This window comes from Roseovarius roseus, from assembly GCF_043355935.2.
Taxonomy (GTDB): Bacteria; Pseudomonadota; Alphaproteobacteria; order Rhodobacterales; family Rhodobacteraceae; genus Roseovarius; species Roseovarius roseus.
The window spans coordinates 1-54,641 of record NZ_JBHFPE020000015.1 but is presented as its reverse complement, the minus strand read 5'-3'; the positions used below and the strand labels follow the sequence as shown (position 1 = coordinate 54,641).

Below are 54,641 nucleotides of genomic sequence, written 5' to 3'. Positions count from 1 at the left end.
GCTGGTCGAACAGAATGCAACCATGGCCCTCTCACTCTGCACCACTGGCATCGTGCTTGAAACGGGCCGTGTCATCATGACGGGAACAGGGCGCGACCTGCTCGCAAGCCCGGAAATTCGTGCCGCATATCTTGGCACTTAGGAAAAAGGACAACCTATGCCGCTGCTCGAGTCTCCAGCGCAAATGCCCAAACCGAACCAAACCGAACTGCTACTTATCGGCGGCAAGCCAATGGCCGGAGACGGGGCGCTTCTTGACGTTGTGAACCCTGCGAATGGCAGCCTGATCGGTCGCGTCGCAACATCCACGCCGGCGCAGGTCAGCGCGACGATCGCCTCCGCGCACACGGCACTGAAGCGCACGGGATGGGGTGCCCTGCCCCCCCATGAGCGGGCGCTGATCCTTGGCCGCACAGCGGACGAGATCGAAAGGCACGCCGACCATCTCGCGCAGCTTCAGATGATGGAGAACGGCAAGACGCGCAGCGAAAGCCGCAACCAGGCGATGATGGCCGCCGGCATCTTCCGCTACTACGCCGCCGTGTGTGAATGCAGCGAAGACGCGATGCCGCCAGCGCGCGGGGATTATTTCACGATGACGGTGCATGAGCCGGTCGGGGTGGTCGCCGCACTGACGCCATGGAATTCGCCCCTCACCATGGGCGCGCAAAAAATAGCACCCGCCTTGGCCGCTGGGAATGCGGTCGTCCTCAAGGCAGCGGAAACGACATCATTCGTGACGCTTGCATTGGGCCGATGCGTTGTCGCGGCCGGACTGCCGGACGGGCTGCTGTCCGTCATCACCGGCGGCGTCGAAACTGCAGTGGCGCTGGTCGAGGACCCAGGCATAGGCCTGATCTCGTTTACCGGAGGGACTGCGACGGGCCAAAGCATCGCGCGGGGCGCGGCTGACAGGCTGGTCCCGATGATCCTCGAACTGGGAGGCAAGTCACCCCATATCGTCTTTGCGGATGCAGATCTCGAGGCAGCGGCCAAGTCGGTCGCAAGTGGGATTTTCGGCGGCACCGGACAATCATGCGTCGCGGGGTCGCGGCTCTTTGTCGAACGCCGTGTCGCGGATGAGTTCCGCGACCATCTGATCGCCGCAGCCCGCAAGATGCGCGTCGGTCCACCCTCGGAGCCGGACAGCGTTCTGGGGCCTCTGTCCTCCTTCGCGCACCGAGAACGGGTCGAAGCGTTTGTGGCGCGGGGGGTCGCGGAAGGCGGCACGATATTGCTGGGCGGCGCACGCCCGGAAGGCCCCGAATTCGAGCAAGGCGCCTATTATCTGCCAACCATCATAGGTGATGTCGCGAACGACGCCGCCATCGCGCAAGAAGAAATTTTCGGACCCGTGCTGTGCTTCCTGCCCTTCGATGACGAAGAGGATCTGATTGCTGCGGCCAACGACAGTGACTTCGGACTCGCGGCGGGCATTTGGACCAACGACTACAAGCGCGCTTGGCGTGTCGGCCGCGCACTTGAGGCGGGCACCGTCTGGATCAACACCTACAAACAGCTGTCGATCGCTGCGGCGTTCGGCGGATACAAGCTGTCGGGTCTGGGTCGGGAAAAGGGCTTGCAGGGCATGCGCGCTTATCAACAGACAAAAAGCCTCTATTGGGCGGTCTGAGGGTCATCTGTCCACGCAATCGCCACCGGGCTAAACCGGATAGCTGCTTCCCAATCCGTTCGAAATCTCCCGCACGGCCTCCATCATCTGACCTTTCATGCGGGCGATATCGGCCTCGGTGAACCGTTCTTTCGGGCCCGAGAAAGACAACGCACCGACCAGCCGCCGTGAGCCGGAGAAAACAGGCGCCGCGATGCCGGCACACAACTTGTCGCGCTCGCCAAGTGACACTGCGAAGCATTCGCCACGGATCTGGTCCATCTCGGCACCAGCTTCATGCGGCTCGCCGAAGGCGACCAAGACCTTGCCGGCAGCGCCTCTCCTGACTGGAAGGCGGTCGCCGGTATGGACCCGGTCAAGGGTCGAGTGATTGGAATTGAGGCGAAACAGGCAAAGCCTTTCGTCAGCGGTCTGGCGCATGTGAAAGGAAGGGCTTTCAGTGCCCATGTCCACCAGCTTTTCCATGACCGGCAGGATCTGATGCCGCAGGGGGTTGCTCCGCTCGTAGGCCAGACCTAGCTGCATGATCGTCGGCCCAAGGGCGTATTTGTTCTCTTCGACCCGAACTACATAGCCAGCGCCCTGAAGGGATTCCAGAAGCCGCAGGATCGTACTTTTGTAAAGCTCTGTCGAGCGCGCGATTTCCGATAGGTTAAGGGGCATCCGACCCTTCTCAAGCGCCGCGATGATCGACAGTGCGCGGTCTACGGCAGCAACTCCTCGTCCCGTTTTTTCGGTTTCTGAATCAGTATCCTTGGCCAATTGCCCATACCTCTCGGAGTTAGTCAGCTTAACGCTGATAGTATACGCTATTCTGCTGAACGAAGCGAATGTTCCGTCTGGGAATGATCCAATTTCGTGATGTTTGTCGCGTCGCCCCTTCCGAGTGGCGTTGGGACGGGTGTAGTGACGAAAGGTTGCAATCCACTGCCGCATAAACTCAAATGTGGTTGCCAACTTGTTTGCAGTGCGGCGCTTGGTTAGTCGGTGGGTATTAATATTCCCTCCCCCATGCCGTGCCTGAAAGACTATCGTTTTTCCCTTGAAACCGTTGAATACCGTCTGGGTCTACCATTGCTTCGCGCTTAGAACGGCGGATGTCGAAGACCTTCTCGCCGACCGGGATGTGATGGTCAGCCGGGAAGCGATCCGGAAATGGGTGAACCGCTTTGGCCGCCACTTTGCCGGTTGTATCACGCGCGACAGACCGGCCGCGGGCGAAAAATGGCACTTGGATGAATGCGTCATCCCGATCAACGGCAGAAAATACTGGCTTTGGCGGGCGGTCGACGCGAACGGTGACGTGTTTGATATTCTGGTTCAGCCACAGCTCAACGCCAAGGCGGCAAGACGTTTTCTGGCAAGGCTGATCGACCGGTTCGGGGAACTGGTCTGCAACGATACTCGGATATGGCGATCACCATTTGCCTGACGTTGGGCTTGGTTTACAAGCAGCCGTTGCGCCAGACACAAGGGCTGATGCGGGGCATAGTGAGACTGATGGGTTTGGATATTCCCGTGCCGGATTTCTCAACCTTGTCACGCCGTGGTCGAGGATTGAACCTTCCCGTAAAATCTCGAACCCGAAGACGTGAGCCGGTCCATCTGGTGGTCGATAGTACCGGGCTGAAGATATTCGGCGAAGGCGAGTGGTTGCGGGAAAAAGCATAAAAAAGGCCAGGTGCAAATCGTGGCGCAAGCTGCACCTCGGCCTCGACCTTTTGACCGGTGAGATCGTCTGCGCTGACCTGACGCTGGATGACGTTGGCGATCCGACAGCTTTCCCCGGGCGGCTGAATCAGATCGACGCGCCAGTTTCTCGGTTTCTGGCAGATGGTGCTTACGACGGCGCGTCGATCACCGATCTGCTCAACGCGCGTTTCGGGGACGCCGTAGAAGTCATCATTCCGCCACCGAAGAACGCAATCCCAAGCCCGCAATCGGTGCATGATCCATCGCTTCGAGACCACCACATCGCCCCGATACAAGCCCACGGCCGCATCGCCTAGCAATCCAGCAGCGGATACAATCAACTGAGCCGCGGTGAAACACAGATGACTCGATGGAAGGGCGTCATTGGGCCAAAACTGAAAGCCCGGAACTTCGAAAATCAGAAGATCGAAGTCAGGATCGGCGTCAGCGTTCTTAATGAAATGACCAATCTGGGCCGCCTCGAATTCGAGGCGGTCACGTGAGGCAATTCATGGGTAAGGGCGCGTTTCGGTTAATACTCGACCTATGCAACACGGTCGAGGAGCAACATCTTCAAAGCCAATGGCAAGCAACCTTGCCGCAATTGACGATCAGCGCGCAGACTCAAAAAGATCGAGACAATCCCAGCGTCACCACCCGCCCCTCGCCCTGCCAGCAGGAAGACGTACCGAAAGAGGTCTGGCAACTGGCGGTATAGCGCTCGTCCGTTAGGTTCGTGACGTTGAGGTTTGCAGTCCAGTCGGCGGCGAAATCCCATGTCGCGCCCGCATCGAAAAGCCAGGCGTCGCCGACGCGCAGCGTATTGGCGTTGTCGGCCCAGCTGGCCCCCTGGTAGCGAGTGCCAAGCCGCAGCTCGACCCCCGAAAGGGCCGCAGGGCTATAGGCGAATTGCAGCGAGCCGAACTCTTCCACCACCGATTGCGGCGTCTTGCCGACTATCGTCGGATCGGCCGCGAACTTGTCGATCGAAACGTCCAGATTGGTATAGGCCGCGCGCATCCGCAGGCTCGGTGCTAATTCGACATCCGCTTCGATCTCGAACCCCGTCGAGGAAAGCTGGCCCAGCGTGCGCGTGTCGAACACACCGCCATTGACGAAGGACTGCGCCACGTCCTCGCGCTCGACATCGAAGGCCGAGACGGTGACGAGCGAATAGTCGTTCGGCTGCCACTTGACGCCGATCTCGTACTGCCGCCCGGTTTCGGGATCGGCATTGGCCGATGTCGGGCTGAGCGCCTGAGGGTTGAAATAGGTGCCTGCGGTGGCATAGGGCGTGAAATCTCCGATTTGCTTCGACAGCGCCACGCGGCCCGAGAACGCATCGTCGGTGCGCGACAGGTCCGCGCCGATACGGTTGTCGAAGTTGGAATAGACCCGGTCGTAGCGGCCATTAATCGTGGCGATCCAACCGCCGCCCCACTTGATCTGGTCCTGGGCGTAAATGCCTACCTGCTCTTGAGTGCGCACCCCATCGATATAGGGCGCCCCCACGGCAGGCTGAGCCACGGTATAGTCGGGAAAGACCGGGTCGAGCGGCGTGCCGAAGGCGAATTGCTGCTGCTCATCCAGCTCGTAGCGCCGCGCGTCGACACCTAGCAGAACCGAGTGGGTGGCGCCGCCAAGCGCGAAATCCTGGCTGAAATTCAGATCGTTTTGCAGGATCGTGGCATAGCTGTCATGCGCGAAGACGAAGCGCGCGACATCCGCTCCCGGTGTGGGCACCTGCCCCGAGGTGAAGCCGTTGGGATAGGCGTAGGTCTCCTCCAGATCGGCATATCCGAAGCGGAAGGTATTCGACATGTCCCATCCGGCCAGGTCGCGGCGGTAGATCGCGGTGGCGATCAGCTGCTCGCGGTCGTAGCTGTCCACATCCGGGTTGCCGCCGTTGTAATACTGGTCGAAATAGCCGAATGGCGCGGCGGCCTCGGTACCGAAATAGGGCAGGAACTGTCCGCCGACGTGATCCTCGTCCATGTCGGTATAGCTCAGGTGCAGTGTCAGGCGGCTGCCATCGTCAAAGGCCTTGGTTATCCCGCCAAAGATCACGCCCTCGAAGCCCTGCTCGAACATGCCGTGACCGTCCTGGCGCGTGACCTTGCCACCGACGCGGTAAGACAGGCTCTCGCTCAGCTTGCCTGCCGTCTCGCCGCTGATCGAGGCGCGGCCCTCGCTGTCGAGATCGAAGCTGAGCGCGCTGCCCTCGCTGCCGTCCGGCAGGCGCGAGACGTAGTTGACGATGCCTCCGGGACTCGACGCGCCATAGAGCATCGATGACGGCCCCTTCAGAACCTCGATTCGCTCCAGCAGGAAAGGATCGACGTAGAATGTGCCAAAGCCATAGGAAAACAGCGACAAGCCATCCAGATAGGCGCCGGTATCGAACGAGTTGAAGCCGCGGATGTAGAACCAGTTGGTGTCGCTGTCATACCCGTAAAGCTGGCTTTGCACGCCCGCCACGTCTTGCAGGACCTGGTCCACCTTGCGCGGCATTTCCTGCTCGAACCGCTCGCGGCCCACCACGGTGACGGATTGCGGCACCTCGGTTATCTCGGTCGCGGTCTTCATGCCTGTCAGGGTCGAGGGGTTCACATCGTCCCCGACCGGGTTCGCGCCCTGCACGTCAAAGACAACCTCGCCCAGATCGAATTCGGCGCCAACCTGCGCGAAGGCGGGTAGCGCAAGGCTCCCGGCAAGGATGGTCGTGCCGGCCAGGGCAGCGGCCCGTGTCATGCGTGCGGTCATTTGAGTTCCTCTTGTCAACAGCAATAGCGCCGCGCGGTTGGAGCGCGGGTCTCTTTGTAGCGGTCTAGAGAGCGTGGCCCGGCCAGTCTTGACTAAAACTGTCGGGAATTGCGCATTCCTGCTCCGAAAGCATGCTTTTGCGCCATGCCCCCGGTGTCTGACCGACATGGGACCGAAAGGCGCGGGTCAGATGGGCCTGATCCGCAAAGCCGACGGCGACGGCGGTATCGGCGATCGCCTCGCCTTGCTGCAACAGCGCTTGCGCCGTTCTGACGCGCAAGGCCTGCAACGCCCGATAGGGCGAGGCGCCGCAACCTTGTCGGTAGGCATGGGCAAACCAGCTTTCCGAGAGGCCCACATGCTCGGCCATATCGGCCACGGAGAGCGCACCGTGCATCCGGTCCTGCATGAGTGCGGACACCTTTTGCAATTGCGATCGGGTCAGCCCGCCGCGCTGCGGCCGGGGCGACATCGAGGCTCCCGCACTATCCAGCACCTTGTGGATGAAGGCGGTGGACAAGGATTGAAGGACAATCTCGCTGGCCTCGCCCGATGCCAGCTCGCGCGCGATCAGAAGCGCGATCCCATGCGCGGTATTCGTCCCGGATATCAGAAACGGGCGCGCAAGCAGCTCCGGCGCATAGGACGCAAGGTCTGCGATGCTTCTGACCAACCTCTGCTTATCGAAATGCAGGTCAAGGTGTTGAAGCGGACCGGCCGATGCAAACCGGGACTGCGCAGAGACCCCTGCGGGAATATAGGCGACCGAAACTGCGTTCGCGCCGCTACCATCCTCGCAGTCCAACGCCATGGGGGTCTGCAAGGGGTCCAGAACAACAACGAAGCGCGGGTCGCGTGCGACATAGCGCCCCCGCGCCCCGGCAGCGATATCGACACTCCAAAGATCCAGCGTCGCCCCCTGCCACGACCGGGTTGTCAACGGCGATACAGGCCGAATACGCGAGGTAAAACTCGTCATGCTGGGGCGAAAGCTCATACTGGACCCCGAATCCTTACAAATACTATCAAGTTTTAGTCCTCGCTTTCTACCCATGCCTTCCGCGCAAAGCAATTGCCGGGTAGCACATTTCCGATAAATTCACTTAGGTATTGAATTGAGACCTTGGTTGTGGTGACTACGCCGCCATGACAGGTTCCTGATCTACGCCCGCCGCACAGCGCTTCGGCAGGTATCCGGGCGCACCCTTCGATAAGGCATCACTATGAAATTCCGATCTTTTTCCCTGTTCATCGCAACCGCCTTGGCAGGCTTCAGCGGCCCGCCCACTCTTGCCCAAGACAAGATCGGCGAGCACCTGTTGATCGAATTGAACGCCGTCGAATCGCAGGAAAGCGGGTGCAAGCTGTCGTTCCTGGCGCTGAACGGACACCCCGCGGACTTATCGCAAGCGGTTTTTGAGACGGTGGTTTTCGATGCAGACGGTCAGGTCGATCGGCTGACGCTGCTCGATTTCGCGGATCTGCCTGCTGCACGGCCGCGTGTGCGCCAGTTCATGATCAAAGGCATGGCATGCGGTGACATCGGCCAGATCCTCTTCAATGGCGCGAGCACGTGCGGGTCGGCTGACCTCGGCGCTGCCGCCTGCGAGGCTGGCCTGATGCTTGAGAGCAAAGTCGATATCGAGGTGGCGGGATGAATAGTATGATAGGCACCTTCAACGAGATCGCGACCCTTGGCGGCCCTGTCGTCGTCCTTCTGATCGCCGTCTCCATCGTAACTACGGCTGTCATCCTCTACAAACTCTGGCAATTCTCCCGCTCGGGCGTCGGCCGGCACAAGGCACTGTCCGAGGCCGTCGCAGCATGGGATGGCGGGAACAGGGCCGAGGCCCGTGCGGCACTTGACCGCTCGACCAGCTATCTTGCGCCGGTCATCTCAATGACCTTTGACGCCGCCCCGGATGCCGTCAAGCGGCTGGAGGCCGAGGCCGAAACCCGTTTCGCACGGCTCGAGCGCGGCTTCAGGCTGCTGGACTCGGTGGCGCAGCTTGCGCCCCTCTTGGGGCTTTTCGGAACGGTTCTGGGTATGATTGCAGCCTTTCAGGCGCTGCAAGACGCCGGAAGCCAGGTCGATCCTTCGATCCTTGCGGGCGGTATCTGGGTCGCGCTTCTGACGACGGCCGTTGGCCTCGTCGTCGCGATGCCCACGGCGCTGGTGCTTAGCTGGTTTGAGGGGCGCATGGATGCCGAGCGCGTGACCGCGGAGCGCGCGATCCACACGATCCTCGCGCCACGCGGCCACCGCGCCGCGGCCCATGAGCCGGCGCAGGCGCATGCCGCCGCCCATGCGTGAGCGAGCGCACCGCCGCAAACGCCTGTCGATGACGTCGCTGATCGATGTCATCTTTCTTCTGCTGCTCTTCTTCATGCTCTCCTCGACCTTCTCGAAGTTCTCCGAAATCGAGCTGACGGCAGGCGGCACCGGGCCTGCAGCCACGTCCGATACGCCGCCCCTCTTCCTGCAACTTTCGCCGGACGATCTGCGTCTTAACGGCCAGGGCCTTGCGCTGGACGCACTCCCGCCCGCCTTGGCGCAGCGCGAGGTCGCCCAGCCGCCCCGTACCCTGCTGATTTCGCTCTCGAGCGATGTCACGTCGCAGCGCCTGACCGACCTGCTCGCGGTTCTGCGCGGCGCCAAGGGCATCAGACCCGTGATCCTCGGAGGTGCGGCAGGATGAGACGCAAACCGCGCAGCACCAAGGGCGAGCCGACGATTGCGCTCATCAATATCGTTTTCCTGATGCTGATCTTTTTCATGGTGTCCGGCACGCTGGCCCGTCCCCTTGATGAATCGCTCAGCCTTGTGCGCACTGGCGATCTGGACGGGCGCGCGCCGCCCGATGCGCTCGTGGTCCATGCGGATGGCCGGCTCAGCTATCAAGGCAGGGATATCGCCGCAGCGGCGGACTACCTTGCCAGCCCGCACAAGGCCGGGCGCACGGATGCGGTCCGGCTTGTGCCGGATCGCGACTTGCCCGCTGCCAAGCTGATCAGCATCGCCGCCGAGCTGCGCGCCGCTGGGGCCGGGCGCGTCATGGTCGTTACGGAAAGGGGCCTCGAATGATCGCATCTTCCGCAAGGATCAAGCTGCTGGCCACCGGGGCGGCCGTGCTGGCACATGCCGCGTTCGCCGTCGGTATAAACCCGGACCCCGTGGCCGAAATCGAAGGCGGCGCAGGCGCCCCCGAGGCGCGCATAGGCACAAGCTTTGCCGATATGGTTTCGGGCACACTGACGAGCCAGACGACGAAGGACACTCTGGCCCCGGTTAAAGCCCCTGCACCTGAACGGGCAGCCCAGCCGGACACGGCACCTGCGCCGAGGCCCGAAACTGCGCAGCCTACTACACCGACGCCCAAACCCGAGGTCGCACCGGCACCCGCGCCGGAGGCACTGGCAGCCTTGGCGCCGTCTCCTGCAGCCAAAACCGCAACGCCCGACACATCCGCCGCGCCAAAGCCGCCCGAGGCGCAGCGCCCCATGACGGACGCGCCCGAAGCGGTCAGCCGATCCCTGCGTCCCGCGCAGCGCAGCAAAGAGTTCGAGGCAAAGAATAAGTCCAAGACTGCAAAGGCGCAGCGCACGCCAGTCGAGACGCCTAAGCCACGCGCACAGCCCGCACCGCGCGGCAATGCCCAGGCAAACGCGACAGCCGGAGCGACGCGGGGCAGCGAGGCCGCAACCGCCAAGTCCCAAGGTACCGAGCGGGATCAGAGCACGGCTGCTGGCACCGCCGCCGCCAGCAATTATCCGGGCCTCGTCATGCGCAAGATCTCGAACGTGCGCAAACCGAGGATGAGCAGGGCGGGCAGCGCGCGGGTCAGCTTCTCGGTCGCGCAATCGGGCGCGCTGGCGGGCGTGAGCATCGCGCGCAGCTCTGGCCGCGCGGATCTGGACCGCGAGGCGCTGCGCCTCATTCAGCGGGCCGCGCCCTTTCCCGCGCCGCCTGCCTCAGCGCAGCGCACATTCGCAATCGACATCCAGTTCCGGTGATCGCCGCAAATAGATAGCCGCCCAAAGAAAATGGCCGGCACCCTTCGTCGCCGGCCATAATACATTCGCTCAATCAGCTCAGAACGTCTTGGTCACCGAGACCTTGAACGTCCGCCCCGGCGCCTGCCTCGTTGGCGAGGAGAGGTGCCCGACATAGGCCTCATCCAGCAGGTTCTCGACGCCGAAGCGCACCGCGGTGCCGTCGAGCCAGCCTTGGTCCGGCTGCCATGTGGCGCGCAGATTGTGCAGCGTGGTGTCGGGTAGATCCGCGCCCAACGCATCGCGGCGATCGACCGCGTGAACAACCTCCCAGCTCAGGTCCAGATCATCATTCCACCGCTTGCCCAGCGTCAGCTGCACACGGTCCGACGGGCTGATGCGCCAGGCGGTGCTGGTGCCGTCCGGATTATACTCGCGGCCCTCGCCGACATGCCCAGCAAGATCGAAATAGAACCCGCTTTGCATCCCGTAGGAAGCTTCAAGCTCAAAGCCCTCTGATCTCACATGATCCAGATCGGTCGTTGTCGAACCGGACACCGTGTAGCTTGTGATATCCCACAGCTTGGTCTGATAGAAATTGCCCCGAACGGTCAGGCTGTCACCTGTGGCAAGGACATCAAGGCCGGTGTATTCGGCGCCAACCTCCAGTGTCTGCGATTTCTCGGTCATGCCGATGCGCCGCTGCGCGGTGGCCGAACTGCCCAGATCATCGATGATCGGCAGGCCCTCGGTATAGGCCGCACTACCAAAGACCGAAAGGCCGTTGCCAAAGTCATAGGCTAGCGCAAGCCCGCCCATCAGCGCATCGTTGTTATAGCTGTCGGGCACACCCGCCAGCGGCACCGAACTCTCAACGCGCGAATGCTCATAGCGCAGCGCGGGGGTCACGCTGAACTGCCCAATGGTCATCTCATCGACCACGAAAACGGCAAGGCGCCGATCCTCGCCGCCAGGCGAGCTGGCCGCATCGAGGCGCTCCTTGCGGACTACCTCTGCCCCCGCCAGCATGTCATGCGCGACCGCGCCGGTGTTGAACAGCGCGCGGTTCGACACGGCCAGTTTCGTCGTCTGATAGCGGTTGTCGGCGCAGATCACGCCCGTCATCGGACTTGCGCAAAAGGCCGCGACGCTCTGGCCCCCCTGAAAGGGTGAGCTGCCGTCGATGTAATCCACGTCGATCGTCTGATCGGCATAGCTGAGGTTCGCGCGCAGGTCGATCAGATCACTTGCCGGATTGTAGCGGTATTCCAGCACCGCCTGGCTGGTATCGGTGCGCCGGTCCACGCGGCCAAAGCTGCCCGCTGTCGTCTCGAACTGGTCGTAGGGCACATCCTTGTCGTCGGCCACCGTCTCGGAATAGCTGAGCGTCAGGGACTGGGCATCGTTTTCGCCGAAGGTAATCTTGCCCTTGGCCAGCCAAGAGGGCGTGCGGAAGGATGAATTGCCGATGGTGGTGCCGTCACCCGCCGTCAAATTGCCTTGGTCTCGCAGCGTGTAATTCAGCAGGAACTCCAGGCCCTCGGTCGGCATCCACGCCAGATTGGTGGAGGTGGCCCAGCCATCTCCATTGCTGCTGTATTCCAGCGTCTGCGAGCCGCCGAAGCCGACCTCGCCACCCGTAAAATCAGACGCATCCTTGGTCTCAAGTTTGACCACCCCGCCCACGATCCCCGATCCATAGGCGAAGCTGCCGATTGTGCCGCGCAGAACCTCGATCTCCTTGTAAAGCAGTGGATCGGTGAACAGCTGCGTGCCGATACGGTACAGCTCCTCCGAGCCAACGCTGGCGCCGTCGATCTGCACCGCGATCTTCTGGTCACTGCCGAAGGTCGTGTTGGCGCCGAAGCCGCGAATGTTGATGCCCGAGCCCTGCGGCGTGGTGCCATTGACCAGCGTCACGCCGGGAACGGAATCGATCAGCTGCGCGACGGTGCTGGCTTGACGATCCTGTATTTCTTCCTCGCCGACGACCGTGCGCGACAGCGCGGTGCCGTAGCTGAGGTCTCGTTTGCCCCCCGTCAGAATCAAGGTGCCCAGATATCCGGGCGTGCCCCCGTCCTGGCCAGCGGCGGGGGCCGCCAGCGACAAGCAGGCAAGCGCGGCCGAGCCGCGCAATAGAGGTCTGTGCATTTTGCGCCATCCTTCATGTGTCTTTGGGCCGAAGCTCGCGAAGGGCTGGCGCGGCGATTTTTGGTGATCTGGCGATAATCATTACCGCAACGGGTTGCAGCCTTAATGGTATCCAACTAAAACAGTCAAGTAATTTGAAAGAGCCACGTACCGGACCCATCGGGCGCAGCCATCGGATACTTAAAATCCCGAGGAAGCCCCTATGACCGACACGACCACCCCAACTCCCCAAGATATTCGCGCGTTCATCGCGGATAATCCCAAGCTGCGCGCCCGCGACCTTGCCGAAAAGCTGGGTGTTTCCGAGGCGCAGCTTGTCGCCGCCCGCATTGGCCAAGGCGCCACGCGCATCGCAGCGCACCCCGATCGACTTATTCCCGCCGCCGAGAAGCTGGGCGAGGTCATGGCCCTGACGCGCGTGGATGCCTGCGTGCATGAAAAGGTCGGCACCTATGGCAATTACCATCCGGGCGAACATGCCGCGATGACCCTTACCGAAGAGATCGACCTACGCATTTTCCCCTCGCACTGGGTCCATGCCTTCGCGGTTGAGACGGCTACGGAGGATGGCTCGCGCCGGTCTCTGCAAATCTTCGATGCGGCGGGCGATGCGGTCCACAAGGTCCATTTGCGGGGTGCATCGGATCACGCGGCATGGCCCGGCATCGTTGCCGGCCTGGCGCTGGAGGATCAGTCCGAAGGGCAACCAGTGGAGCTGCGCAAACCCACCGAGGCAGCCAAGTCGCGCGAGGACAAGGCCGAGCTTCTGCGCGAGGAATGGTCCAAGCTGACGGACACGCACCAGTTCCTGCGGCTTTGCTCCAAGCTCAAGATGAACCGCCTTGGCGCCTACCGCATCGCAGGCGCGCCTTTCGTGCGCCCGCTCGATCCCAAGGCCGCCGATAATATCCTGAACGCGGTGCGGGACGCTAGCATTGAGGTGATGATCTTTGTCGGCAATCGCGGCTGCATCCAGATCCATACCGGCCCCGTGCGCGAATTGCGCCCGATGGGGCCGTGGCAGAATGTGATGGATCCGGGCTTCAACTTGCATCTGCGGCTCGACAAGGTCGCTGAGGTTTGGGCCGTTGAAAAGCCCACGCAACGCGGCCCTGCCGTGTCGGTTGAGGCGTTCGATGCAGAGGGTGGGATCATCTTTCAGGTCTTCGGCGTCGGAAAGGAAGGCCGGGACTCCCGTGCCGACTGGGCCCGCGTTGTCGCCGCGCTGCCCACGCTGGAAGAGGTGCCGGCATGATCCGCTTGCATAGGCGCGCGGCCGTTTTCAGCCTTGCCGCGGCACTGCTGACACCGTCCCTTGCTGTGGCCGAGGACAAGGCCGATGTGCTGTCCATCGGCGGCTCGGTGACTGAGATCATCGCCGCCCTCGGTCAGCAAGACCGGCTCAAGGCGCGCGACACGACATCAAGCTATCCGCCAGCCGTGATGGACCTGCCGGATGTGGGCTACATGCGCGCCCTCTCGCCCGAGGGGGTGCTGTCGGTCGGCCCGTCCCTGATCATCTCTGAAGAGGATGCAGGCCCGCCCGAGGCGCTGGAGGTGATCCGCGCCGCGGATGTCGCATTCGTCGAAGTGCCGGACGCGCGGGACGCGGCCGGCATCCTGCAAAAGATCGAAGTGATCGGCAATGCCTTGAGCGTGCCCGAGCGCGCAGATAGGCTCGCGGGTGAAGTGGGCGCATCGCTGTCGCAGGCGATCAAGAAGGCGGAGCGACCCGAGGCAGTCAAGAAACGCGTGCTCTTCGTGCTGTCCACGCAAGGGAGCAGGATCAATGCCTCCGGCACCGGGACCGAGGCGGATGCGATCATTCGCATGGCGGGCGGCATCAACGCGGTCACGGAGTTCGAAGGCTATCGCCAGATGACAGACGAGGCCGTGGGCTTGGCCGCGCCTGATGTCATCCTGATGATGGATCGCGGCGGCGATCACGGTATTGCCGATGACGAGCTTTTCGCCATGCCCGCGGTCAAGCTGAGTCCGGCCGCGCAAACCCGTTCAGTCGTTCGGATGGACGGGCTTCTGATGCTTGGCTTCGGCCCGCGCACCGCCGAGGCGGTCACAAAGCTGAGTGCGGCGATCTACGCCGACGGGGCCTGAATGTCTGCCGCGACCGACACGAACGCCCCAAGCGCTCCCCGCGACAGGATGTCAAGAGCCCGAAGACTGCATTGGCTGCTGGCCAGTGCGCTGATCCTCGCATGCCTCGCCAGCCTCGAGATGGGCGCGACCGATGTGAGGATCACGGGCCTCTTGGCGTCCCTCCTGCGGGGCGAAGCGCTGAGCCAGATGGAGCGCGTCGTTCTGTGGGACATCCGCCTGCCGCGTCTTGCCATGGGCGCATTGGTGGGCGCCGCTCTGGCGGTGTCGGGCGCGGCGATGCAGGGGCTTTTCCGCAATCCCCTGGCGGATCCGGGCATTGTCGGCGTCGGCGCGGGCGCGGGGCTGGGCGCGATCTTGGCCATCGTGCTGGGCGCGCTGCTGCCCGGCTGGCTGATCGACATCACGGGCAATCAGTTGGTTCCCTTCGCGGCCTTTCTCGGCGGCTGGGGCTCCACCATCTTGCTCTACCGGGTGTCGACCAGCGAGGGGCGCACCTCGGTCGCCACCATGCTGTTGGCGGGCATTGCGCTGGGTGCTCTGGCGGGCGCGCTGTCCGGGATCCTCGTCTATATCGCAGATGACCAGCAGCTGCGCGACCTCACCTTTTGGGGCCTCGGATCGCTGGCCGGGGCCAGCTGGGCCAAGGTGCTGGCCGCCGGGCCGATGATCCTCGCCGCGATTGCCGCTGCGCTGATGCTGGGCCGCGGCCTCAACGGGCTGGCCTTGGGCGAGGCGACGGCGGCGCATATCGGCATCGACGTCCAGCGCATGAAATCCATCGCCATCCTCGCGGTGGCGGCGGCGACCGGCGCGGCGGTGGCCGTCTCGGGCGGGATCGGCTTTGTCGGGATCGTGGTGCCGCACCTTCTGCGGCTGGCATGCGGCCCGGATCACCGCACGCTTCTACTCAATTCCGGGCTTCTGGGCGCGACGCTGTTGATCCTTGCTGACGTGATCGCCCGGACAGTCATCGCACCCGCCGAACTGCCCATCGGCATAGTGACGGCGGTTCTGGGCGCGCCGGTCTTTCTGTGGATTCTGCTCAAGCGTCGGAGGCTCGTCCTATCATGAGCCTGACTGCCAAGAATATCCGCGTCAGCTATGGCAAGCGCGAGGTGCTGGCGGGCGTCAGCCTCGGCGCCGAGGCCGGAGAGGTGACCGCCATTGTCGGGCCGAACGGGTCCGGCAAATCGACGCTGCTGGGGGCGATCACCGCCAGCCTGCCCTACGAAGGCAGCGTCGAGCTGAACGGGCAGAACATTGCGGCGCTCCGGCCATGGCAATTGGCGGCGCAGCGCGCAGTCCTGCCGCAGGCCTCGCAACTGGCCTTTCCCTTTACAGTGATCGAGGTGGTCCGCCTTGGCCTGCAATCGGGCACAGCCGGGGACCGCCCCGATGTGCCGCTGCGCGCGCTGAGCCGCGTGGGCCTTGCGCATTACGCCGAACGCAGCTTTCAGGAGCTGTCGGGTGGTGAGGCACAGCGCGTGATGCTGGCGCGCGTGCTGGCGCAGGTCTGGGCCCCGACCGAGAACGGCACGCCCCGCTGGCTGCTGCTGGACGAGCCTGTGTCGAGCCTCGACATCGCGCATCAATTGCAGGTGATGCAGATCGCCCGCGACTTTGCAGAGGGCGGTGGGGGCGTGATCGCCGTCATGCATGATCTGAACCTCACCGCGCTTTACGCCGACAAGGTCGCGGTGCTGGCGGGCGGCGAATGTCTGGCCGTCGGTAGCCCGCGGGACGTGCTGACCGACGCAATCCTGTCGGAGGCCTATGGGTGCGCTCTCCGTGTTTCGGCCCCGCCGCCGTCCGGCGTGCCCTATATCCTGCCTCATGCGGCCTCTGCCTGAAAGGAATCCCCATGCGCCGCGCCCTTCTTTTGACCTGCCTCGCCATGCCAGCGATGGCCCAGCCTGCCGCCGATGTCGTCATCCTGGGCGAGGTTCACGATAACCCCGAAGCACATCTCGGCCAAGCCGAGATGCTGCGCGCGCTTCAGCCCACTGCGGTCGTCTTTGAAATGCTGACCGCCGCCGAGGCCGAGCGCGCCGATGCCGACCGCAGCGCGATTGCAGCGGCGTGGGAGGCCAGCGGCTGGGACGATTTCGAGATCTACGCGCCGATCTTCGACGCGCTGGGGGCAGCGCGCATTATCGGCGCCGCCGCCCCGCGCGCGCAGGTGCGCGCCGTCTATACGGATGGCCCTGCCGCCCTCTTTGGCGAGGTTGCGCCAATTTACCGGCTGGATGCTCCGCTGCCCGACGATCAGCAGGCACAGCGCGAGACCGAGCAGTTCGAGGCGCATTGTGAGGCCATGCCAATCGAGGCGATGGTCGGCATGGTCGCCGTGCAGCGCTACCGAGATGCAGTCTTCGCCCGCGCGGCGCTCGAGGCGCTAGAGATCTATGGCGCGCCCGTTGCGGTGATCGCCGGCAACGGGCACGCGCGCACCGATTGGGGCATCCCCGCGATGATCGCGCTCGCCGCGCCAGGCGTGCGGACTCACGCCATCGGCTTTGTCGAGAAAGAGACGGACATGCCCTTTGACGAGACCCTGACCGTTCCGGTCGCCGACCGGGACGATCCCTGCAAATCACTCAAATCCAACTAAGGAGCCTTCCACATGTACCTTGCCATGAACCGCTTTACCGTTCCCTTGGAAAACGCCGCCGAATTCGAAGAAGTATGGCTGAGCCGCGAAAGCCGTCTGCATGAGATGGAAGGTTTCGTGTCCTTCAACATGCTGAAAGGCCCCGAGGAGGACGGCCGTATCCTCTTTGCGTCGCACACCATCTGGCAGACCGAGGCGCATTTCCGCGCTTGGACCACGAGCGCCGAATTCCGCGCATCCCATGCAAAGGCGGGCCAGAACCGCAAACTGCATGAAGGCGCGCCGCGCTTCGAAGGCTTCGGCTCGATCCAGTCGCTGGGCGCTGTCCAGCCTGCCTGAGCGTGCGGCGCATTCGGCAGATTTGCCTCTGCCACGCAAGGCAGGAGGCGAGGAGCAATAGAGGCCCACAGCCCGACCGACGTCGCGCGGTGCAAGCTCGCGTGGCTGGTGCCACGTCTGGCGGCGTGGTAGGAGCGGGCGCGCCTTTTGCCGAAGCCATCGAAAGACCCGCCCCACATGATCCGCGAATTCTGGACCTATTACCGTCCTTGGAAGGGCCTTTTCTGGCTGGATTTTGGCAGCGCCGTTCTGTCGGGTCTTCTCGAGCTCGTCTTCCCCTTCGCGGTCAAGCTCTTCATCGATGTGCTCTTGCCGCACGGCGACCTGAACCTGACGATCCTCGCCGCCCTCGGTCTTGTCGGGGTCTACGCCCTAAACAGCGGCTTGATGGCGATCGTCGTGTATTGGGGTCACAAGCTGGGCATCAATATCGAGACCGAGATGCGCCGCCGCGCGTTCGATCAGCTCCAGCGGCTGTCGTTCTCCTATTTCGACAAGGTGCGCACAGGCAAGTTGGTGGCGCGCGTGACCCGCGATCTTGAAGAGATCGGAGAGGTCGCGCATCACGGGCCCGAGGATCTTTTCGTCGCCGTCATGACCTTTGTCGGCGCTTTCATCATGATGACGATGATCAACCTCGAGCTGGCGATGATCACGGCAGCCATCGTTCCCGTCTGCGTCGTGATCGTTGCTGTCTTTGGCGGGCGCATGACACGCACATGGCGCGACATCTATGCCCGCGTCGCGGATTTCAACGTGCGGCTCGAAGAGAATGTCGGAGGTATCCGCATCGTTCAGGCCTTCGCCAATGAAGAGCATGAAAAGACCCTCTTCGCGCGCGACAATGCCCGCTATCGCGACACCAAGCTTCAGGCCTACAAGGTCATGGCCGCCACGACGACGCTGAATTACATGGGCATGCGTTTCGTGCAGGTGGCGGTCATGGTGGCGGGTGCGCTATATGTGCTGCGCGGCGATCTGACGACGGGTGGCTATGTAGCGTTCCTCTTGCTGGTCAGCCTCTTTTTCCGCCCTCTGGAGAAAATCGCGGCGGTGATCGAGCTCTACCCACGCGGCATCGCCGGGTTTCGCCGCTACCTCGAGTTGATGAAGACGCGGCCCGATGTCGAGGACCGGCCGGATGCGCGGCAGGCGCCCGCCTTCGCGGGTGATATCGGCTTCGAGAATGTGGGTTTCGGCTATGACGCAGGGCGGCCCGTGTTGGGCGAGGTCAGCTTGCGCGTCAGCGCGGGCGAGACTGTCGCCTTTGTCGGCCCGTCCGGCGCGGGCAAGACTTCGCTTCTGGCGCTCGTGCCGCGCTTTTACGAGCCGCAATCGGGCCGCATCACGATAGACGGCACGGATATCGCGGATCTGACCTTGCGTAGCTTGCGCCAGCAGATTGGCATCGTCAGCCAGGACGTTTTCCTCTTCGGCGGGACACTGCGTGAGAACATCGCCTATGGCCGCCTCGATGCGACTGAGGCGGAGATCATTGAGGCCGCCGCCAAGGCGCGGCTGACCGACATGATCGCGGGCCTGCCGCAGGGTCTCGATACCATCGTGGGTGAGCGCGGCGTCACCCTCTCGGGCGGGCAGAAACAGCGCGTTGCCATCGCGCGTATCTTCCTGCGCAATCCGCCGATCCTGATCCTCGACGAGGCCACATCGGCCCTCGATACCGACACAGAACGCCGGATCCAGCGCGCCCTGCACGACCTCAGCCAAGGGCGCACGACGCTGGTCATCGCGCATCGCCTCGGCACGATCCGCGACGCGGACCGCATCGCCGTGATGTCCGAAGGACGCATTGTCGAAATGGGAACTCATGAGCAACTCATCGCCAAGAATGGCCATTACGCGCGGCTGAGCGCCGCCTGAAACCTGCCGGTAGGCCCCTTGCGAAGCGTCGCGCATTTTGGCATAGGCTAATCCCGACAAACTTACTCGGATATTTGAGCCGTCCATGACAATCGCCGCGCAGAAGCCCGCCGCCGCCTCGCGCGGCACAATCGGCATCGCAGGGCTTACGGTCAAGCGCGCCGGGCGCACTATCCTCGAAGATATCAACTTCGAAATCGCGGCGGGCGGCATCACGGCGCTTGTCGGCCCCAATGGCTGCGGCAAGTCGACCCTGATGAAAGCCGTGGCGCAGATCCTGCCGGCGACGGCAGGCCAGATTGCCGTGGACGGCGTCCCGCTGGCCCATCTGTCGGCGCCGGACGTCGCCCGGCGTCTTGCCATGCTGCCGCAATCACCGCTCTTGCCCGAGGGCATGCGTGTGCGCGATCTGGTCGCGCAGGGCCGTCACCCCTATCGCGGCCTGTTGCGCCAATGGTCGCCCCGCGACGACGACGCCATCGCGCGGGCAATGGCCGATACGAATATTGAGGATCTGGCAGAGCGTCCCCTCGCCGCGCTGTCGGGCGGGCAGCGGCAGCGCTGCTGGATCGCGATGACCCTCGCGCAGGAGACCGGCATCATCCTGCTGGACGAGCCCACGACCTACCTCGACCTTGCCGTGCAGATCGACATCATGCGCCTTCTGAAGCGGCTCGCCGCTGAGGGGCGCACCATCGTCGCCGTTCTGCACGAGCTGAACCTCGCCGCCGCCTTCGCGGACCGGATCGTCATGATGAAAGCGGGACGGATCGTGGCCGATGGCGTCCCGCGCGACGCCATGACCGAAGGGCAACTCGCCGCCGTCTTCGGTGTCGATGCGAAAGTGATTGCCGATCCCGAGACGGGCCACCCAGTCTGCCTGCCCCGCAGCACCGCCCGCCCGGCATGATTGAGATGTTCCGTCCCTTGCCCGTGGCGCTGGCCTGCGCGCTTCTGGCCGCGCTGGCATGGCATCTGGCGGCGGGCGCCCATTCGGTGCCGTTGCCCACCGTGCTCCAAGCACTGATATCGGGCGTAGCCGACAGCTATGACTCGGCCGTCATCTTGCAGATTCGCCTGCCCCGCGCGCTGGGGGCCATGCTGGCCGGAGCGTGCCTCGCGGCGGCGGGCGCGCTCATGCAGGGGGCGACGCGCAATCCGCTCGCTGACCCAGGCCTCTTCGGATTGCTGGCGGGCGCAGCGCTGGCCGTCGTGCTGGGCCAGGGCCATCTGGGCCTGACCGGCCCGCTGGCGGTGCCGCTGCTGGCCGCGATCGGCGCGCTGGCAGGCGCGCTGATGGTCTGGGCGCTCAGCGCCGCCGCGCCGGCGGGCGGCACTCTGACCCCGGTTCTGGCGGGCGCCGCGGTGACGGCGTTCCTCGGTGCTATCACGCTGCTACTGAACCTCATGGACGAAGCGCAGTACGATGCGCTGCGCATCTGGCTCTCGGGCGCGCTGTCGGGCCTTCGCATGCCTGTCATGATGCTCGCAGCGCCCGCAGGCACCGCCGCGATGATCGCCGCGCTGGTCATCGCACCGCGCCTTACCGCGCTCGAGATGGGCGACGAGGCGGCACAAGGCGTGGGGCTGAACCTCGCCCGCCTGCGCGCGGCGACGCTGGTCACGGTGGTGATCCTGACCGCCTGCGCCGTTGCGCTGGCCGGGCCGCTCGGCTTTGTCGGGCTGACAGTGCCGCATGTCGCGCGGATGATCGCGGGTGCGGATTATGGCCGCCTCATGCCCGTTTCGATCGTGCTGGGCGCGATCTACCTGCTGGGGATGGACACAGCGGCGCGCGTCGCCCTAGCCCCGGCTGAAATCTCGGTGGGCATCCTGACCGCCCTCATAGGTGCCCCGATTTTCATCCTGCTGGTGCGGGCGCGGGTATGAGGATGTGGCGTCTCTCTGCCCTTGGCGGGCGTCTTGCGCTGGCCCTGCCCGTGGGCGGGACGCTGCTGCTGATGATATTGCTCGCCGGGTTGACCGCGCTAATCACGGCGAGTGTCGCCACCGGCACAGTGCGCCTTGGCCTTGGCGAAGCCCTCGGCACGGTCATCGGCAACGGCGGCGAACGTGCGGCCATGATCGCCGGCGAATTGCGCCTGCCCCGAGCGCTGACCTCGCTCATGGCCGGGGGGCTGCTAGCCATCGCCGGCACGCTCCTGCAGGGCGCGACGCGGAACCCGCTGGCGGATCCGGCCCTTGTCGGCATCAGCCAGGGCGCGGGGCTGGCCGTGATCGGCGCGGCGATCCTGGCGCCGGAACTGGCCGACGCATGGCGCCTGCCTGCAGCCTTCGGCGGCGGCGTAGGCACGGCGGGCGTGATCCTCTTGCTTTCCGAGCGTGGCGGCGGCGCCGAGCCGCTTCGGTTCCTGCTGATCGGCCTCGGGCTGGCCGCCTTTCTCGCCGCCGCAACGACGGCCCTGCTGACCTATGGCGGGATCAGCGATGCGCATGCGGCTCTGGCCTGGCTTTCGGGGTCGGTGCGCGCCGCAGGCTGGGACGAGGTTCGGCTGCTGGCGCTTGCCACGCTGGGCGCTGTTGCCATCATCCTTGCCTCGGCCCGGCCCCTGGCAGCGCTGCGCCTTGGGGATGACCTCGCGGCGACGCTGGGCCACAGGCCTGCCCGCGATCGGGCGATGCTGCTTATCGGCGCTGTCGCGCTCGCATCGGCCTCGGTGGCGGTGGTCGGGCCGATCGCTTTCGTCGGCCTTCTGGCGCCCCACGCCGCGCGGCTGCTGACCCGGGGCACGCCGGGCCTGCATCTGGCGCTGGCATGGGCCATCGGCGCCAGCTTGACCACAAGCGCTGATCTGGCTGGTCGGACCGCCTTCGATCCGGTCCAGATCCCCTCAGGCCTTGTCACCGCGCTGGTCGGCGCACCACTATTCGCGTTCCTGATGCTGCGCATGATGCGAACCGGGGCGGAATGATACGACTGATCCTGACATGCGCAGCCTTGCTGCTGCCGGGCCTTGCGGCAGCGCAAGCCTATCCGCTGACCATTGCGCATAAATTCGGCGAGACCGTCATCGAGACAAGGCCCCACAGCATCGCGACCGTCGACTTCGCCGGGGCAGACGATCTTCTGGCGCTCGGCGTGCAGCCCGTGGTCATCCGCCACTGGTATGGCTCCCAAGACGGCGCGCTCTGGCCCTGGGCCGCGCCCCTCCTGCGCAGCAGCCCTGAGATCCTGCGCGGTGAGATTAATTACGAGCAGATCGCCCGCGCCGAGCCGGATGTCATCCTCGCACTCTGGTCCGGGATCACCGCCGGGGATTACGAGCAACTCAGCCGTATCGCACCTGTCGTCGCCGTGCCCGCCGGGATGGGCGATTTTGAGCTGCCCTGGGACAGGCGCGCGCGGATCGCAGGCCGCGTAATCGGGCGCGAAGCCGATGCGGACGCGCAGATCACCGCCATCGAGGGCAGGCTTGATGCAATTGCCGCCGCCCATCCCGAATGGGCCACCAAGACCGCCGCCGCCGCCTTTGCAATGCGCGGCAGTCCGGGGGCGTATACGCCGCGCGATATTCGCGTGCAGATCCTTGCGCAAATGGGCTTTTCCCAGCCCGCTGCCCTGCTTGACGCGGGAACGCGCGAAGCTTCCTTTGCACTCACGCTCAGCGAAGAGGCGTTGAAGGTGATCGACAGCGACGTGATCCTGTGGATCTCCGCGACGGGGGATTTCACCGCCATTGACGCGCTGGTAACGCGCCCCTACCTTGCTGCGGCCACCCAGGGCCGCGAGGTGCTGGCCGGAAAGATCATGACGGGCGCGCTCTCGCACGCGTCGCTGCTCAGCCTGCCCTTCGCGCTCGATGCGCTGGTCCCCGCGCTCGAGGCCGCGCTGGCCGGAAAAGGCCCGGTGAGACTGCCATGAGCGCGGCTTTCACGCTCGACAGGACGGCGGATGTCGTCGATGTGCTGATGCGGATGAATGCCAAGGTACTGCCCGGGATGATGCGGCGGGATCACGCGGCGTGGATCATGAACGTACTCGCCCACGAGGTCGGCCCATGGCTCTGCCGCGCGGATGAGGCCGGGCGCGCCCTCGCGGCGGCCCAAGGGAAGCAGATCCATATTGCAGCGCGCATTGCGCCCAAAGGATATTTGGAATGCGCGGTGGACGGCCCTGGCCTGCCAGCAGGCCGCACCAGCGCGCCCGCCGCCGCCATCGCCATCGCGCGCCTCTTCGGCCCCACGGTCCATGCGCTGGCCTATGCCGGACCCCTTGCACCGAAGGCACTCTGGCGCATCGCCGCGGATGGCATGGCCTGGGGTTGGACGCAAGCCGGGCAAACCGAGAGGGCCGAAGCGGTATTGACCACCTACGGGGCACCTTATGCCAACTCCCAATTGGCGTGTTCGAACGGCGTGCTCGTGCGGCGCGGCGGATGCTGTAGATATCTCAGCGTCTCGGGCGCGCCTTGCACCGCATGCCCGTTGAGAAAGAAGTCGTAGGTAGATCAAAATGCGGCCTTGACGAAAATCTTAAGCTGTCGAACGGTTGAGCGTGGAATCCGTCCCATACACCGACCCAGTATTTCGGTTTCATAAACCATGTCGATCTGAGCTGCTGCCAGTTTCGTGGACACATAGACTAGATCCTGACCATGGAACCAGAACTGACCCAGCATGGGACTGTTGCGTTAACTTTCGGCGCAGATAGTTTTTCGCAGCCTTGATTTCAGGCGGCCAAGCCGAAGAGGTCGTGTACGAAGCTGATCTCACCTCGGACGCCTGGCTGCCTTGTTTGTATGTGTCCGTTCTTGATCGTTCTGATTGCTTCCATCCCCAGTAGTGTCGCCTTTGCACATTGCAACGATCGGATGCTTTGGCGGTATCCTATGGCGAGGATACGGGTTTGGTAGCCGCTCAGGGCGGGATAGTCCGCGATGCGGCGCAGGTTGCACTTGAAGAGGCCGTGATAGGCCACGTCGAAGCGCACCAGGGTCACGAAGAGCCGCACGTCGGCCTCGGTGAAGCGATCGCCCAAAAGGAACGCGCGACCGTCGGCGAGGCGCTCCTCGAGGTCATGGAGCATCCCGAAGACGTCGTGGAATGCCTCCTCGTATGAGACCTGCGTAGTGGCGAAGCCCGCGCGGTAAACGCCATTGTTCAAGCGCGGATAGATGCGGTCATTGAGCGCGACGATGTCCTCGCGGAGGTCCGCCGGATAGAGATCAATACTGTCGTCCGCAAGCTCTCCGAAGCCGGAGTTCAGCATCCGCAGGATGTCGGCGGACTCGTTGTTCACGATGGTCCCGCGCGCCTTGTCCCAGAGCACCGGCACCGTGGCCCGGCCCGAGATCGACGGATCGGCCCGGGTGTAGATCTCGTGCATGTAGGAAGCGCCCTCGGCCTCGGCCGGATCGCCGAACCGCCAGCCCTGGTCGGAAAGTTCCGGCTCGACCACGGAGACCGAGATCGCATTCGCCAGCCCCTTCAGACTACGCGCGATCAGTGTGCGCGACGCCCATGGGCAGATCAGCGCGGCATAGAGGTGGTAGCGCCCCGCCTCGGCTCTAAAACCGCCCTCTCCGGTCGGCCCGGCGCTGCCGTCGGGAGTAATCCAGTTGCGGAAGCTCGATGTCTGGCGGACGAAGCCGCCCTTGTCATCCTTGCCCTGGACCGGCTGCCAATCGGCAACCCATTTTCCGTCTTGTAGCATGGTGTCTCTCCTCAGGTTCTGAGCGTGATGGCGGTGCCCCAGGGGTCGTGCAGGGTCAGGCTATCTATGTGCGTGTTGCCCGCGATACCGGCTCGTTCTGCGCGCGTGGCAATGGCATCGATGTCTTGCGGGTTACGGGCAACAATCTCGACGGCATCGAGACCGGCCATACCCTCGGGGCGTTTGCCGGCCCGGCGGCTGTTCCAGATATTGCCGGCAAGCTGGTGGTGGTAGCCACCGCTGCCGTAGAAGCTGGCGCCCGGATAGCGCGCTGCGACATCCAGGCCGAGCACGTCACGGTAGAAGCGGTCGGCCTCACCCGTGTCGCCCACTTGCAGGTGGACATGGCCGATGTAGCCGTTCTCGGGGAAGCCCGACCATTCGGTGCCTTCGGCGCTTTGCAGCAAGTCCTGCAGGCCCAGTGGGTCAGTGCTCATCCGGATCTCGCCGCCCTCGCCGTGCCAGGCCGAGACCGGGCGGTCCGCATAGACCTCGATGCCGTTGCCCTCGGGATCGGCGAGATAGAGCGCCTCGCTGACGATATGATCCGAGGCACCCTGAAGCGGCACACCCGCCTCGGCGACATGGGCGACCCAGCGGGCCAGATCGGATCGGGTCGGCATCAGGAAGGCGGTATGAAAAAGCCCGGCCTGCCGCGGATCGAGCGGAGAAAAGCCCGGGTCGCCTGCAAGTTCCAGAAGTGGGATGCTGCCGACGCCAAGGGTGACGCGATGCTCGCTGGTTGCGACCGGGCTGAGCCCCAGCACTCTTTGGTAGAAGGTAGAAACTACATCGAGATCACGCACCTTGAGCCGGACCGTCCCGATGCGCAGCGGCGCCGCATGCATGTCGAAGTCGTCGTTGGCAGTGGTCATGGCAGGTCTCCATGGGAAAGAGTGTGGCCGCGGGAGGGTTTCCGCGGCCTGCAACTGAGGTCAGGCGAACTGGCCGAGGCGACGGTCGAGCTCCGAGATACGTAGCGCGAAGGCTCCGCGCCCCAGAACGGCAACGACGCCCTGCACCAAGGCCCAGAACAACGGGTATTCCCAGCCGCCGCCTTCGTTTGAGAAGCTCCAGCCGAAGCCGGAATGCGCCCAGGTTGCGCCCAGGAGGACCGGGATCAGCGCGATCGAGACGAGGCGGGTGCCGAGACCGAGGATCAGGGCGATACCGCCCGCCAGCTCTGCAAATATGGTGAAGTAGGCGAGCACGCCGGGCAAGCCAAGGCTTTCGAAGAAGGCGACGGTGCCCGGGATGGTGAAGGCGCTCACCTTCATCCAGCCATGGGCGAGGAACAGGACGCCGGTCGAGATGCGAAGGGCGGCGGCGGCATAATCGGTATTGGTTTGCGTAGTCATGTCAGATGCTCCGTGGGGTTGGGGGTGTCAGGAAAACTGCCAGCGCGGCGCGATCCCGGTGCCGTGACCGAAGACGTAGCCGAACTGGATATTGAGGAAGCCGATGGGCTCAAGGTAGCGAGCGTTGGCGAGCGGGCCGGCATCGACCGGCTCAAAGCCGATCTCGGCGGCGAGCGCCTTTACGCTCTCGCGCGCGGCCTCGTCATCGGCGGCAACGAAGGTCTGGATCGGCTGGCCATTCACCTTGAGGCCCGTCCCGTAGTGCTGCGCGAAGATCGTGTTGAACGCCTTCACCACCGTCGCGCCGGACAGTTGGGATGCGATCTCCTCGGCCGCCGAGGTATTGTGCCCGACCTGGAGACCCGAGAAGTCCTCGGTCACCGGGTTCGAGACATCGACGACGGTCTTGCCAGTGAAGTCAGCCTTGCCGGCAAGATCCGCCACGGCGCCGTATGGCGTGGCCAGGACCACCAACTCCGCCCAGGAGATGGCGGCAGAGAGATCGTCGTTGCGGCCGATGGCGGACACCTCGTGACCGGCCTGGCCCAGCACTTGGGCGAGCCCGGAGCCGACGTTGCCGTTTCCGATAATTGCGATACGCATTTCATTTCTCCTTCGGTTGGCAACCCCTCGGGGCGGCCTGTTGTCCACTGAAGCGAAGGTAAGACTTCCCAATCTTCTATAAAATGGCGATGTTATAGAATGACTATCGCCATTTTGTTCCTAAAAGGGTGCCCATGGACATCGTCGACGAACTCAAGGCTTTCGTGGCCACCGCTCGAACCGGCTCCTTCACCGCAGGTGCAGAGCAACTGGGGGTTTCGAACCGCCTGACCTCGAAATATGTGGCCGAACTGGAGGCGCGCCTCGGCACGCGGTTGCTCCAGCGGACCACCCGCAAGGTCGGCTTGACGCCGGCGGGCGAGGATCTTCTTGCGCGGGCGCCAGCCGTCCTCGGCGAGCTCGATGCTCTCCTGGGGTCTGTGTCGGAGGGGTCGCGCGGCCTGAGCGGGATCATCCGGGTCTCGGCACCCGTGACCTTCGGCGAAGTCTACGTGGCCGGCATGCTGGCCCGCTTCGCCAAAGCGCACCCAGGTTTGACTTTCGACCTGAGGCTTGATGATCGCTACGTCGACCTGGCCGCCGACGGCATCGACCTGGCGTTCCGGATGGGCGTGTCGGAGACGCTGTCACTGAAGACGCGCAAGCTCGGCACGTTTCAAAACTCACTTGTGGCACATCCGGACTATGTGAATGAGCATGGCCGGCCGCGAATACCAGATGACCTCTCTGGACACGCCTGCATCGTTGACACCAACCGACGCCAGTCGCATCGGTGGACGTTCAAAAAAGACGGCACCGAGTTCGTCACTCAGGTGCGGGGCCGGTTCCATGTCAACTCTGCCCGGGCGGCAATTGAGCTGGCCGCGGCTGGCATGGGGATCGCCTATGCGCCCCGGTTCGCGATTGCGGACATGCTCGAGACGGGACGCCTCGTTCCCCTGCTGGAGGAGTTCGAAATGGATGGGGGGCCGATTGCGGCTGTCTACCTCGAAGGCCGCACGCTTCCGCGAAAGATCCGGGCCCTGATCGATTTCGCGGCCGATGATGTGCACGTCTTGCCGGAATGAGCCGCGAAAAGGCTAATCCAGATGGGGTCAACGGCACCAACACGAATGGAAGCGTCGGGTTCGCCGCCAGAGTCTGACGGCCCAAATTGTCATCATGGATCTTGCGGTAATACGACAAAGGCGCGTGCGTAACCCCATCAAGGCGACGGCCCGCGAGCCGATCAACAGGCCGGATACACATGAGCGATTTCCGAAATCGTGCCAAATTCTCGATTGCGAATAGCAGCCGACACATACATTGGGCCGGTAACAACGTGCTCCCTAGGCGAAAAGGTGCGACCTCCACGATGTCACACTCGGCGAGCAGATCCTCAACATCCCGCAGGCTCAAGGCAAAGCGATGATAGATTCACACGGCATAGGAGATGACCTCGCGAGGGAAGCAATGGCCTTTCAAACGAGGCTGCGAAAACTGTTCGATCAACGACACGGCCTCTGGACAGACGATAGCGTGGTCAACAACTTGACGATGCCCGGAAAAGGGGCGCGCCAGCTGCCAATGGCTATCCAGTGCAAACAACGCGCCGTCATTTGGACAAAAATACTGTGCCGCAGCTGTCCTGAAACGCTATCCACTCTGAGCCCGAGCTGCGTCCAACTCGTTTTGCAGGCGCGCTTCTTCCTGCGCCTTGGGCGCTGAAAAGCGCGCCAGAAGCAGATAGGCGACCGGCGTCAGGTAAAGTGTGGAAAGAGTAGCCAGCCCCAGCCCGCCGACGATCACCCAGCCCAGGGCTTCGCGAGCCTCGGCACCTGCTCCCGCGGACATGACCAGTGGCACGCCGCCCAAAACCGTTGAAGTCATCGTCATCATCACCGGGCGAAGACGGATCGTGGATGCATCAAGTATGGCATCATGGACGGTTTGGCCCTTGTCGCGTAACTGGTTGGCAAACTCGACAATCAGAATCCCGTTCTTGGCCATGATCCCGATGAGCATGACCAGACCGATCTGGCTGTAGACATTCAGGCTCTGGCCAGTCAGCAGCAACGCGAATACCGCGCAGGCCAGGCCGAGCGGCACGGTGGCCATCACCACGACGGCGGAGACGAAGCTCTCAAACTGGGCACTCAGCACCAAGAACACCACTAGGATCGCGAAGCCGAACGTGATGAAAAGACCAGACGTGGTTTGGTCAAGGGTCGCGGCTTCGGCCAGCGGCACGATACGGTTTTCATCTGCCAGAACCTCGTCCCCGATCGCCCTGACCTGGCTCATCGCATCGCCCAGGGACAGCTCGGGCGTGAGACCCGCAGTCAACTCGACCGACCGGTTCTGTCCCTCGCGGTCAAGTTCGGGGGCGATCGCGCGCTCCTCGAGCGTGACAAAGCTGGCCATCGGGACCATCAGGCCACTGCCGGTCTGGACAAAGATATTTTCAAGATCGCCCGGATCGTTGATCGGATTGGACGTGGACAGCATCTGCACGTCATAGCTTTTGTCCTCGATGAAGACCGAGCTTACCGTGCGCCCGTCCAGCATGGCCTGCAAAGCCCGACCAAGGCCGGTGATGTCGATGTCCAGATCCGCGGCCAAAGCCCTGTCGATCTGCACAAAAAGCTGCGGCTGTGTGCGCTCATACTCCAGTTGCACCTTTCCCATGCCGGGAATTTGGCGCATCCGGTCAACCATGCTTTCAGACACGTCCGCCAGCTGATCGTAACTGGTGCCGGTAATAGCAAAGGCAAGGCCCCGGCCAGCGCCCCGGATGCCAAGGGAGTTGGGCTGGATAACAAAGGCACGCACACCAATGACACCGGACAGCTTCTCGTTAATATCGCTCACGATGTCTTGCTGGCCGCGGGTTCGGTCATCCCACTGTGCGAGCGTGAAGACCATGAACCCGCGGTTGTCGGCGCTATAACCGCTGAAGGCAAAGGTATAGGAAATTTCGCCCTCGTCGATCAGCGGCGCCACCGCATCCTCGATCTCGTTCATCTTGGACTGGGTGTAGTCCAAAGACACCCCCTGCGGCGCCGTAATGCTGAGCAGCACGACGGCGCGGTCCTCGGATGGTGTGAGCTCCTGCCGGATACTGCCAGCCATCATGGCGGCTGTCACCGCCACAAAAACAGCGACCAGCACGATCACCGCCGGCATTGCCAACGCTCCGCGCAAAGTTGCCTCATAAAACCGCATCAGCTGGTTGCCCAGCCAGATCATCGGGCCGCTCTGGTCCTCCTTTTGCGGCTTGGTCAGTAGGCGACTGGCCAAAACCGGGCAAAGGCTGAGTGCGACGATGGAGGACAGCAGAACCGCCATGGCAAGCGTGAACCCGAACTCCCGGAAGAGCCCGCCTGCCTGCCCGGGCAGAAATGACAGTGGCACGAACACGGCGGCGAGAGTGGCCGTCGTTGTAACGACGGCGAAGAAAACCTGAGATGTTCCATGAACGGCTGCGGCCCGTGGTCCCATCCCCGCGGCGCGTTGCCGAACGATGTTCTCCAGCACAACAATGGCATCATCCACCACCATGCCAGTGGCCAGGACCAGAGCCAGAAGCGTGAGAATGTTGACAGAGAACCCGACCAGGTAGATCGCAGCCAGGGTGCCGATCAAGGCCACAGGCAACGTCAGCGCGGGGATGAGCGTGGCACGCACGTCGCGCAGGAACAGGAAGATGACCGCCACGACGATGGCGATGGCAAAGCCAAGCGTTTTCAGCACTTCGGCGATCGCCCCCGAGATGAAAATCGCGTCATCGGAGGTGACGATGACATCTACATCTTCGGGCAGGGTCCGGTTCAGCTCGGCAACAACCTCATGCACACTGGCGGAGATTTCCAGCGTGTTGGACGTCGACTGACGAATGATACCGATGCCCACGCCTTGCTCGCCATTGGCGCGCAGGATGGTCTCTCCGGGGGCGGGGCCCAGCGTCACCTTTGCGACATCGCCGATCGTGACGTCCTTCTTGAGCTCGAGCGCGGCAAAAGCATCGGCGGTTGCCACATTCGCTGTCGTGCGCACATTTATGGACTGACGGTCACCGGCTAAATCGCCGGCTGGTGTATCAAGCGCGACGTCGGACAAGGTCCGCTCCATGTCGGCCAATGTCAGGCCTCTGCTGGCCAACTCAAGTTGATTGATATCGACCCGAAAGATCGGCTCGCGGTCACCGTAGATCTGAAGATCAGCAACACCTTCGACCGAGACCAGCCGATCCTCAATGCGGTCCTGGACGATCGCAGTAAGCTCCTGTGGCGAACGTCCGCCCGATATGACGGCAATCCGCATGACGGGTTGCGCATTCGCATCGGCCTTGACGATTTCGGGTCGGTCGGACTCTTCGGGGAGGTCATTGACAATCCTCGCCACCGCATCGCGCACATCCGTCGCAGCCACATCGACATCGACGCTGTCATTGAATTCGACGGTGACGCGGCTGCGCCCAAACCGCGAATTGGAGGAAATGCTGCGCACCCCGGACACGCGCCCGACCGCGCCCTCGATCCGCCCGGTCAGTTCCTGGTCGACGGATTCCGGTGACGCACCCGGAAAGGGAGTCGTGATCGTGACCACGGGCCGATCCACATTCGGCAACTCGCGAATTTCAGCACCCACTAGCCCCGCCACACCGGCGAGAATGATAAGCGCGTTCAAGACAAAGGCCAGAATGGGCCGGCGAACGAACAGCGCCGTGCCGGGCGCGTCCGATTTCGACGGCGCACTCAAAGCTGAGCCGCCTGCTTCGTGGACAGCCCGGCAGAAGCGGCCTCTTCCGCTTGCGCAAGCGGGATTACTTCTGCGCCTTCGCGCAGGGTCTGGACGCCTTCGGTCACGATCGTTTCACCTGTCCTTAGATCATCCGATGTGACGAGGACGGCATCGGTGTTGCGCTGCACGATAGCCACCGGCACCTCAGTCGCCTTGCCGTCGTGAACCGCCCAGACGTAAGGGCCGGCACTGGACCATCGCAGCGCGAGAGGCGCGACCGACAACAGCGTGTCACCGGCAAAAGACAGGTTCACCGAGAAAGCCATTCCGTCCCGCAGCAGATCCTGCTCGTTCGAAACCCGGCCTTGGACCAGCAACGTCCGGCTTGCTCGGTCCACGACCGCATCGATCGCCGCGACTTCCCCGATCAGAACCCGATTGGGCGATCCAAGAGGGATCACGTCAATGGGCTGACCGATCTCGATCTTCCCGACGACCCTCTCTGGCACGCGGAAGTCGATCAGGATGTCTGATCGATCTGTTATCGTGACCAGGATATCCTGCTCACTGACACGATCGCCTATCTCGACATCCAAGATCCCCACCCAGCCGGAGATAGGCGCTTTGATTTGACGCTCGGACAGATCGAATTCTGCTTGCCGCACCGCCAGTTCCGCGCTGCGCAGCGCCAGCTCGGTTTCAAGCAGACGCACCTCTGTCACGGCGCCGGTTGTGGCCAGTTGCCTGATCCGTTCGGCGTCGGCAAGACTGTTCTGCAACTCGATCTGCGCTCTCTCCAGTGCGATCTGCTCGGCTTGATCCTGGAGGCGCGCGATGACGCTGCCACTTTCCACATGTTGACCGGCTTCCAGCAAGAGGTTGGTTATGGTGCCTTCGGCGTTCGCCCGCACACTGACCGACCTACGTGCGCGGCCATTGCCTATGGCGGTGATGTCATCCGCTAGGGCGCGCTCCTCCACCTGCTCCGTGACCACCCGCACCGCGCCTTCGGGGCTCGACGCGCTCTGCGGGCCTGCTTCTGGCGCCTGCAATGTTTCGATGCCGAGTAACTCCAGCAGTCCGATCCGGTTCAAGAGCGGTTGCGCCGCAGGCACATACGCAATCCAGACGTAAAGCCCTGCCGCAAGCGCTGCGAACGTGAGGACGGCTTGCCGCAGCGTTTTCATTTAATGGGCCTTCGTCTGTTGGATTGAGAACCGAAGCGTAGCATTTAGCGCAGCAATCGGAAAAGCAATTGTCATGGATGTGGGATCAGGTCTCTGTGTTCGAAGGTGCGACCCTTGAACACACGTTTATACGGTGTTGTCACCTTAACTGCGTGGGTTCCGAAGCGAGCGACTTCTTGGTTGCTCAGGCGATATTCGCCGCTGAGGAGTTGAAGGCTTACCTCATTGCCTGCTATGGTATTGGCCCCTTAAATGACGCAGTGCCACGTCTGCGGAAGGCCAATGAAATTGCGAAAAAGAAAAATCGAGATGCGGGAAGAAACACATCGCCTCTATTCGAGCGTCGCATCGAAGGTGACAACCTTTTGACCACTGGCGTTGGCTGTCCCCGCTGAGATCTTTGCATTCTGGATGGTGTGGCCGGAAAACTCGATCACACTTTCATCCAGTTCGGTCTCTTGCGGCAGGATATCATAACCGCTGCCTTCGAGTGCATCGGACCAGTCTGCAAGCAACGCATCCACATCGGCCGCGGTGCTGAAAGAAAACAATCGCACGCTTGATCCGATCGCGCGCTCCATTTGCACCTTGGCGTCGGTCGGCAAGATGATGACTTCAGGGAGCCAGTCGTGTGGGACCTCATCGGCATATACACTCGCAGCCGCAAAGAGCGCCAGCATCAGGCTGAACAGCATATCCCCTACGTTCTGAGGCATGCGGCGAAGAGACAATCCACTCACGACAATTCGCGGAGCAGCAGCAACGCCAAAGGCGTCAACTCGGGATGATGAAATGTTCATGCTCGGAAGCTATACTACCGCCGTATAGGGTCAACGCGGATTCACGTCCTCGTGGAGGCGTTGGCGGATTTGTGCATCTTTGATATTCGCCCGAAATGAACCGTGAAACTTTGCGCAGAGACGACCGCTTGCTTAGTCGGCTCGCTCTAGTCACGCCAAAACGCCGGTACGAAGAGCACAAAGGCCGATAGCACTTCCAACCGACCGATGATCATACCCGCAATCATCAGCCACTTTGCAGCGGTCGGAAACGCGTCCATGGCGCCCGTGGGGCCGACCGGTCCGCCCCAAGCTGGGCCGACATTGGCAATTGCCGTCCAGGCCGCTGTCAGTGCCGTCAGGAAGATACTGCCGATTGCAGCTCTGACGGCGTGCGTGGTCGCGATGCTCCCGTGACGACCTTGTCCATAATGCTTTCTCCCATTCCAACGAAAGGATCACACCATCAAACCTTGATTTTTCCCTCTGACAGAACCGGTTGAGTTTTGACCGCCAAACGCACCCGCAGCGGACCTTCACCGAAGAGCTGGTCACTGTCCGCTATGCGGGGCAAGGACGAAACCGCTCTCGCGGTAGGGGCGCTTGCGGCGGGCGGGGCGCTCTGATCGGGCGGTGCGATTTGGTGGATGGGCCTGCCTGTCGGACGATTGGGACCTTCTCAATCCAATAGACAAGGCTTCCATGGCCGATCACCATGTCCCCGCTCTGCGCCGGCGGTTTCTCGAAGATATGCGCATCAACGGTCTGCAGCCGAAGACGCAGACCATGTACCTGCGGGCGATGCGCGACTTCACGCGGTTCCTGGGCCGCTCGCCCGACACGGCGACGCCAGAGGACCTGCGGGCGTTTCAACTGGATATGTCCGAGAAGGGCACCGGCTCGGCGACGTTCAACAACCGGCTGAGTGTCCTCGGCTTCTTCTTTTCGGTGACTTCCGCCCGACCCGAGATGAAGCGGCATATGCGCTATCAGCGTCTGGCGAAGAAGATCCCGGTCGTGCTCAGCGCCGAGGAAGTCACGCGCATTCTCGACGTCGCCCCGGGCCCCGGGCCTCAAGTACCGGGCCGCGTTCAGCGTCGCCTATGGCGGCGGGCTGCGGGCGAGTGAGGTAACCCATCTGCGTGTGCCCGATATCGATAGCGACAGGATGCTGATCCGCGTCGACCAAGGCAAGGGCCGCAAGGACCGGCACGTCATGCTGTCGCCAAGCCTGCTTGAACTCTTGCGCGACTATTATCGCGAGGCCCGTCCCACGGGCTGGCTCTTTCCCGCTCGCAACCGGGTCGACCCGGTCTCGACCCGGCAGTTCAACCGGGCCTTCGGGGCGGCCTGTGACTTCGCCGAGATCAAGAAGAAGGCGTCACCGCACACCCTGCGGCACAGCTTTGCCACCCATCTTCTGGAGGGCGGGACCGACATCCGCGTCATCCAGGTTCTGCTGGGCCATGCCAAGCTTGAGACCACAACGATCTACACCAAGGTGGCCACCAAGACGATCAGAGTGTGACGAGCCCGCTCGATCTGCTGGTGCGACGGGAGGCTGGTCCCGGTTAAGCGCGGCTTACGTGTCTCGTCCCAGACTGGAGGTCGCGGATATCTTCCGCGCTCATGGCCCTGCCTATCGCCGTGAACAGGCAGGGCATCTGAACCTGCCGCAGCTGAGGGTGATGTCCGCGATCGAGAGCTGTCGGACCGCTGCGCTCGGCGGTCACGTGGCCGACGGCACCCGGTGGATCGGCTGCCGCCCGGGGTTCTTCCTGCCCGTGAAGGTCCTGTCGAGGCTGTTCCGGCGTCTGTTCCTTGAAGGGCTGGCCAGATTGCACAAAGCCGGGAAGCTGGCCTTCTTCGGCAATCTGTCGGAACTGGCCAACCCCGACATCTTCGCGGCCCGTCTCGCGCCCCGGCGCAAGACCGACTGGGTCGTCTATGCCAAGCCGCCCTTCGGCGGACCGGAGGCGGTCCTGGCCTATCTGAGCCGATACACCCACCGGGTGGCGATCTCGAACCACCGCCTCGTCAGTGCGGACGCCGACACCGTTGCCTTCCGATGGAAAGATTATCGCATCAAGCGCGGGGATCGAATGAAGGTCATGCGCCTGCCCGTGGCCGAGTTCATTCGCCGCTTCCTCGTCCACGTCCTCCCCTCCGGCTTCCATCGGATCCGGCATGCAGGCTTTCTGGCCAACGGAATCCGACGTGACAGGATCGAGAAGATCCGGCGTCTGATCGATATGAAGCCAGAGCCGGATCACACGACCGGCGAAGATGGGCACGCCGATGCTGCTGAGCGCGACCCGAGCCAGACATGCCCCAAATGCGGTGGCGCGATGATCGTCATCGAGACCTTCACCCGCGGCCAGACCCCGAGATCCCGCGCCCCACCATGGGAGGATGCCGCATGATTTATCCGTCACTCGCCCTACGATCCCGAGGCGTCGGACCCATCACTGCGGCCATTCCACCAGAACCTGCGTCGCAACGAGCCCAAGACGACGAAACGAGACACCGAGCCGCGACATCGGGCTGCAAAAATCGATTGGCCGGGGCTGCTCAGCACCACGGGTCCCTCAGTTCAGCGCATCGACCGCCAAAGCCCTGAACCACAATCCCCATAGCACCGACTTCCGCCCGCGCTTTCCTCCTTGTCAGGTTTATCGCCGCTGGATGGCGAGCATCCAGCAGCCACAAACGTTAGACAAAACAGACATTGACTGACTTGCAAAACAAAACCAAATAGTTGCGTTCGAAAACAGACATTTTGCGGGAGAAAACTGTGCAGAAAATTATAACTACCAATCCAGATTTTATGCTTCAACATGCTTCTCCGGATGACTCGGAAGTCGTCGTCCATTACATGAAAAAGCTTGGTGCCTATCAAAAGATGGCCGACAAGATCACTGCCACCGAGCCGCAGATCAGGCGGCTTCTGGATGAAAAATTGGGTGAGGCGCTGTTTGGATATTACAAAGGAGATATTGTAGGCTTTGCCTACTTTTGCCAGAAGTCGTCTGCATTCACCGGGCGTTCCGGACTCTACATTGATGGGTTTCTTGTGGATTCGGAAGTTCGTCACCAAGGCTTTGGAAAGATCATTATGGGGTATCTTTGCTCTCTCGCCTTGCAGCGAAACTGTCAGATGATGGAATGGGGGGTTCTGGACTGGAACACTCCAACGATTGAATTTTACAGGAGCCTTGGGGCCTACAGTGTAGACGAGATGACGATTTTCAGATTCGCACCGCACGAACTCGAAACAAATGCTCTCACATTCAAGGGTCATGCATAACTCTCTGTGACTGAGGAACTGGGCTCAAAGCCGTCGATCGCTGCGCATCGTTTGAACGACCGCTCGTGGACTTACCGCCATTCGCCGCTCGGAAGCGAAGGCATTCATGGTTTTCCCCAGTGTCGATCTCAGCGATGGTTGGCTGGTGCTTTTGGCCAAGCAAACCAGGGAACGCAAATGACAGCTTCTGTCGAAATACACGCCGCCTACCATCGCGAAGCCGCCGCGGCTCACATGGTGACTAACATTCCTCGCGCAAAATTCGACACGCCCGTGGATCGGGTGATCGAGGCCCTTCGGGGGCATCTCTACGATTGCGCTGATACGGTCTTTGTCACAGATGGCGCGGACAAACTGATGGGCATTGTTCGGATCAACGACCTGTTTGGAGCCGGGGCCAAGCGGATTGGCGACATCATGAAGGAGCGGCACGAGGCCGTGCGTCCCGGCGACGATCAGGAAGACATCGCTCAACTCGCGATACAGCTCAACATGATTGCGGTTCCCGTAGTCGACGATCTCGGCCAACTAATCGGCGCTGTCCCGCCGGAGGCGCTCTTTCGTATCCTACGCGAAGAACACATGGAGGACCTGCAGCGCCTCGCAGGCATTACCACCCATGAATACGGCGCAGAGGCGGCGCTTGACGCCTCGATCATGAATCGGTTTGCGCGTCGGATGCCTTGGCTGATCTTTGGCCTCTTTGCCTCGTCGCTTATCACTCTGGTTATGATCGGATTTGAGCATACGCTTTCGCAAAACGTCGTGGCTGCGTTCTTTGTCCCCGCGCTGGTCTACATCGCGGGCGCAATCGGCACTCAGGCCGTGTCGGTTTCGGTCCGCAGCCTTTCCATGCAAGAAATCGCCATTGGTCCACTCTTGCGAGGTGAATTGGTCATCGGCCTCGGCATCGGAGCCGTTCTGGGTCTTTTGGCGGCGGCCGCGGTTCTGGCGTTCTTCGGCCAACTGCCTCTGGCGATTGCTGTCGGGCTATCTGTCCTGGGTGGCGGGGCGGTTTCTGCCCTCACGGGCTTCACTCTTCCATGGGCTTTCATGCGGCTGGGGTTTGATCCCGCGCTTGGCTCAGGGCCAATCTGTACGATCATACAGGATGCCGCCAGCCTAGCCCTGTACTTCGTACTGGTGACTGCTCTGGTCCTTTGAGCTCGACGGGATGGCAAGCGCGAGCCGGCTCTAACTACTATATAATGTGGCAAGTTTGAGCTCGGAGTTGTCGTCGCTGCAGTCATTGGTACGATTTGCCGCATCGGTCATTTTGGGCTCGGAGCAAGATTTCGCCGCGCTGTACCCGAACGTCTGCTGTTGGACAAAAACACTTGGTCACAACGTGTGTGGATTCTGTCTTTTTCTGCACTGGCCCCCTACTCGTAACCGCGCTTCGCCTTCTGCATCTGTAGCGCGAAGCGTACGTCCTTCGCCTCGACTTCCGTGTCGAACCAGTCGACCCGGACCTGCCCGGACTGGCCGATCCGACCCCATTCACGAACCAGGGACCAGTCACCGAACAGACCGGGTACAATTTCCATCCGGTAGAACCGGCGCGCGTTGCTCGGAGGATCGATCCGCGTCAGGTCCACCTTGAACCCCACATCCTTGCCGCGATATCGAATCTGCTCGTTCCTGCCGCTGGCGGGGTTGCTGACCTGGTTCCTGCCACGGATCAACGACCGCGATGGAACGTGAGTGTGGAGAGAGCCTACTCAGTGGAAGATCCGCAGCCCGGCACCCTGATCTGCTCTACGATACCCGCTTTTGCTCGTCACCGATGCCAGGCGAGTAGACGACATACGAGAGGTCATGGCCTGATCACCGGACTGGTGGTGAAAGATGCTTGTAGTGAGGCGCTCAGGGACACCGGTACGTTCACGCCCAGCCACTAACCACTTGCGGGTGGCGTGACTCACTACCGCCGAAGTCGCGTCGAGACGAAGATGCTCTGTATGAAACTGCTGGGCAGCGGCTCATGGCGCGAGACTTCAACCGTCAGGTCGCGGAAGTCCAGGTTAGCATTGCCGTCATGAACGGCTACACCGCGCTCTGCATACCCATCACGGCGGCCGTGGGATAACTATGTCCAGAAGAAGGGGAACCTCGTCCATCGGCCAGTTTGTTCAACAAAGTCGCGCAAAAGAAAAAGAGCCGCAAGCGCGAAGATGGCGGCCCGCTTAATCTCGATCTCGCCCTTCATGTTTACCTCCTATGATTTCGGCGCCAGCGCCTTGCGCAGCCACGCCGCCTCATCGGCGATGATACCGTGACCGGCGCCCGGAATGACGATCGTCTGGGGCGCCGCGCCCATCGCCTGCAAAACTGCCGCGCTCCGGCGCACGCGTGCAAGGGGGATGTGCGGATCCTCTTCGTGGCAGCTGATCAGGATGGGCACGCCGTCCAACCGCCCCTCATATTCGAACGCCTTTTCCGGGCGGCCATATAGGGCGTCCTGCGGCGGGCCAGCCGCCTCGCCCGTGCCCAGCAGACCGCCCGACAGGGCAGCAACCGCGCGGAACGGGCGGGCCAGCCGCGCGGTTGCCTCGAGCGCGAGGCACGCGCCCTGGCTGAAGCCGACAAGCGCGATGCGATCCGGCCCGAACCCCTGCGCGCTCAGATCATCCAAAAGCGCGCCGATTACGCCAAGGCCACTGCCCAGACCCGGCTCATTCGCATCAAGCGGCGCCAGGAACGAGTCCGGCCACCACGACCGACCCGCCGCCGCGGGCGCGAGAACCGCGATATCGGGCGGGGCCAGATGATCCCCGAGGGCGATCATGTCCTCGGGCGCGCCGCCCCGTCCATGCATCATGATGACGGCCAGCCGGGCGGTCTCAAGCGGCGCGCCGGCCACGGCGATCCGCTGGCCCGCATGCGGCCCGGTGCCGCCGCTGCGCCCGGTTTGATTGGTCGAGACGTAAGACATGTCATCCTCCATGATGAGGCCAAAGGGGGCCGGCGCCATGCGGCGCGCAGCTTGGTTACGGTGATAAAGGCGGCCCCGCCCGAACGTGTCGCAGGCAGGGCCGGGTCGCGCTTACGCCAGTTTGCCTGCCACCTCGACAAGGCGGCGGGTCTGGTGCGCGATGGCGGCGCGGGCATCGTCCGAAAAATCCTCGCCCGCGGTATGGCTGTAGTCATAGGAGTTGCCGCCGGTCTTGAAGAGGTTCTCATCGGCATAGCCCGGCGCCACGACAAAACCGCCCCAATGCATCACGGTGGTATAAAGCGATTGCAGCGTCGTCTCCTGCCCGCCATGCACGTTCTGGGCCGAGGTCACGGCCGTGACCGGCTTGTTAGCCAGCCCGCCCTTCGACCAGATACCGCCCAGCGTGTCGATGAAGGCGCGCATCTGGCTGGCCATCACGCCAAAGCGGGTCGGCGCCGAGATGAGATAGGCATTGGCCTATTCCATATCGTCCACAGTGGCCTCGGCGATGTCGGCGGTTTTCTCGGCCTGCGCCTTCCAGGCATCCTGGCCGTTGACCACCGATTGAGGCGCGGTCTCGGGCGCCTTCAGTACGCGGACCTCGGCGCCCGCCGCGCCGGCGGGCTCGGCGGCGATTTCGGCCATCTGGTGGTTGGTGCCGTAGGTGGAATAGTAGAGGATTGCGAGTTTGACGCACATTTTCAGTCTCCTTTTGGTGAGTGTTTGACAGGTCTGGAAAGCTCAATCCGCCAGGGTCGGCAATGTTTGCTCAAGGCGGCTGCGCAGATGCGCGTGCTGCTTCGGCAATTTCAGGACCTCGCCCAGATTGGCGGGGTCTTCGTCCCGGTCGAAACCGGGCTCGTTCGTAGCGATCTCGAACAGCACCCCGCCGGGGGTGCGGAAATAGATTGCCCAGAAATAATCGCGGTCGATGACCGGCGTGACATGCGTGCCAGCCTCGGTGAGCGCACGGCGCACCTCGGCCTGCGCCTCGCGGTTCTCGACCGCAAAGGCAACGTGATGGACCGATCCCGCGCCTTCGCGGGCGCGGCCCTCATCGGGCAGTGCCTCGAGGTCGATGACATCGGCGCCGTTGCCGCCCTCGATCCCCATGCGGATCAGCGCGCCCTCGCGGGCCATCTCGCGGTAGCCCATGAAGGTCAGAAGCTGCGCCGTGGCATGCGCATCGCGCAGCCGCATGGTCCCGCCGCGAAAGCCGCGGATACCCTTGTCTGCGGGCACCGGGCCGCCGTCAAACGGCGCGCGGGTGTCGCCCGGCACCTCGACCAGCGCAAAGCCGTCGCCGTCCGGCCCGTGAAAGCGCAGGCGCGCCTCGCCGAATTGCTGATGCGATTCAATGCCCTCTACACCGCCCGCCGACAGACGCTCGCGCCAGTAGTCCAGCGTGCCCACGGGCACGGCGAAGGCAGTCTCCGACACCTCGCCGGTGCCACGCCGGCCCGGTGCGATATGGGGAAACGGGAAATACGTCATGACCGAGCCGGGCGTGCCGCTCTCGTCGCCGTAATAGAGGTGATAGACATCGGGCGCGTCAAAATTGACGGTCTTCTTTACCCGGCGCATGCCGAGCAGCTTGGTAAAAAACGCGTTGTTCTCCTGCGCATCCGCCGCCATCGATGTGACGTGGTGCAATCCTTTGATCTGGGTGAGCATGGCTGGCTCCTTGGCTTGTGTGATCTTGCTTGAGCCTGAAGATAGGGCCTACGAGAATTACTAAGAACGGGCATAATCTTGCATTCACCATTGCACCCCGTGTAATGATGACCGCATGGGAGAGCTTGAATCCATCCGCGTCTTCCTCACCGTGGCCGAGCTGGAGAGCTTTGCCGGGGCGGCCCGCCGTCTGGGCATGACGCCCGCCTCCGTCACGCGGACCGTCGCGGCGCTGGAGGACAAACTGGATCTGCAACTTCTGGTCCGCACGACGCGGCAGGTGTCGCTGACATCCGCCGGCGCGCTTTACGCTGCGCGCGTGGCGCCGCTGGCCGAGGGGCTGGCGCAGGCGGTGACCGAGACTCGCGAGGCGGAGGGCATGACCGCGGGCAGCATCCGAATCAGCGCCCCGCTGTCGCTGGGCATCGAAGTGTTGCCCGCCGTCCTGTCGCAATTTGCCACGCTGCACCCGCAAACGCATGTCGCCGTGCATCTGTCGGACAGTTTCGTCGATATCGTCGAGGAGGATTTCGATCTGGCCATCCGCGTCTCGGGGCCGCCCAGCGACAGCTCGACCATCTGGCGCAAGATCTGCAAGGTGCCGCGCGTTCTGGTCGCCTCGGCCGATTACATCGGGGCCAACGGCCAGCCCAAAAGCCCCGAAGAGCTGACGGAGATTTCCTGCCTCAGCTACCAGTCAGACGTGCGCGAAGAGGTTTGGGAGCTGTCGAGAAACGCGGTGGAGGTCAAGCACAAGGTCACGGGTACGCTGAGCGCCAATAATGGCGATCTGCTGGCCCAGCTGGCGCTGAACGGCGAGGGGCTCGCCCTTTTGCCGCGCTTCATCGTCGCGCGCGATCTGGAGGCGGGGCGGCTGGTGCAGGTGCTGCCCGAGTGGGAGATCTCCGAGATCTGGCTGACGCTCTACTATCCGCCCTACAACCAGCTGCCCCTGCGCGTCGCCGCATTCTCGGACTTTTTCGAGCAGCATGTGAAAGAGACCTGCGCATTATGATGGCCGGATATTGGGCCTCGCGCGAAACCCGCCGGGCATTGCCGCGTTGGACAATAGCCGGGCGCGCGCGCAGACTGGCGGCAGGTCGATCGAGAGGAGACCCGACATGGCATATTTCGGCAAATACGAGACACCCGCAGATCTGCTGCGCGACGACAGCCTCAGCCGTGACCGCAAGATCAGGATGCTGGAGCAGTGGCGCGACGACAAGAAAGACTACATGCGCGCCACGGACGAAGGCATGGAAGGCGTCGATCGTGCCGAGCTGCTGAGGCAGATCAAGATGGCCCTCGTCCAGTTGCAGGAAGACCCTTTGGTATGATGCTGCGGCGCGTGGTGCCATAAAGGTCACAGCGCGCAAAGGTCTGGCGGGATCGCTTGAAAGCGCCCTGCCCCATGGCCATCTAAAGAGAATGACGATGTACAGCCTCCATAAGAGGTCCGCGCAGCGCGCAGGACAGCTACTGAACCGCCTGTAGCCCCGGGCGGGAAGGCCGCTGGCTTTTCCACGCCTCGGGGATTTTCGATCTCACCTCACATATGAAGCGACGTTTGAACCCGGCCCGGGGTGAGTAAGCTATTGCGCTCACCGCAACCGAAGGGTGTCTGACGTCTCGGCAGTATCAGTCTTTGAATTGGAGTATGGAATGTCAGTCTACATCACACGCGAAATGGTTCAGCGCGCGGCTTACGAGCACAAAGCCGGCGAAAATCAGAGTGTTTTCGGCCCCGTCATGCGTCATTTGAGCCGTCTGTGGCGCCAGCGCCGCGCAATTGCCGCACTGGAGGCGCTGGATGACCGGATGCTTTGGGATATCGGTATCCGCCGTAGCGAGATCCGCCGCGCCGTCAGGCACCCGCAGGGCCGCAGCGCCAACGGCAAGAAGGCCGTTGCAATGGCGAGGCCAGACCACCGGGCGCCGCAAGGCGCAAGTATGGCCGGGCAAGGCATCGCCTCCGCCTGACCGGCGCGGAAACCGACTATCGTGCCGAACAAGCCCCTGCTCTGCGCAATGCAGGGCAGGCTGACGCCGGATGCAGAAACTTCGTCCTATTTCCACCTTTTTGAACAGGAAACATCCATGACCACCGCAGCAAAGCACACCCCCACGGCTTGTGACACCAGCACCGACATGTCGAATGTCGCAACCTTGGTGGAAGCGCTGTCGGGCACCGTGGCGGCGACTTACCGCCTTCTTCTGAAGTCCCAAATCTATCATTGGAACGTCACGGGCCCTCTCTTCGTCTCGGTCCACGATCTGACCGAGGAGCACTACACCGACATGTTCGCGGCCGTCGATGTGCTCGCCGAGCGTCTTCGGGCGCTTGGAAAACCCGCGCTGATCCAACCCGCAGACCTGGCCGCCGGTCCGAAAGGGCAGGATGCGGATGCAGATCTGTCGGCGCAGGCCATGCTCGAGGATCTTGCTCTGGACCATGAACAGTTGTCGGCGCAGATGCGTGCGCTTGTCGATATTGCGGAAACTGCAAGCGATCCCGTGACCGCAGACCTTGCGACCACACGCGCCGATTTCCACGAGAAATCCGCGTGGATGCTGCGTGCCTTGGCCGCGTAAACATCTCGGGCGCATTTCCTGCCGCTGAAGTGGCCTCGGCTCCGGCTGGCTTTTTGCCAGATTCTCGAAGCTCCAGGTCCAATTACCCGAGGATGTAGCCATCCCCAAAAATTCACTCCCCCGCAGATGTCTGCGGGGGATGGACGGTCTGGCAGCTTCGCCATGCCGTGCGCTTTTCCCATCAAAGCTGACTTGTTTTCTGGCTTTCGAACCGTTCGCGCCATGCGTGGTTCAATGCATCAGCAAGCTTTGCCGTCGGCGTTTCGACGGATTGGGCGTTGCTCGGATCAAGCTTGAGCGCTGATAGCACCTGCGCCAGGACCTTTTGAGGATCTTTAGACAAGGCGTCGTAAGTAATGCGTAGCGGATTTATCGCTTCTCGCTTGGACCATCCCTCCCAAGCTGCGTCCATGGCAGCGAGCGCGGTCATATGGCGTTCGATGGCGTTGGCATCGTATCGCGCTTCCTGTGGAGGGGCGAGGCGTTCCAAGTCGCTACCGTCGGCATTGCGGTGCCACTGGCCTTTCTGTTCTGCACGCACACGGGAGATTGCCTGACCCAACCCGTCGGACCGTGAAAGATGAATGCATAAAGTCGGGCCAAATGCATCTTCAATTCGGTCCGCGTCACTCATGCGTCCCGGCAAAAGAAGCCTCAGCTGCTGAGTGAATTTGCCGAAGCTGCCAATTTGCATCCGCAAGCCAAAAATGTCTGTGTCGCCTTTGCCCCGGTGCAACGCGCTTTCAAAAACAGCGCGAAGGCAGTCATTCTTCGTCGCGTAGTTGGCCAACTTCAATCCGTAATCATCCAGCCAATCATCGAGTGATGGGGAATGAAAATGTGAGTCCGGGTTTCCCGCGATGCCTGTCCCGGAAAGCAACCGGCACAGCAGTGTGCTTCCACTACGTGGAGCAGTGCAGATCATGTACGACCCAGAGGACGTGCTACTCATGACGCGATCACATTCCCAGTCTTCGGTTTAATCTACCAGTCACGACCGATACGGCATTGAGATCATTGCGCTTCAATTAGTTGAACAGGCTCGTCTCCACCCTTCAAGCGATCGAGGCGGACGCAAACCATTTGCGCTTTCACGTCGAATAGCGGGCCGCCGTCAGGCCCTCGAAGGAGATGTCCGGCGTTTTTCCCAACACGACATCGGCCACCGCGCGGCCCGACCCGCAGGCCATCGTCCATCCCAGCGTGCCGTGCCCGGTATTGAGAAAGAGGTTGTCATACTGCGTCGGACCCAAAACAGGCGTTCCATCGGGCGTCATGGGCCGAAGGCCGGTCCAGCCTTCGGCGCGGCTAATATCTCCGCCCTTGGGGAAAAGGTCGCCGATGACATGCTTGACGGTGTCGGTGGCATGGGGTCCGAGCCGGTTGGAATATCCGGCGATCTCCGCCTGCCCCGCCACCCGGATAAGGTCGCCGAGCCGGGTGATCGCCACCTTGTGCGTCTCGTCCATGATCGTGGATTGCGGAGCGAACGCATCGTTCGTCACAGGCAGCGTCACGGAATATCCCTTGACCGGATAAACCGGCAGCCTGATGCCAATCGGGTTCAACACGCTCACCGCATAGCTGCCCATCGCGCAGACATAGGCGTCACCGGTGATGCGTCCCGCGATCTCGGTGTCGATACCGGCGATGCGGCCATTTTCAACGGCGATCGCCTTGATCGTCTGGCCATAGTGAAACTCGACGCCCATCTCGGCGCATTTCTCCGTCAGTGCGATGGTGAACATTCGACAGTCGCCGGTGCGGTCGGCCGTCAGGCGCAGACCGCCCACGAACTTATCGCGGACCTCGGCCAGCGCCGGCTCGACCGCGATGCAGGCCTCCCGGTCCAGCACCTCGTACGGCGAGCCATATTCGGCTAGAACCTCCTGATCAGCCTTCGATGCCTTGACCTGCTTTTCCGTGCGGAACAACTGAAGCGTGCCTTGCGCGCGCCCAGCATATTCGATCCCGGTCTCGGCGATCAGGTCCGGCATGACATCGCGCGAATAGCTGGACACGCGAACCATGCGCCCCTTGTTGCGCCGGTAGCTCTCTTCGTTGCAATTACCCACCATCTGCAAGCACCATTTCCACATGGTCGGGCTGATGAGCGGCCAGATGAAGAGCGGGCGGCGCTTCATGAACATCCACTTGACCGCCTTCATCGGAATGCCCGGCGCGGCCCAGGGCGAGGACATTCCGTAGCTCAGCTGGCCTGCATTCGCATAGCTCGTCTCGAGGCCCGGCCCGGTCTGGCGGTCGATGACCACGACCTCCGCGCCCTGTTCGGCCAGATAATAGGCGGTGGTGACGCCGACAACGCCGGCCCCCATGACAACAACTTTCATTTCAGACGCCTTTCATTTCATTCTTGCAAGTATGCGCCCGCATATCGGTTGTTTCAAATGCGGCGGTTTTCATGTGGACTTGGCGCCGACTCGACGCCGCGCGACCGGCTTTGTTGTCAGAGTGGCTCACCCGTTTTTCGCAACCATCGCCGGGACGACCTCGATCCGGCGATAGGGTGCGATGCTTCCCGCCCGGCGCAATGCGTCGTCGACAAGCGAGAACACCTCGTCGCGGCAGTCGATGTCGCGGTCGAAGCGCGAGAGCCAGTAGCGAAGCGCGTAAGTGATCCCGCCTTCCTCGTAGGAGGTCACGCGCACGTCGGGTGCGGGTTCCTGCTGGATGATCTGGGCCGATTTGAGCGCGTCCACCATGACCTGCCGCGCCTTGGCGATGGGCATGCCGTGATCGAGCGTGATGCTGATCTGCGCGCGATATTCCGGCCGGGGCGCGGAGTAGTTGGTTATGCTTTGCCGGGCGATCTGGCTGTTGGGCAGGATGGTATAGGTGCCATCCCGGGTCAAGAGCCGCGTGGTGCGCCAGCCGATCTCGATCACCTTGCCGCGCGCCAGTGCGTCGATATCGACCCAGTCCCCGATGCGAAACGGGCCTTCGACGCCCAGCGCGATTCCTGACAGGATGTCAGCCACAACGTTGCGAATGGCAAACCCCAAAAGCGCCAACACGAGGCCCGAGCCTGCAAGCGCGCCAAACGCGCCCTGCCCCATGAAAAGCGAGATCGTAGCCACCAGCGCAACGATAAAGAGCAGCGCCGTGATCATATCGGTCAGCAAACGCGGATAGGGCCGCCGTCGTCCCGGTGCCCGGTCAAGCGCAAGCGCCGTGACCCGGCTGAAGAGCCAGGCAGACGCGAAATAGACCGCTGCCGTCAGGCCGCGCGACAAGGCCTCGCCATCCGCCGGCAAACCGGCGATGGATGCCGGGAAGAAGATCAATCCCAGACAGAGCGCCGTCAGGAGCGTGGGCCAGAAAAGTCGATAAAGATGTTGCTTCGCGCTCATGACTTGATCCTTTCACCGTCATTCTAGCCAAGATGGTCCAGCGCCGCGGGCTGACAGAACTCGCAGTCCTGCGGACCCCCGCGCGCAATGACGCCATCACAATAACGGCAGTTCGTAGCGGGCTCCTCCGCCCGGTCCACCGCCGTCCGACAGATCGGGCAGCGACCAGCCGCCGCGCGCGGCAGGATCTCATCGCAATTCTCACAGATCGCGCGATCAGTGCCGTAGATCATCTTGCTGTCTCCGAATAATGCACGCCTCGGGGGTGGCGCGCCGCTTCGACATCCCCGAGGTCTGTAATGCAAACACGCCGCGTTCTCTTGGCAGGCTCTTGGCCGCCAGCTTAGCTTTCGCCGGAACCGGCAGGCTGTTCGACCCGGATCACGGTGAGGGTCCGGCGCTGGTTCGCCCGTGTGTCCCAATGGAAGGCCGCGCCTTCGGCGAGGCCCAGCAGGGCGACTCCGATTGGCGTGAGGACCGAGACACGGTCGAGCGCTATGTTGGCATCCTCTGGGTAGACCAACGTGAAAGCTTTCTCTTGGCCGGTGGTTTCGTCCCGGTATGTCGCGGTGCTACCGATCCCGATCACGTCGCCGGGCATTTCCGAAGCGGGCACGATCTGCGCTCGATTGATCTCGTCGAACATCCGATCGGCCAGCGCGGGATTACGCACTATCGCCCCTTCGGCGAGCGCCTCGATACGGGGCAGATCTTCCGCGTTCAGGACAATGCGCGGCTGGCGCGCGCGGCTTTTGGCGGCGATATTCGTTTGGGGAGAGAACATTTTGGCATGCCTTTCATGATGTCGCGGGTTCTGACTGAGAAGGGTTGAAAGATCAGGCGGGTCGAGTGGAAGACATGGCGATCGAACGGGGTACCAAGCCTTGTGCGGTGCGCTTTTCGCAATCACGGCCGCGCGTAACGGCGTGCAAGGAGCGGCAATGCGATATCCGCCTGTCGATCTATGCGACCTCGAAGCTGGATCGCGCACCCGCACCGCGCTGGCGCCAAAGGCGTCACGCCGACTGGACTGCCGTGGGCCGCACGGTGGCTAGCTCGCCGCGTGCCCGGGCGCTGGGTATAATGGAATATTAGTGTCGGTCATGCAGAGTATCCTCCGGCCGCTTTGCGCCATCTCGTCGTTTCGGAATGTCGAGAAGCCCCGGGAGGATAGTAAAGACGCGACCGCGTCTATGCCGCCCGGGGAAACGGGCGGGTCAGCAGTAGAAATCGAAAATGATTTGCATGGACCAACATGTGTTAGATGTAGGCACGCGGGAGCGCGACGTCAATCGACAGTGATGGTTCAGGCTGCGCATTCTTACAAAGGAAGCGGCCATCGGCGCCTTTGCGCCGAACATGTATTCCGGCGCCTGCCATAGCTTGAAAGGTCGAGGGCGGACTATCACTATTGAACCATGATGACGCTCAAAGTTCATAGGAGGCTCCTGCCCGGCGCGGGAAACCTGCTGAACCGCTGGTAACCCCGAGCGGGCTGGCCCTTGTGCCTGCCCGGATCTCGGGGGTTCGACTGATCCATCCAAGTCGCTCAGAACAGATGATCCGCTGCAATGCAGGCGCGCGCAGGCGTGGCTGTGACAGCGTCGATCGACCCGGCTCGTCGTCACTCAGGACAGGAGGAAAGCATGTCCATCCATTTCGCATCCAACTCGCGCCCGCATTTCGCCACGGCACAAAAAGCAGTACGGCCCCAAGAATCTCTCCGGCGCGCACTTCGATCCGCAGCCCGCAATTGGAAGCGGCGCAAGATGATCGCCGCGCTGGGTGCGCTGGATGACCGAACCCTGCGGGAGATTGGCCTGGATCGGGAGAATATCGCGCGCATGGTGGAAGCCTTCGACGATCGCGAGTTGGCAATGACCCCGTTGGATGAAAGCGGCACATTCGCTGACCCCGACCAAGAGACATGTCGCAAAGCGGCGTAAGCGCGCATTTTACTTAGGCACTCATATCCTCATGACAAACAAACACATTCTCGCACCTCTCGGTGATTTTCCACAGGATGACGCCGTTCTGGCCCGCGCGCTTGAGCTGCGCGCGGCATCTGGGACGCGGCTGACCGCTATCCACTTCATCGACCTGCCGTCGAGTGCGGGTGACATCGCCCACGCCGACAGCCAGATGGGCTAGGCCGCCCTTGCCGCGCGCGACGAGATCGGCGCGGCGCTCGGCCGCCTCCAGGCAGATCCGGGCCACGTTGAAATTCGCGTCGAGGCCGGATCGCCCTCCTTGGGTCTGATCGAAATCTGCGACGCGCTTCAGCCGGACCTTGTCGTCATGCGCGCACATCAGAAAGCCAGCATCACAGACAAGCTATTGGGATCGACAACCGACCGGCTCATCGCGGCAGGCTGCCATCCGGTGCTGGTTGTCAAACGCCAGGCTCAGGACGCATACGGCAAGATTATCGTGGCGACGAATGGTATCGACGACGTCGAACGATCGCTCCGCTGCGCGCGCAGTCTGCTGCCGTCCGCCTCGCTCACCCTCGCCGAAGCGGTTCAAATCGCCCCGCCTTTGGAAGGTGCAATGCTCAGGAGCGGCACGGATCGGTCCAAGCTCGCATCCTATCGCCAAGCCTTGGCCCGCGATGCACAGCAGCGGCTCGACGATATCGCGGCGGCCTTCGCCCCGGATGTGGAAACGCAAGTCCTGCGAGGCCCACCCGTTGGTGCCCTCGGGCGCGCGGCACGATTGGCTAATGCAGATCTCATCTTCGCCGGGCCCGGTCGCAACAGCCTGATCCGCCGGGCATTCATCGGCAGTGTGACCCGGCGCCTCCTGCGCGATGCTCCCTGCGATGTGCTGGTTTGTCGGCCCGCAGATCCTTGCTCCTGAACCAGCACGCGGATCCGGATATATCCGAGACCGGCCCGTCCGGCGTCGGGGGTCAACACGTGCTGGCGTGACCTCACAGGCGATGGTCGCCACCCGCGGTACAGCGTGACTGACATGTTCCGGCACACCCCGATATGGTTTAGGGGTGGTTGTCACATCCATCTGACGCGCTGCACCCAGAAACCCGGCTCGGATCGCTGAAATGGCTCAAAACCTTCGTGCGCTGTTAAACCCCGTAAAGTCCCTTTTCGGCGGCACGGTGGCATTCATGGCCGGAAACAGCCTGCTGGGCGTGGTATTGCCATTGCGGATGGAAGTGGCCGAATTCTCTGTGGCCCTGATAGGCATCATCATGGCCGCCTATTACCTGGGCCTTGCGCTTGGGGGATTTAGGGCTAAGCGCGTGATCCTGCGGATCGGGCATATCCGTGCCTTTGCAGTCTTTGCCGCACTCACGGCGGCAGCATGTCTTGCATATGCGTTCTTCTTTCATCCATCCGCATGGGTGATCTTGCGCATCGTCAACGGGTTTTGCATCGCAGGGATGACCACGACGATCGAAAGCTGGCTTAACGAGCGCAGCAGCAACGAAACGCGCGGGCGTATTCTTGGCTATTACATGCTGGCCTTCTATCTGGCGATTGCGCTGGGACAGAGCCTGGTGAACGTCGCACCCGTGGGCGGGGACGACCTTCTGATGATCGCGGCCACGTTGATTGGCCTCTCGCTCATCCCCGTGGCCATGACGCGCTTGGGCGAGCCGAACCTGTCCGACTTGCGCATTCTGGGCGTCAGACAGCTTTTTGCCGCATCGCCCGTGGGCGTTGTCGGCGCAGGTGTTGCGGGGACGCTGATTGGGTCCTTCTATGCGTTGGGTGTCATCTTTGCGCGTCAGATCGGGTTGGACGTGACCGAGGCCGCGATGTTCATGAGCACGGTCGTGATCGGCGGGCTGGCCGCGCAGGTGCCTGTCGGAATGCTTGCGGACCGCTATGACCGCCGCATCATCATGGCGCTGATGCTGATCGCCGTTGGATCGTCCTGGGCGCTTTTGTCCAATTCCATTAGCGCAGGCGTGCCGGTGGGCGCGCTGATGGTGATGGCGCTGGCCTTCGGCGGCGCGATCAGCAGCGTCTATCCGCTCTGCGTTGCCCAGACCTTCGACCGGCTTGAGCGCCGTTATTACGTCGCCGCCTCGGGCAGATTGCTGATGGTTTATTCGACCGGCGCCACGATTGGCCCGCTTCTGGCATCGGCGTTGATGTCGCTTTACGGACCGAAATCGTTTTTCCTGTTCGAGTCCGCCGTCGCGGTTGCTTACGCCGTCTTTGTGCTGGTGGAGGTCAGGAAAGGACCCGAGTTGCCCGTCGAGGGCCGCGAGAAATTCGTGCCGCTTCCCGATATATCGCCGGTTGCGATGCGCATGGACCCGCGCACGGACCCGGACACAAGCGAGGTTGGCGCGGCAAAGCCGCCGCGGTGATTACCGTCTCAAGACCATCGTGGCGATGCTGAAACAGATCAGCACGCCGGTGGCATCTGAGCTGCTCCCCAACGGTTGGACAATATCTGGCGTACGTTAAGCTACTCTTTGCACCTGCTGATTGGGTTGGGTTTCGCTTTTTCTCAGCCAATAGAACACGGCAGACGGTCTGCCACAAAGGGCTGAGTGTCGGCGTTGGCGGCGAGCAGGAATTAGGCATTTACGCCCCACGGGGTCGTAATTGGAGACGCCCGAAACTAGCTTCGATCAATGGCTTCGGCCAGCAGATGACCTACCGAAATCCTCAAAACTGACCACAGCCAAACAGAGTTTTCCGCGATGGGCGTGTGAAAAAGGCCCCCACTGCCTTTGACAGTGAGGGCCTGCGCTATGTGGAATAGCTGGGCCTGCGAGAATAACCGACCGCTATCAGCTCTCGCGCTTGGGCGGCAAACCAAATTTCGCAGCGGCGCCGCGAGGTTTACTCGGTGCAGGGGCTGTTCCCGCGGCCGCCTCGGGTTGCGGCCCATCATAGGATGGCTTGACCAGGGGTGCCTCGGCAGATGCCTTGGCTCCCGTCGGAGCGATATCAGGATCCGGAGCCCGCGGTGTGATAACGCGGCCCAAATCGTTGCCATCGGCCTTCAGGCGGGGCGTATCATCCATTCGGAAGGACGAGAAAAACTCCCCTTCGATCTTCTTGAACTGTTCGTCGCTGATTGTCGTGTCGATGATCCTGAATGCCAGGGAACGGTCTTTGACCAGGTCTTCAATCTGGTCGATTGCGTTGAATACGATCTCCTGGTTCCACACCTTGCGCGACGCTGACTTTGCGCGAAGTGCCCGGCGGACCTTCATCCAGTCATGGAAATGCATGCCGTTGAAACAGTCATGCACAGACGGCACGATGTGCCATGCACCTTCCAGATAAACGCTGATGGCGCCAAGGTTATCAGGATCCCAGCGGACGTCGACCTTCTTCGGGTTCATGCCCATAAAGTAAATTCCGAGCTCGGGGCTTTGGTATCGAATCCCCATTACCTCAATCCCTTCCTGCGAGACTTTGCGCTCATCGCGCTTGCCGAAGGCAAGACGTTTTGAGGCGACATCCGGCAGTCCACTCAGGCGGTCGGTCTGCTCGATCCGGAAGCCGGATTTGGTAGAGGTGGATTTTGCGAAATTATTGGCTTTGACAATAGCGTTCATGATTTTTGGCCTTTCCATAGGACGAGAGTTTTGGGGGTGATGCGCTCGTGGCGCATGGGCTGAAGATCGCGCTTCGAGATCAACCGCAGGATCGCGCGATATCCGCGCTCCTGCAGGCTGACCTCATCCGTGAGGGATTTGATACTGATGGCCCCACGGAGGCGACTGGCGACCTTGCGTACAGCGGCTTCCGCGTCGGGATCGCTGTCATGCAAAGCCGTGTTCAGGTTGGCGTTATGCAGAGTGATTGGATCGATATCTGCCTCGGTCAGTAGACGCACCGAAGAGGCGAATTTCTTCTCCTGAACCCACCAGGCCACGACCTCCATCTTTCCGAGAAAGTCTTGCGACTCCAATCCTGACGTGGGCTTGACGGTGCATGCGACCCTCTCGCCGCTCGTCTTGGTGACCATCATGTCAAAGACATGATACTTCTCATTCTGCCAGCCGAACTTGAACAGAACCTGCTCGACGATATCAGCGACATCGGGCTGCGCATACTGGATTGACTGGTGATCCATCTCCAGCTTGCCTTCGCCCTGCATGCGGATGCCCGGGCCGTCCCCACGGACGGTATGCGTGGTGCAGTGCCACTTGGAAACGTTTTGAATTTTGCGGTCTGCCCGCGATGGTGCAGGCAATACGGTGCCCTCCGAAAAAATCGGCATTTTCTGGCCTTTTCACATAAGGATACCGCCCGTCGGAGAGACCTCCGACGCTGCCCGCGGGCTGCGATATTGATTTTTGGTTTTGTGGATAGAGCCGCGTGTCGTCAGGCGGCTCCGGTTGCAGGTGTTACGTCCTGCGGGGTGTCTGCTGCGTTACCACAGGGTTTCGACCATGTTCTTCTTCTCCTCGGTGGCCAGGGTCTTCCCATCGCCCGCCGGGATTCGACGCAGTCGATGATAAGGTTGGCCCAATGGCTGTTTCACGAAGTAAATTCTGCGTCCTGCCGGGTCACTTCCGGCGTTCAGCCCTCGCTTGAGAACCAGAAACTACCCGTCAGACCCCATCGAACAACCACTGATTTTGGCCAAAAATTATTTGCTGCGATCTTTTCCGTCCGCTGCGGAATGAACCCAGAGAAATTGAGGGAATAACTAACTTACTGATAAAAATCACTTTTTATTATTTTTGATCATTCCCTCTTCCGAGTGCCTGAAACTTTTATGTTGCAGGACCAACCTTTCACTCGAATTCGGCACAAAACCCCGCTTGGACGCGCGCCATTTTTGCAACGGATCAGTACGATCGAAATCCGGGGTGTAGGTTTGAAACACTGCCACAGGCCAAACCAGCGATTCGCAACATTGCTTCACGGAAGTGCTCGAACCATGGAAAGGCTCTGCCAACAGCTTTGGCACACCCTGTGTCAAAATCTACGGCACGATGACTCACGCCATCGACGCGAAGGTCACAGTGCCCGGCGTGCAATCACATGCGAGACCTCATCGCCTTGACCCTCCCTTATTGAAGAACCGGCAGAGGGCCTGGCATACTTACAGCAAATAAACTTTTCCGGTGCCGCTCTATCACTCCCATATATCTGACAGGATGGGCGCACAGCATGTGTCGGCCTTCTTGGAATTCCATTTTGCTTACGGAAAGGAGGCAAGCAAGCCGGTCAGTCTTGATTGAGTGGCCTGGCGCAAAGACATTCGATGATCATTGTAACCGCCGGACGTAATCTCCCCAAAACCGCCGTTTGAAAATTCCCCAAAACGCGAGCGGCGTTGGCGATTTCCG

Annotated in this window: 57 protein-coding genes and 3 pseudogenes (1 of these 60 running past the window's edge); 37 read left to right on the top strand and 23 right to left on the bottom strand. The window is 62.3% G+C overall.

From position 1 onward, the window contains the following. A protein-coding gene (locus ACEWPL_RS16790; protein WP_393930546.1) for an ABC transporter ATP-binding protein crosses the window boundary here: on the top strand, window positions 1–142 show its 3' portion. The gene continues 572 nt to the left of window position 1, outside the view; the window shows 142 of its 714 coding nt (coding positions 573–714); its start codon lies beyond the left edge, outside the window; its stop codon occupies window positions 140–142. Window positions 143–157: 15 nt separating this feature from the next. Further along, complete coding sequence (locus ACEWPL_RS16785) at window positions 158–1,633, top strand: aldehyde dehydrogenase (protein WP_393930548.1); 1,476 nt, start codon at window positions 158–160, stop codon at window positions 1,631–1,633. Between the two features lie 30 nt (window positions 1,634–1,663). On the opposite strand, the gene ACEWPL_RS16780 is transcribed toward ACEWPL_RS16785, so the two are convergent. Next, a complete protein-coding gene (locus ACEWPL_RS16780) occupies window positions 1,664–2,590 on the bottom strand; it encodes an IclR family transcriptional regulator (RefSeq protein WP_393930550.1) in 927 nt (308 codons plus the stop codon). Between the two features lie 36 nt (window positions 2,591–2,626). Here ACEWPL_RS16780 and ACEWPL_RS16775 point away from each other — a divergent pair. The 4 genes and pseudogenes from ACEWPL_RS16775 to ACEWPL_RS16760 all read left to right on the top strand — a co-directional run. Beyond that, window positions 2,627–3,020: pseudogene (locus ACEWPL_RS16775) on the top strand (IS6 family transposase); the annotation flags it as partial. 23 nt (window positions 3,021–3,043) lie between these two features. Further along, complete coding sequence (locus tag ACEWPL_RS16770) at window positions 3,044–3,304, top strand: transposase (RefSeq protein WP_393930552.1); 261 nt, start codon at window positions 3,044–3,046, stop codon at window positions 3,302–3,304. Then, the gene (locus ACEWPL_RS16765; protein WP_393930555.1) at window positions 3,283–3,642 is read left to right on the top strand and encodes a transposase; all 360 of its coding nucleotides are present in this window, start codon (window positions 3,283–3,285) and stop codon (window positions 3,640–3,642) included. The genes ACEWPL_RS16770 and ACEWPL_RS16765 overlap by 22 nt, the downstream gene beginning before the upstream one ends. A 45-nt stretch (window positions 3,643–3,687) precedes the next feature. Then, window positions 3,688–3,828: a hypothetical protein gene (locus tag ACEWPL_RS16760; protein ID WP_393930557.1), complete on the top strand. Its 141-nt coding sequence runs from the start codon at window positions 3,688–3,690 to the stop codon at window positions 3,826–3,828. A 121-nt stretch (window positions 3,829–3,949) separates the two neighbouring features. Here the strand turns inward: ACEWPL_RS16760 and ACEWPL_RS16755 are convergent, their stop codons facing one another. Then, a complete protein-coding gene (locus tag ACEWPL_RS16755; RefSeq protein ID WP_393930559.1) occupies window positions 3,950–6,088 on the bottom strand; it encodes a TonB-dependent siderophore receptor in 2,139 nt (712 codons plus the stop codon). 64 nt (window positions 6,089–6,152) lie between these two features. Beyond that, window positions 6,153–7,085 (bottom strand): helix-turn-helix domain-containing protein, encoded by a 933-nt coding sequence (locus ACEWPL_RS16750; protein ID WP_393930561.1) that lies wholly within the window; start codon window positions 7,083–7,085, stop codon window positions 6,153–6,155. A gap of 226 nt (window positions 7,086–7,311) precedes the next feature. Here ACEWPL_RS16750 and ACEWPL_RS16745 point away from each other — a divergent pair, with 226 nt between their 5' ends. From ACEWPL_RS16745 to ACEWPL_RS16725, 5 genes are read left to right on the top strand one after another with little or no spacing between them, the layout of a single operon-like run. Further along, entirely contained in the window at window positions 7,312–7,746 is a 435-nt protein-coding gene (locus ACEWPL_RS16745; protein ID WP_393930563.1) for a hypothetical protein, read from the top strand. Then, the gene (locus ACEWPL_RS16740; protein WP_393930565.1) at window positions 7,743–8,402 is read left to right on the top strand and encodes a MotA/TolQ/ExbB proton channel family protein; all 660 of its coding nucleotides are present in this window, start codon (window positions 7,743–7,745) and stop codon (window positions 8,400–8,402) included. Before ACEWPL_RS16745 ends, ACEWPL_RS16740 begins: the two co-directional genes overlap by 4 nt. Then, the gene (locus ACEWPL_RS16735; protein WP_393930567.1) at window positions 8,395–8,787 is read left to right on the top strand and encodes an ExbD/TolR family protein; all 393 of its coding nucleotides are present in this window, start codon (window positions 8,395–8,397) and stop codon (window positions 8,785–8,787) included. The genes ACEWPL_RS16740 and ACEWPL_RS16735 overlap by 8 nt, the downstream gene beginning before the upstream one ends. Next, complete coding sequence (locus tag ACEWPL_RS16730) at window positions 8,784–9,173, top strand: ExbD/TolR family protein (protein WP_393930569.1); 390 nt, start codon at window positions 8,784–8,786, stop codon at window positions 9,171–9,173. The genes ACEWPL_RS16735 and ACEWPL_RS16730 overlap by 4 nt, the downstream gene beginning before the upstream one ends. Then, the gene (locus ACEWPL_RS16725) at window positions 9,170–10,102 is read left to right on the top strand and encodes an energy transducer TonB family protein (RefSeq protein WP_393930571.1); all 933 of its coding nucleotides are present in this window, start codon (window positions 9,170–9,172) and stop codon (window positions 10,100–10,102) included. Before ACEWPL_RS16730 ends, ACEWPL_RS16725 begins: the two co-directional genes overlap by 4 nt. Before the next feature lie 78 nt (window positions 10,103–10,180). Here the strand turns inward: ACEWPL_RS16725 and ACEWPL_RS16720 are convergent, their stop codons facing one another. Beyond that, entirely contained in the window at window positions 10,181–12,232 is a 2,052-nt protein-coding gene (locus tag ACEWPL_RS16720; RefSeq protein WP_393930573.1) for a TonB-dependent receptor domain-containing protein, read from the bottom strand. Between the two features lie 202 nt (window positions 12,233–12,434). Between ACEWPL_RS16720 and ACEWPL_RS16715 the strand changes: the two genes are divergently transcribed. From ACEWPL_RS16715 to ACEWPL_RS16660, 12 genes are all read left to right on the top strand, one after another. Next, entirely contained in the window at window positions 12,435–13,487 is a 1,053-nt protein-coding gene (locus tag ACEWPL_RS16715) for a hemin-degrading factor (RefSeq protein WP_393930575.1), read from the top strand. Continuing rightward, window positions 13,484–14,347, top strand: a complete 864-nt coding sequence (locus tag ACEWPL_RS16710; protein WP_393930577.1) for a heme/hemin ABC transporter substrate-binding protein — start codon at window positions 13,484–13,486, stop codon at window positions 14,345–14,347. The genes ACEWPL_RS16715 and ACEWPL_RS16710 overlap by 4 nt, the downstream gene beginning before the upstream one ends. Further along, the gene (locus ACEWPL_RS16705; protein WP_393930579.1) at window positions 14,348–15,421 is read left to right on the top strand and encodes a FecCD family ABC transporter permease; all 1,074 of its coding nucleotides are present in this window, start codon (window positions 14,348–14,350) and stop codon (window positions 15,419–15,421) included. Next, a complete protein-coding gene (locus ACEWPL_RS16700) occupies window positions 15,418–16,200 on the top strand; it encodes a heme ABC transporter ATP-binding protein (RefSeq protein ID WP_393930581.1) in 783 nt (260 codons plus the stop codon). The genes ACEWPL_RS16705 and ACEWPL_RS16700 overlap by 4 nt, the downstream gene beginning before the upstream one ends. Window positions 16,201–16,211: 11 nt before the next feature. Continuing rightward, window positions 16,212–16,961, top strand: coding sequence for a ChaN family lipoprotein (locus ACEWPL_RS16695; protein WP_393930583.1), 750 nt, complete (start codon window positions 16,212–16,214; stop codon window positions 16,959–16,961). A 12-nt stretch (window positions 16,962–16,973) separates the two neighbouring features. Further along, window positions 16,974–17,300, top strand: a complete 327-nt coding sequence (gene hmuQ, locus ACEWPL_RS16690; protein ID WP_393930586.1) for a heme-degrading protein HmuQ — start codon at window positions 16,974–16,976, stop codon at window positions 17,298–17,300. A 177-nt stretch (window positions 17,301–17,477) separates the two neighbouring features. Then, window positions 17,478–19,181, top strand: coding sequence for an ABC transporter ATP-binding protein (locus ACEWPL_RS16685; RefSeq protein ID WP_393930588.1), 1,704 nt, complete (start codon window positions 17,478–17,480; stop codon window positions 19,179–19,181). A gap of 85 nt (window positions 19,182–19,266) precedes the next feature. After that, a complete protein-coding gene (locus ACEWPL_RS16680; RefSeq protein ID WP_393930590.1) occupies window positions 19,267–20,091 on the top strand; it encodes an ABC transporter ATP-binding protein in 825 nt (274 codons plus the stop codon). Further along, the gene (locus ACEWPL_RS16675; RefSeq protein ID WP_393930592.1) at window positions 20,088–21,071 is read left to right on the top strand and encodes a FecCD family ABC transporter permease; all 984 of its coding nucleotides are present in this window, start codon (window positions 20,088–20,090) and stop codon (window positions 21,069–21,071) included. The genes ACEWPL_RS16680 and ACEWPL_RS16675 overlap by 4 nt, the downstream gene beginning before the upstream one ends. A gap of 2 nt (window positions 21,072–21,073) precedes the next feature. Further along, window positions 21,074–22,114: a FecCD family ABC transporter permease gene (locus ACEWPL_RS16670; RefSeq protein ID WP_393930594.1), complete on the top strand. Its 1,041-nt coding sequence runs from the start codon at window positions 21,074–21,076 to the stop codon at window positions 22,112–22,114. Then, complete coding sequence (locus ACEWPL_RS16665; RefSeq protein ID WP_393930596.1) at window positions 22,111–23,064, top strand: ABC transporter substrate-binding protein; 954 nt, start codon at window positions 22,111–22,113, stop codon at window positions 23,062–23,064. Before ACEWPL_RS16670 ends, ACEWPL_RS16665 begins: the two co-directional genes overlap by 4 nt. After that, complete coding sequence (locus ACEWPL_RS16660) at window positions 23,061–23,645, top strand: hypothetical protein (protein WP_393930598.1); 585 nt, start codon at window positions 23,061–23,063, stop codon at window positions 23,643–23,645. The genes ACEWPL_RS16665 and ACEWPL_RS16660 overlap by 4 nt, the downstream gene beginning before the upstream one ends. Window positions 23,646–23,871: 226 nt before the next feature. Here the strand turns inward: ACEWPL_RS16660 and ACEWPL_RS16655 are convergent, their stop codons facing one another. The 4 genes from ACEWPL_RS16655 to ACEWPL_RS16640 are packed head-to-tail and all read right to left on the bottom strand — an operon-like array spanning window position 23,872 to window position 26,816. Continuing rightward, window positions 23,872–24,855: a glutathione S-transferase family protein gene (locus tag ACEWPL_RS16655; RefSeq protein WP_393930600.1), complete on the bottom strand. Its 984-nt coding sequence runs from the start codon at window positions 24,853–24,855 to the stop codon at window positions 23,872–23,874. A gap of 11 nt (window positions 24,856–24,866) precedes the next feature. Continuing rightward, a complete protein-coding gene (locus tag ACEWPL_RS16650; RefSeq protein ID WP_393930602.1) occupies window positions 24,867–25,730 on the bottom strand; it encodes a VOC family protein in 864 nt (287 codons plus the stop codon). Between the two features lie 60 nt (window positions 25,731–25,790). Next, window positions 25,791–26,213: a DoxX family protein gene (locus tag ACEWPL_RS16645; RefSeq protein ID WP_393930604.1), complete on the bottom strand. Its 423-nt coding sequence runs from the start codon at window positions 26,211–26,213 to the stop codon at window positions 25,791–25,793. Between the two features lie 27 nt (window positions 26,214–26,240). Continuing rightward, a complete protein-coding gene (locus ACEWPL_RS16640; RefSeq protein ID WP_393930606.1) occupies window positions 26,241–26,816 on the bottom strand; it encodes an NADPH-dependent F420 reductase in 576 nt (191 codons plus the stop codon). A gap of 134 nt (window positions 26,817–26,950) precedes the next feature. Between ACEWPL_RS16640 and ACEWPL_RS16635 the strand changes: the two genes are divergently transcribed. Beyond that, window positions 26,951–27,844 (top strand): LysR family transcriptional regulator, encoded by an 894-nt coding sequence (locus tag ACEWPL_RS16635; protein WP_393930608.1) that lies wholly within the window; start codon window positions 26,951–26,953, stop codon window positions 27,842–27,844. Window positions 27,845–28,412: 568 nt separating this feature from the next. On the opposite strand, the gene ACEWPL_RS16630 is transcribed toward ACEWPL_RS16635, so the two are convergent. The 4 genes from ACEWPL_RS16630 to ACEWPL_RS16615 all read right to left on the bottom strand — a co-directional run bounded on the left by ACEWPL_RS16630 (window position 28,413) and on the right by ACEWPL_RS16615 (window position 33,818). After that, the gene (locus tag ACEWPL_RS16630) at window positions 28,413–31,517 is read right to left on the bottom strand and encodes an efflux RND transporter permease subunit (protein WP_393930610.1); all 3,105 of its coding nucleotides are present in this window, start codon (window positions 31,515–31,517) and stop codon (window positions 28,413–28,415) included. After that, a complete protein-coding gene (locus tag ACEWPL_RS16625; RefSeq protein WP_393930612.1) occupies window positions 31,514–32,686 on the bottom strand; it encodes an efflux RND transporter periplasmic adaptor subunit in 1,173 nt (390 codons plus the stop codon). Before ACEWPL_RS16625 ends, ACEWPL_RS16630 begins: the two co-directional genes overlap by 4 nt. Before the next feature lie 332 nt (window positions 32,687–33,018). Further along, entirely contained in the window at window positions 33,019–33,486 is a 468-nt protein-coding gene (locus ACEWPL_RS16620; protein ID WP_393930614.1) for a hypothetical protein, read from the bottom strand. Window positions 33,487–33,632: 146 nt separating this feature from the next. Beyond that, window positions 33,633–33,818 carry a potassium transporter TrkG gene (locus ACEWPL_RS16615; RefSeq protein WP_420744364.1) on the bottom strand — a complete coding sequence of 62 codons (186 nt, stop codon included), beginning with the start codon at window positions 33,816–33,818 and terminating at the stop codon, window positions 33,633–33,635. A 349-nt stretch (window positions 33,819–34,167) separates the two neighbouring features. Between ACEWPL_RS16615 and ACEWPL_RS16610 the strand changes: the two genes are divergently transcribed. From ACEWPL_RS16610 to ACEWPL_RS16590, 5 genes are all read left to right on the top strand, one after another. Further along, the gene (locus ACEWPL_RS16610; RefSeq protein ID WP_393930616.1) at window positions 34,168–34,593 is read left to right on the top strand and encodes a phage integrase N-terminal SAM-like domain-containing protein; all 426 of its coding nucleotides are present in this window, start codon (window positions 34,168–34,170) and stop codon (window positions 34,591–34,593) included. Next, window positions 34,580–34,993 carry a tyrosine-type recombinase/integrase gene (locus tag ACEWPL_RS16605; protein ID WP_393930662.1) on the top strand — a complete coding sequence of 138 codons (414 nt, stop codon included), beginning with the start codon at window positions 34,580–34,582 and terminating at the stop codon, window positions 34,991–34,993. The genes ACEWPL_RS16610 and ACEWPL_RS16605 overlap by 14 nt, the downstream gene beginning before the upstream one ends. Before the next feature lie 58 nt (window positions 34,994–35,051). Further along, window positions 35,052–35,888 (top strand): IS91 family transposase, encoded by an 837-nt coding sequence (locus ACEWPL_RS16600; RefSeq protein WP_393930618.1) that lies wholly within the window; start codon window positions 35,052–35,054, stop codon window positions 35,886–35,888. A gap of 371 nt (window positions 35,889–36,259) precedes the next feature. Beyond that, on the top strand, window positions 36,260–36,772 hold the full coding sequence (locus tag ACEWPL_RS16595) for a GNAT family N-acetyltransferase (RefSeq protein WP_393930620.1): 513 nt from the start codon (window positions 36,260–36,262) through the stop codon (window positions 36,770–36,772). A gap of 6 nt (window positions 36,773–36,778) precedes the next feature. Further along, window positions 36,779–37,936, top strand: coding sequence for a magnesium transporter (locus ACEWPL_RS16590; RefSeq protein ID WP_393930622.1), 1,158 nt, complete (start codon window positions 36,779–36,781; stop codon window positions 37,934–37,936). 218 nt (window positions 37,937–38,154) lie between these two features. Here ACEWPL_RS16590 and ACEWPL_RS16585 read toward each other — a convergent pair whose 3' ends face one another. After that, a complete protein-coding gene (locus tag ACEWPL_RS16585) occupies window positions 38,155–38,370 on the bottom strand; it encodes a WGR domain-containing protein (protein WP_393930624.1) in 216 nt (71 codons plus the stop codon). 324 nt (window positions 38,371–38,694) lie between these two features. Between ACEWPL_RS16585 and ACEWPL_RS16580 the strand changes: the two are divergent. After that, window positions 38,695–38,861 (top strand): annotated as a pseudogene (locus ACEWPL_RS16580) (IS5/IS1182 family transposase); the annotation flags it as partial. 129 nt (window positions 38,862–38,990) lie between these two features. Here the strand turns inward: ACEWPL_RS16580 and ACEWPL_RS16575 are convergent. The 3 genes and pseudogenes from ACEWPL_RS16575 to ACEWPL_RS16565 form a co-directional block, all read right to left on the bottom strand. Further along, on the bottom strand, window positions 38,991–39,746 hold the full coding sequence (locus ACEWPL_RS16575; protein WP_393930626.1) for an alpha/beta hydrolase: 756 nt from the start codon (window positions 39,744–39,746) through the stop codon (window positions 38,991–38,993). 72 nt (window positions 39,747–39,818) lie between these two features. After that, window positions 39,819–40,409: pseudogene (wrbA, locus tag ACEWPL_RS16570) on the bottom strand (NAD(P)H:quinone oxidoreductase type IV). A gap of 42 nt (window positions 40,410–40,451) precedes the next feature. Next, complete coding sequence (locus tag ACEWPL_RS16565) at window positions 40,452–41,384, bottom strand: VOC family protein (protein ID WP_393930628.1); 933 nt, start codon at window positions 41,382–41,384, stop codon at window positions 40,452–40,454. A gap of 115 nt (window positions 41,385–41,499) precedes the next feature. Here ACEWPL_RS16565 and ACEWPL_RS16560 point away from each other — a divergent pair, with 115 nt between their 5' ends. The 4 genes from ACEWPL_RS16560 (at window position 41,500) to ACEWPL_RS16545 (ending at window position 43,976) form a co-directional block, all read left to right on the top strand. Next, window positions 41,500–42,399, top strand: coding sequence for a LysR family transcriptional regulator (locus ACEWPL_RS16560; protein ID WP_393930630.1), 900 nt, complete (start codon window positions 41,500–41,502; stop codon window positions 42,397–42,399). A gap of 106 nt (window positions 42,400–42,505) precedes the next feature. Next, window positions 42,506–42,721, top strand: a complete 216-nt coding sequence (locus tag ACEWPL_RS16555; RefSeq protein WP_393930632.1) for a hypothetical protein — start codon at window positions 42,506–42,508, stop codon at window positions 42,719–42,721. A 325-nt stretch (window positions 42,722–43,046) separates the two neighbouring features. After that, a complete protein-coding gene (locus ACEWPL_RS16550) occupies window positions 43,047–43,364 on the top strand; it encodes a DUF1127 domain-containing protein (RefSeq protein ID WP_393930634.1) in 318 nt (105 codons plus the stop codon). A 117-nt stretch (window positions 43,365–43,481) separates the two neighbouring features. Continuing rightward, entirely contained in the window at window positions 43,482–43,976 is a 495-nt protein-coding gene (locus ACEWPL_RS16545; protein WP_393930636.1) for a Dps family protein, read from the top strand. Between the two features lie 181 nt (window positions 43,977–44,157). On the opposite strand, the gene ACEWPL_RS16540 is transcribed toward ACEWPL_RS16545, so the two are convergent. The 4 genes from ACEWPL_RS16540 to rnk form a co-directional block, all read right to left on the bottom strand. Continuing rightward, complete coding sequence (locus tag ACEWPL_RS16540; RefSeq protein ID WP_393930638.1) at window positions 44,158–44,901, bottom strand: Stf0 family sulfotransferase; 744 nt, start codon at window positions 44,899–44,901, stop codon at window positions 44,158–44,160. A 166-nt stretch (window positions 44,902–45,067) separates the two neighbouring features. Then, complete coding sequence (locus ACEWPL_RS16535) at window positions 45,068–46,327, bottom strand: D-amino acid dehydrogenase (RefSeq protein WP_393930640.1); 1,260 nt, start codon at window positions 46,325–46,327, stop codon at window positions 45,068–45,070. Between the two features lie 126 nt (window positions 46,328–46,453). Continuing rightward, window positions 46,454–47,347 carry a mechanosensitive ion channel family protein gene (locus tag ACEWPL_RS16530; protein ID WP_393930642.1) on the bottom strand — a complete coding sequence of 298 codons (894 nt, stop codon included), beginning with the start codon at window positions 47,345–47,347 and terminating at the stop codon, window positions 46,454–46,456. A gap of 343 nt (window positions 47,348–47,690) precedes the next feature. Further along, window positions 47,691–48,131, bottom strand: coding sequence for a nucleoside diphosphate kinase regulator (gene rnk, locus ACEWPL_RS16525; protein WP_393930644.1), 441 nt, complete (start codon window positions 48,129–48,131; stop codon window positions 47,691–47,693). An 862-nt stretch (window positions 48,132–48,993) separates the two neighbouring features. Here rnk and ACEWPL_RS16520 point away from each other — a divergent pair. Beyond that, complete coding sequence (locus ACEWPL_RS16520) at window positions 48,994–49,293, top strand: DUF1127 domain-containing protein (protein WP_393930646.1); 300 nt, start codon at window positions 48,994–48,996, stop codon at window positions 49,291–49,293. A 13-nt stretch (window positions 49,294–49,306) separates the two neighbouring features. Here ACEWPL_RS16520 and ACEWPL_RS16515 read toward each other — a convergent pair whose 3' ends face one another. Continuing rightward, window positions 49,307–49,657, bottom strand: coding sequence for a hypothetical protein (locus ACEWPL_RS16515; protein WP_393930648.1), 351 nt, complete (start codon window positions 49,655–49,657; stop codon window positions 49,307–49,309). Between ACEWPL_RS16515 and ACEWPL_RS16510 the strand changes: the two genes are divergently transcribed. Both ACEWPL_RS16510 and ACEWPL_RS16505 read left to right on the top strand, forming a co-directional pair. Further along, window positions 49,571–50,206, top strand: a complete 636-nt coding sequence (locus tag ACEWPL_RS16510; RefSeq protein WP_393930664.1) for a universal stress protein — start codon at window positions 49,571–49,573, stop codon at window positions 50,204–50,206. The genes ACEWPL_RS16515 and ACEWPL_RS16510 overlap by 87 nt on opposite strands. Before the next feature lie 202 nt (window positions 50,207–50,408). After that, window positions 50,409–51,689, top strand: a complete 1,281-nt coding sequence (locus ACEWPL_RS16505) for an MFS transporter (RefSeq protein ID WP_393930650.1) — start codon at window positions 50,409–50,411, stop codon at window positions 51,687–51,689. Between the two features lie 429 nt (window positions 51,690–52,118). Here the strand turns inward: ACEWPL_RS16505 and ACEWPL_RS16500 are convergent, their stop codons facing one another. Together ACEWPL_RS16500 and ACEWPL_RS16495 are read right to left on the bottom strand one after the other, a co-directional pair. Beyond that, window positions 52,119–52,895, bottom strand: coding sequence for a Mu transposase C-terminal domain-containing protein (locus tag ACEWPL_RS16500; protein WP_393930652.1), 777 nt, complete (start codon window positions 52,893–52,895; stop codon window positions 52,119–52,121). Further along, the gene (locus ACEWPL_RS16495; protein WP_393930654.1) at window positions 52,892–53,563 is read right to left on the bottom strand and encodes a hypothetical protein; all 672 of its coding nucleotides are present in this window, start codon (window positions 53,561–53,563) and stop codon (window positions 52,892–52,894) included. Before ACEWPL_RS16495 ends, ACEWPL_RS16500 begins: the two co-directional genes overlap by 4 nt. Window positions 53,564–54,641: the final 1,078 nt, after the last annotated feature.

What these genes read in the sequence shown, in the direction of transcription:
- ACEWPL_RS16685 (WP_393930588.1), top strand. Translation starts at nt 17,478, where the DNA reads ATGATCCGCGAATTCTGGACCTATTACCGTCCTTGGAAGGGCCTTTTC.
- ACEWPL_RS16650 (WP_393930602.1), bottom strand. Translation starts at nt 25,730, where the DNA reads ATGACCACTGCCAACGACGACTTCGACATGCATGCGGCGCCGCTGCGC.
- ACEWPL_RS16545 (WP_393930636.1), top strand. Translation starts at nt 43,482, where the DNA reads ATGACCACCGCAGCAAAGCACACCCCCACGGCTTGTGACACCAGCACC.
- ACEWPL_RS16640 (WP_393930606.1), bottom strand. Translation starts at nt 26,816, where the DNA reads ATGCGTATCGCAATTATCGGAAACGGCAACGTCGGCTCCGGGCTCGCC.
- ACEWPL_RS16655 (WP_393930600.1), bottom strand. Translation starts at nt 24,855, where the DNA reads ATGCTACAAGACGGAAAATGGGTTGCCGATTGGCAGCCGGTCCAGGGC.
- ACEWPL_RS16560 (WP_393930630.1), top strand. Translation starts at nt 41,500, where the DNA reads ATGGGAGAGCTTGAATCCATCCGCGTCTTCCTCACCGTGGCCGAGCTG.
- ACEWPL_RS16680 (WP_393930590.1), top strand. Translation starts at nt 19,267, where the DNA reads ATGACAATCGCCGCGCAGAAGCCCGCCGCCGCCTCGCGCGGCACAATC.
- ACEWPL_RS16750 (WP_393930561.1), bottom strand. Translation starts at nt 7,085, where the DNA reads ATGAGCTTTCGCCCCAGCATGACGAGTTTTACCTCGCGTATTCGGCCT.
- ACEWPL_RS16725 (WP_393930571.1), top strand. Translation starts at nt 9,170, where the DNA reads ATGATCGCATCTTCCGCAAGGATCAAGCTGCTGGCCACCGGGGCGGCC.
- ACEWPL_RS16770 (WP_393930552.1), top strand. Translation starts at nt 3,044, where the DNA reads ATGGCGATCACCATTTGCCTGACGTTGGGCTTGGTTTACAAGCAGCCG.
- ACEWPL_RS16500 (WP_393930652.1), bottom strand. Translation starts at nt 52,895, where the DNA reads ATGAACGCTATTGTCAAAGCCAATAATTTCGCAAAATCCACCTCTACC.
- ACEWPL_RS16745 (WP_393930563.1), top strand. Translation starts at nt 7,312, where the DNA reads ATGAAATTCCGATCTTTTTCCCTGTTCATCGCAACCGCCTTGGCAGGC.
- ACEWPL_RS16530 (WP_393930642.1), bottom strand. Translation starts at nt 47,347, where the DNA reads ATGAGCGCGAAGCAACATCTTTATCGACTTTTCTGGCCCACGCTCCTG.
- ACEWPL_RS16575 (WP_393930626.1), bottom strand. Translation starts at nt 39,746, where the DNA reads ATGGCGCCGGCCCCCTTTGGCCTCATCATGGAGGATGACATGTCTTAC.
- ACEWPL_RS16695 (WP_393930583.1), top strand. Translation starts at nt 16,212, where the DNA reads ATGCGCCGCGCCCTTCTTTTGACCTGCCTCGCCATGCCAGCGATGGCC.
- ACEWPL_RS16735 (WP_393930567.1), top strand. Translation starts at nt 8,395, where the DNA reads ATGCGTGAGCGAGCGCACCGCCGCAAACGCCTGTCGATGACGTCGCTG.
- ACEWPL_RS16505 (WP_393930650.1), top strand. Translation starts at nt 50,409, where the DNA reads ATGGCTCAAAACCTTCGTGCGCTGTTAAACCCCGTAAAGTCCCTTTTC.
- ACEWPL_RS16760 (WP_393930557.1), top strand. Translation starts at nt 3,688, where the DNA reads ATGACTCGATGGAAGGGCGTCATTGGGCCAAAACTGAAAGCCCGGAAC.
- ACEWPL_RS16670 (WP_393930594.1), top strand. Translation starts at nt 21,074, where the DNA reads ATGTGGCGTCTCTCTGCCCTTGGCGGGCGTCTTGCGCTGGCCCTGCCC.
- ACEWPL_RS16520 (WP_393930646.1), top strand. Translation starts at nt 48,994, where the DNA reads ATGTCCATCCATTTCGCATCCAACTCGCGCCCGCATTTCGCCACGGCA.
- ACEWPL_RS16720 (WP_393930573.1), bottom strand. Translation starts at nt 12,232, where the DNA reads ATGCACAGACCTCTATTGCGCGGCTCGGCCGCGCTTGCCTGCTTGTCG.
- ACEWPL_RS16555 (WP_393930632.1), top strand. Translation starts at nt 42,506, where the DNA reads ATGGCATATTTCGGCAAATACGAGACACCCGCAGATCTGCTGCGCGAC.
- ACEWPL_RS16755 (WP_393930559.1), bottom strand. Translation starts at nt 6,088, where the DNA reads ATGACCGCACGCATGACACGGGCCGCTGCCCTGGCCGGCACGACCATC.
- ACEWPL_RS16620 (WP_393930614.1), bottom strand. Translation starts at nt 33,486, where the DNA reads ATGAACATTTCATCATCCCGAGTTGACGCCTTTGGCGTTGCTGCTGCT.
- ACEWPL_RS16675 (WP_393930592.1), top strand. Translation starts at nt 20,088, where the DNA reads ATGATTGAGATGTTCCGTCCCTTGCCCGTGGCGCTGGCCTGCGCGCTT.
- ACEWPL_RS16715 (WP_393930575.1), top strand. Translation starts at nt 12,435, where the DNA reads ATGACCGACACGACCACCCCAACTCCCCAAGATATTCGCGCGTTCATC.
- ACEWPL_RS16705 (WP_393930579.1), top strand. Translation starts at nt 14,348, where the DNA reads ATGTCTGCCGCGACCGACACGAACGCCCCAAGCGCTCCCCGCGACAGG.
- rnk (WP_393930644.1), bottom strand. Translation starts at nt 48,131, where the DNA reads ATGTTCTCTCCCCAAACGAATATCGCCGCCAAAAGCCGCGCGCGCCAG.
- ACEWPL_RS16495 (WP_393930654.1), bottom strand. Translation starts at nt 53,563, where the DNA reads ATGCCGATTTTTTCGGAGGGCACCGTATTGCCTGCACCATCGCGGGCA.
- ACEWPL_RS16610 (WP_393930616.1), top strand. Translation starts at nt 34,168, where the DNA reads ATGGCCGATCACCATGTCCCCGCTCTGCGCCGGCGGTTTCTCGAAGAT.
- ACEWPL_RS16700 (WP_393930581.1), top strand. Translation starts at nt 15,418, where the DNA reads ATGAGCCTGACTGCCAAGAATATCCGCGTCAGCTATGGCAAGCGCGAG.
- ACEWPL_RS16660 (WP_393930598.1), top strand. Translation starts at nt 23,061, where the DNA reads ATGAGCGCGGCTTTCACGCTCGACAGGACGGCGGATGTCGTCGATGTG.
- ACEWPL_RS16550 (WP_393930634.1), top strand. Translation starts at nt 43,047, where the DNA reads ATGTCAGTCTACATCACACGCGAAATGGTTCAGCGCGCGGCTTACGAG.
- ACEWPL_RS16785 (WP_393930548.1), top strand. Translation starts at nt 158, where the DNA reads ATGCCGCTGCTCGAGTCTCCAGCGCAAATGCCCAAACCGAACCAAACC.
- ACEWPL_RS16710 (WP_393930577.1), top strand. Translation starts at nt 13,484, where the DNA reads ATGATCCGCTTGCATAGGCGCGCGGCCGTTTTCAGCCTTGCCGCGGCA.
- ACEWPL_RS16625 (WP_393930612.1), bottom strand. Translation starts at nt 32,686, where the DNA reads ATGAAAACGCTGCGGCAAGCCGTCCTCACGTTCGCAGCGCTTGCGGCA.
- ACEWPL_RS16515 (WP_393930648.1), bottom strand. Translation starts at nt 49,657, where the DNA reads ATGTGCGCGCATGACGACAAGGTCCGGCTGAAGCGCGTCGCAGATTTC.
- hmuQ (WP_393930586.1), top strand. Translation starts at nt 16,974, where the DNA reads ATGTACCTTGCCATGAACCGCTTTACCGTTCCCTTGGAAAACGCCGCC.
- ACEWPL_RS16740 (WP_393930565.1), top strand. Translation starts at nt 7,743, where the DNA reads ATGAATAGTATGATAGGCACCTTCAACGAGATCGCGACCCTTGGCGGC.
- ACEWPL_RS16730 (WP_393930569.1), top strand. Translation starts at nt 8,784, where the DNA reads ATGAGACGCAAACCGCGCAGCACCAAGGGCGAGCCGACGATTGCGCTC.
- ACEWPL_RS16540 (WP_393930638.1), bottom strand. Translation starts at nt 44,901, where the DNA reads ATGATCTGCACTGCTCCACGTAGTGGAAGCACACTGCTGTGCCGGTTG.
- ACEWPL_RS16645 (WP_393930604.1), bottom strand. Translation starts at nt 26,213, where the DNA reads ATGACTACGCAAACCAATACCGATTATGCCGCCGCCGCCCTTCGCATC.
- ACEWPL_RS16665 (WP_393930596.1), top strand. Translation starts at nt 22,111, where the DNA reads ATGATACGACTGATCCTGACATGCGCAGCCTTGCTGCTGCCGGGCCTT.
- ACEWPL_RS16535 (WP_393930640.1), bottom strand. Translation starts at nt 46,327, where the DNA reads ATGAAAGTTGTTGTCATGGGGGCCGGCGTTGTCGGCGTCACCACCGCC.
- ACEWPL_RS16565 (WP_393930628.1), bottom strand. Translation starts at nt 41,384, where the DNA reads ATGCTCACCCAGATCAAAGGATTGCACCACGTCACATCGATGGCGGCG.
- ACEWPL_RS16635 (WP_393930608.1), top strand. Translation starts at nt 26,951, where the DNA reads ATGGACATCGTCGACGAACTCAAGGCTTTCGTGGCCACCGCTCGAACC.